Here is a 56,117-nt window from a genome sequence, read left to right as displayed (position 1 = left end):
ATCGCTGCTGTCGGCCGTCGTCGCCGACGGCATGGCCGGCACGCGGCACGACTCGAACGCCGAGCTGTTCGGCCAGGGCCTGGCCAACGTGCTCAGCCCGCTGTTCGGCGGCATCGCGGCCACGGGCGCCATCGCGCGCACGGCCACCAGCATCCGCAGCGGCGGCACCGCGCCGCTCGCCGGGGTGGTCCATGCCGTGGTGCTGGCCCTGGTGCTGCTGGCGTTCGCGCCGCTGGCGCGCAACATCCCCCTGGCCACCCTGGCCGCGATCCTGTTCGTCGTCGCCTGGAACATGAGCGAGGCGCATCGCGTGGTGCGCCTGGTCCGGCACGCGCCGCGCGCGGACGCCGTCATCCTGTGCCTGACCCTGCTGCTGACGGTCTTCGCCGACCTGGTCGTGGCGGTCAACATCGGCATCGTGCTGTCCGTGCTGCACTTCCTGCGCCGCATGGCCTCCAGCGTCGACGTGGCGCCCGTGACGCTCCCGGACGCGGTCTCCGCGCCGGCGGCCGGCCCGCGCGTGCGCGCCCTGCGGGTGCGGGGGCCGCTGTTCTTCGCGGCGGTGGAATCGCTGCGGGCGGCATTCCGGGGCGAGCATGCGGCCGTGCTGATCCTGTGCCTGGAACAGGCGCCGTTCGCGGACGCCACGGCGCTGCAGGCGCTGGACGACGAGATCGCGGCCGCGCACGGGCGCGGCGTGCGCGTGATCCTGTGCGGCGCCGACCCCCGCATCCGCGCCAAGCTGCACCGCATGGGCACCCTGTCCCGGCTGGGCGCGGGCGACTTCCAGCCGGACCTGGCCGCGGCGCTGTCTGCGGCGCAGGCCGGGACACCGGGCGGGGCGGAGGCTGCGGCGGAGAGCGCGCAGGACGGTGCGGGGCGCCGCGGGGCGGACGGTGCCGGCGCCCGCCTGAGGCGTCCGTTCGCCGGAGCGCGGCCCGGCGCGGGCCGGGAATGAGGCCGCTGCGGCCCTACGTCCGCGGACGCGGCGGCTTGCTGGGCGCCCAGTCCACCCCGTGCCGGGCCAGGTATTCGCGGATCAGCTGCCGCACCACCTGCGAGGGCGTCAGATCCTGGGCGGCGCAGAGCCGCTCGAAGGCCTGCTTCTTGTTCGGATCGACCAGCACCGTCAGGCGGGCGGTCTTGTGTTCCAGCGGGGTCGGGCTCATGGTTCGGGTCTGGGGCCTCTGTTCACACGCATCAGGGAGTCGGCATCGGGGGGCGGACCGGCGCGGCGGCCGGCAGCGGGGTTCCGTTTCGCAGGGTTTCCCGCAGGCGCGCTTCCAGGGCCTCCGGGAAGCCCGGCTGCGAGGCCGGCGGCAGCAGGCGGTCCAGCGTCTCGATCCGGTCGGCGTCGTAGCGGCGGGCCGAGCCGAGCGCGGCTTCCAGCGCGTTGGCGCGCGCCGTCAGTTCGGCGGGATCGCAGCGGACCAGGATCAGCGCGTGGACGAGTCCCACGTGGCGGTCGGGCGCGTGGCCCGGGACGCGCCGCCAGACCTGCGCGGTGCCGGCGATCTTGCGGACGGGGGCCGGCACGGCCAGATTGTACCTGCCATCGCAGAACGAGCCTTCGACCGCCTGCGCGCGGGCCTGGATGCCGAAGGCGGCGAGCGCCTCCGCGATCAGCGCGCACAGGTGGCGGTAGAGGGCTTCGGAATGATCGAGCGGCCGGCCGGAAAAGGCCTGCGCCAGGCTCAGGTTCAGGATGCCCGGCCCCTGGGGCACCACGCCGCCGCCCGACTGGCGCACGTGGACGGGGCAGCCGCGCGCGGCGAATTCGGCCTGGACCGCCGCGAATCCCGGCCGGGCCGCGTAGGTGCGCGGCACCACCAGCCCGGGCGCCGTCTGCCAGAGACAGGCGACCGGCTCGCGGGCGGCCGGGGCCAGCAGGATCTCGTCGGCCAGCGGGCCGGCCTCGGCGGGCGCGTCCAGCAGGCGGTAATGGACGGGGCGCGGGTCCGGCATGGCCCTAGGACAGCTGGGTCGCCGCGAAGGTGTCGTCGTCCATGAACAGGTAGCGGATCGCGTCGATCAGCCCCACCACGACGGCCAGGGGCAGGAAGATCCAGCAGAGGATCAGCAGGCCCAGGCCCCAGCCGATCTGGCCCAGGTAGAAGCGGTGCGCGCCCAGCCAGCCGAGGAAGACCGCCAGCACGATGGCGATCCGGCGCTGCCCGGCCGGGCGCCCCAGGGCCTCGCCGCGCGAGCGCAGCACCCACAGGCTGGCGGGGATGGTCAGGACGATGGCCAGCAGGACCCTGCCGGCGTGGCTGCGCAGGTAGTCCGCCGCGGCGAAGTACAGGTCGCCGAAATTGCGGATCAGCACGCCCGTCAGGGACGAGATCCAGTCGAAGACCTCGCGCAAGACGGTCTCTCCGAAGCTCAGGGCGAGCAGGATGACGAGGAAGATCGCCACGACCAGGATCAGTTTTTTCAGCATGGGTGTCCTGTGCTTGAGGAGGCCGCGGGCTGCGTGGCCGCCGGGCGCCCGGCGAGGCGGGCGCAAACCCCCATTCTATCCGGGATGGCCCGGATCGCGGGCGGCCCGGTCTTCGGCCGCGTCCGTGCGCGCGCCCTCAGCGCGCGCAGGCCTGGCGGATCGCGTGGTCCCACTCGGCCAGCCGCCCGGCCGCCTGGTCGCGCGGCATGGCCGGCTCGAAGCGCCGCTCGACGCGCCAGAGCGATTCCAGTTCCTGCAGGTCGGCATAGACGCCCGCCTGCAGGCCGGCCAGGAAGGCCGCCCCCTGCGCCGTGGTCTCCACCATGGTGGGGCGCAGCACGGGGATGCCCAGCAGGTCCGCCTGGAACTGCATCAGCAGGTCGTTGACGCAGGCGCCGCCGTCCACGCGCAGTTCGCGCAGCGGCGCCGCGCCGGCCGCCTGGGCGTCGCGCCCCATGGCCTGCAGCAGGGCGGCGCTCTGGTAGGCGATGCTCTCCAGGGCGGCCCGGGCGATGTGCGCCATGGTGGTGCCGCGCGTCAGGCCGGTGATGGTGCCGCGCGCGTCCGGATCCCACCAGGGCGCGCCCAGGCCGGTGAAGGCGGGCACGAACATCACCCCGCCCGAGTCCGGCACGCTGCGGGCCAGTTCTTCGATGTCGCTGCTGCGCACGAAGGCGCGCAGGCCGTCGCGCAGCCACTGGACCACGGCGCCGCCGACGAAGATGCTGCCTTCCAGGGCGTAGGCGGGCCGGGCGTCGGGCTGCGCCGCGCTGGTCGTCACCAGGCCATTGCCGGACACCTGGAAGCGCTCGCCCGTGTGCATCAGCATGAAGCAGCCCGTGCCGTAAGTGTTCTTGGCCATGCCGGGGCGGAAGCACGCCTGGCCGAACAGGGCGCTCTGCTGGTCGCCGGCCACGCCGCAGATCGGCACCGCGTGGCCCAGCAGCTGCGGATCGGTGGCGCCGTAGTCGGCCGATGAGGGCAGGATGCGCGGCATCATGCGCGCCGGCACGTCCAGCCGGTCCAGCAGGTCCGGGTCCCAGGCGTTGCGGTGCACGTCCATCAGCATGGTGCGCGCGGCGTTGCTGACGTCGGTCAGGTGATGCCGGCCGCCGGTCAACTGCCAGATCAGCCAGCTGTCCACGGTGCCGAACAGCAGCTCGCCCGCCTCGGCGCGGGCGCGCGCGCCGGGCACGTGGTCGAGGATCCATTTCAGCTTGGTGGCCGAGAAATAGGCGTCGATGCGCAGCCCGGTGCGGTTCAGGATCTCGGGCTCCAGGCCCTGCGCGCGCAGCTCGGCGCAGGTGGGCTCGGCGCGGCGGTCCTGCCAGACGATGGCCCGGTGGATCGGCTCTCCCGTGCGGCGGTCCCAGACCACGGTGGTCTCGCGCTGGTTGGTGATGCCGATGGCGCGGATGTCGCGCGCGGCGATGCCGGCGCGGTGGATGGCCTCGCCGATGGTGTCGCGCTGCGTCTGCCAGATCTCCAGCGGATCGTGCTCGACCCAGCCGGGCTGGGGATAGTGCTGGGTGAATTCCCGCTGCGCCAGGCCCACGATGCGGCCCTGGCGGTCGAAGACGATGCTGCGGGTGCTGGAAGTGCCCTGGTCCAGGGCGAGCAGATAGGTCATGGGGAGTCCTCAGGGGGCGATGACGCAGTCCACGCCGGCGGCCTTGAGCAGGCCGGGGAAGGGCTCCGGCGGGCGGGCGTTGGTGAACAGGCGGCCGATCTGGGACAGGTCTCCCAGCCGGACCATGGCCGGCCGGTGGAACTTGCTGGTGTCGGCGGCCATCCAGACCTCGCGGGCCGACTGCATGATGGCCTGGGACACCTTCACCTCGCGGAAATCGTAGTCGCGCAGCGTGCCGTCGGCCTCGATGCCGGAGATGCCCATCAGGGCGATGTCGGCGCGGAACTGGCGGATGAATTCCACCGTGGCCTCCCCCACGATGCCCAGGTCGCGGGAGCGCACGCTGCCGCCGGCCAGGATGACTTCGCAGCCGGGCTGCTGGCCCAGGGTGCAGGCCACGTTGACGTTGTTGGTGATGACGCGCAGCCCCGTGTGGCCGGACAGCGCGCGCGCGATCGCCTCCGTGGTGGTGCCGATGTTGATCAGCAGCGAACAGTCGTTGGGGATCTCGCGGGCGATGGCGCGGGCGATGCGCTCTTTTTCGGCGGCGTGCAGCTGGGCGCGCTGACGGTAGGCGATGTTCTCGATGGTCGAATTGGGCAGTCGCACTCCGCCGTGGAAGCGCACCAGCAGGTTGGCCTCGGCGAGGCGCTGGACGTCGCGGCGCACGGTCTGGACCGTGACGTCCAGGTCGCCGGCCAGGGTTTCCAGGCTGCAGGAGCCCGTGCCCTGCAGGCGGTTGAGCAGCTTGATCTGGCGCGGATTGGGATGCATGGGAATGGCCTTCGACACGACGGACACACTGTACAGCGAAAGAAAAGGAAAGAATCTTAGGGTTTATATGGACAGCAAAAAGAGTAAAAACGAACAATAATTCACAAAAAGGAACTTTCGGAGTAAGCGCTCATGCAACTCGAGCTGGTTCGCGTCGGCAAGAAGGTCGGTGCCGAAACCTGGCTGCATCCGCTGGATCTGGCGCCGCGGGAATCCGCCGTCACGGTCCTGCTGGGCGTGACCCGCGCCGGCAAGACCAGCCTGATGCGGCTGATGGCCGGGCTGGACGCGCCCACCACCGGCCGGGTCCTGGTCGACGGCGCGGACGTCACCGGGCTGCCGGTGCGCCGGCGCAACGTCGCCATGGTGTATCAGCAGTTCATCAATTACCCCTCCATGACGGTCGCCGCCAACATCGCCTCGCCCCTGCGGCTGCGCGGCGAGGCCGATTTCATGCCGCGGGTGCGCGAAATCGCGCGCGCCCTGCACATCGACGAATTCCTCGACCGCCTGCCCTCCGAGCTGTCCGGCGGCCAGCAGCAGCGCGTCGCCCTGGCGCGCGCCCTGGCCAAGGACGCGCCGCTGATGCTGCTGGACGAGCCGCTGGTCAATCTCGACTACAAGCTGCGCGAGGAACTGCGCGAAGAACTCGGCGCCCTGTTCGACCAGGGCCGCTCCACCGTCGTCTACGCCACGACCGAGCCCGGCGAGGCGCTGCTGCTCGGCGGCTACACGGCCGTGCTGGACCAGGGCGAGCTGCTGCAGTACGGCCCGACGCTGGACGTGTTCCGGCGGCCCGCGTCGATCCGGGTGGCGCGCGCCTTCAGCGATCCGCCCATGAATTTCCTGGCGGCCCGGGCCGACCGCGCGGCGGTCAGCCTGCGTGCGCTGGCCGGCGTGAGCCTGCCGGCGGGGCGGGACGTGCCCGAGGGCGACGTGACCGTCGGACTGCGGGCCGTCGATCTCTCGCTCGCCGATCAGGGCGGCGACTGCCGGATCCCGGGGCGGGTCCAGCTCGCCGAGATCTCCGGCTCCTCCACCTACGTCCACGCCGAAACGCCGGCTGGCAATCTGGTGGCCCAGATGCCGGGCGTCCGGCATCACGGCCTGGGCGATGCCGTCACCCTGCATTTCTCCAGCCGCCGGGCCTATGTGTTCGGTCCCGACGAAACCCTGCTGCGGGCGCCCCTGGCGCAGGAGGCCTGACATGGCGCGCATCGAACTCCAGCTGGCCCACAGCTACGCGCGCAGCGTGCGCTCCGACGCCGACTACGCGCTGCTGCCGTTGGACATCGTCTTCGAGGACGGCGGGGCCTACGCCCTGCTGGGGCCGTCGGGCTGCGGCAAGACCACCATGCTCAACATCATCTCGGGGCTGGTCACGCCTTCGCACGGCACCATCCGCTTCGACGGCGCGGACCGCACCCGCGCCACGCCCCAGGAGCGCAACATCGCCCAGGTGTTCCAGTTCCCTGTCATCTACGACACCATGACGGTGGGCGAGAACCTGGCGTTCCCGCTGCGCAACCGCAAGGTGCCGGAAGCCCGCATCCGCGAGCGCGTCGGGCGCATCGCGGAAATGCTCGACCTGTCCGCCCAGCTCGACCAGCGCGCGGCCAATCTGGCGGCCGACGCCAAGCAGAAGATCTCCCTGGGGCGCGGGCTGGTGCGCCCGGACGTCTCGGCGGTGCTGTTCGACGAGCCGCTGACGGTGATCGACCCCCACCTGAAATGGGAACTGCGCCGCAAGCTCAAGCAGATCCACCACGAACTGAAGCTGACCCTGATCTACGTCACCCACGACCAGGTCGAGGCCATGACCTTCGCCGACCAGGTCCTGGTGATGGCGCGCGGCCGGGTGGTCCAGCAGGGCACCCCGGAAGACCTGTTCGAGCGCCCGCGCCATACCTTCGTGGGACATTTCATCGGCTCGCCGGGCATGAACCTGCTGCCGGTCGAGGCGCGTGCCGACGGCGCGCTCTGGCTGGACGGCCAGTGCCTCGGGCGCCCGGACGCCCTGGCGCTGCCCGCCGGGCCGCTCACCCTGGGCATCCGCCCCGAATACCTGCGCCTGGCGCCCGCGGGCGGTCCCGACACCGTGCCGGCCACCGTGTCCCAGGTGCGCCACCTGGGCACCAGCCAGCTGCTCGGCGTCCGGATCGGCGGCCACGAGGCGAAGGCCCACCTGCCGGCCGAGGCCGCGCCGCCCGCCGAAGGCGCGCTGGTGCACCTGGCCCTGATCGGCCCGCATACCCGCTACTACCGCAACGAGGAGCTGATCGGATGAGCACCCCTGCGAAACCCGTCAACCAGAAAGCCTGGTGGCTGATCCTGCCGGTGATCCTGTGCGTGGCGTTCTCGGCCATCATCCCGCTGATGACCGTGGTCAACTATTCCGTCCAGGACATCATCTCGCCGGACAACGCCGTGTTCGTCGGCACCGAATGGTTCACCAGCATCATGCGCGACGAGGACCTGCACGCCGCGCTGTGGCGGCAGCTGCTGTTCTCCGGCGCGGTGCTGGCCATCGAGATCCCCCTCGGGGTGGCGCTGGCCCTGTCCATGCCGGCGCGCAGCTGGCGCGCCTCGGCCGTGCTGGTGATCGTCTCCCTGTCGCTGCTGATTCCCTGGAACGTCGTGGGCACGATCTGGCAGATCTTCGGCCGCACGGACATCGGCCTGTTCGGCTGGACGCTGGCCCGCCTGGGGCTGGACTACAGCTACGTCGGCAATCCCGTCCACGCCTGGCTCACCGTGCTGCTGATGGACGTCTGGCACTGGACGCCGCTGGTGGCGCTGCTCGCCTACGCCGGCCTGCAGTCCATCCCCGAGGCCTACTACCAGGCCGCCAGCATCGACGGCGCGAGCAAATGGGCCGTGTTCCGCTACATCCAGCTGCCCAAGATGCGCGGCGTGCTGATGATCGCCGTGCTGCTGCGCTTCATGGACAGCTTCATGATCTACACCGAGCCCTTCGTGCTGACCGGCGGCGGGCCGGGCAACTCCACCACCTTCCTCAGCCAGTACCTGACGCAGAAGGCCATCGGCCAGTTCGACATGGGGCCCGCGGCCGCCTTCTCGCTGATCTATTTCCTCATCATCCTGATGTTCTGCTTCGTCCTGTACAACTGGATGCTGCGCGTCGGCACCCGGGATTCGGAGGCCGCCCATGACTGACCGCTCGTTCCTGCCGCGCAAGCGCACCGTCTTCCTGATCCTGTACCTGCTGTTCGCCCTGGTCCCCATCTACTGGATGGTGGTCATGAGCTTCAAGACCAACCAGGGCATCCTGGCCGAGTTTTCGCTGTTTCCCCGCGAGTTCACGCTGGACAACTACCGGCTGATCCTGACCGATCCCTCCTGGTACATGGGCTACGTCAACAGCCTGATCTACGTCTGCATGAACATGGTCATGGCGATCGCCGTGGCCCTGCCGGCGGCCTACGCCTTCTCGCGCTATTCCTTCCTGGGCGACAAGCACGTGTTCTTCTGGCTGCTGACCAACCGCATGACGCCGCCGGCCGTGTTCCTGCTGCCGTTCTTCCAGCTCTACACCACCCTGGGCCTGATGGACACGCACTGGGCCGTGGCGCTGGCGCACCTGCTGTTCAACGTGCCGCTGGCCGTCTGGATCCTGGAAGGCTTCATGAGCGGCATCCCCCGCGAAATCGACGAGACCGCCTATATAGACGGCTACAGCTTTCCGCGCTTCTTCCTGACGATCTTCCTGCCGCTGATCAAGTCGGGGGTGGGGGTGGCGGCCTTCTTCTGCTTCATGTTCAGCTGGGTGGAGCTGCTGCTGGCGCGCACGCTCACCAGCGTCGACGCCAAGCCCATCGTGGCCATCATGACCCGCACGGTCTCGGCCTCGGGCATGGACTGGGCCACCCTCGCGGCGGCCGGCACGCTCACCATCGTGCCCGGCGCCATCGTCATCTGGTTCGTGCGCCACTACATCGCGAAGGGCTTCGCGATGGGCCGGGTCTAGCGCCCGTTCACGCTCAAGGAATACGCCATGTTCGACTGGATGGTCTGGACCACCCCCACCGCCGTGTTCTTCATCTGCATCGCGCTGATGCTGGCCGCCATGACGGTCTGGGAGATCCGCTCGCCCACGGTGCTGCGCAAGGGCTTCCTGCCGATGGCGACCACGCGCGGCGACCGCCTGTTCATCGGCCTGCTGGTGGCCGCCTACATCAACCTGGCCTTCCTCGGCCTGGGCGAGACCTTCATGGACTGGTTCGCCCTGGACGAGGAGCCCTCCGTCTGGATCAGCTTCGTCCTGTCCATGGGGGCGCTGGCGTTGATCATGAAAAAAGGATGATATTTCCAGCGCCAGCCTATTTCCCCGGGCGGCGCCGGCAGACAGGGCAGGGGAGCACACAGAGGAGAACATGATGAGATTCCGCCATACCGCCTTGGCGCTGGCCGTCGCTTGCGCCCTGGGAGGCCAGGCCGCCTGGGCCGGCCAGGCAGAGGCCCAGAAGTGGGTCGACAACGAATTCCAGCCGTCCACGCTGAGCAAGGACCAGCAGATGGCCGAAATGCAGTGGTTCATCGACGCCGCGGCCAAGCTCAAGGCCAAGGGCGTCAATGAAATCAACGTGGTGTCCGAGACCATCACCACCCACGAATACGAATCCAAGGTCCTCGCCAAGGCCTTCGAGGAAATCACCGGCATCAAGGTCCACCACGACCTGATCCAGGAAGGCGACGTGGTCGAGAAGCTGCAGACCTCCATGCTGTCGGGCAAGTCCATCTACGACGGGTGGATCTCCGATTCCGACCTGATCGGCATGCACTACCGCTACGGCGTGGTCCTGTCGCTCACCGACTACATGGAAGGCGCCGGCAAGGAATACACCAATCCGGGCCTGGACCTGAAGGACTTCATCGGCACCTCCTTCACCACCGCGCCGGACGGCAAGATGTACCAGCTGCCCGACCAGCAGTTCGCCAACCTGTACTGGTTCCGCTACGACCTGTTCAACCGTCCCGACCTGAAGGAAAAGTTCAAGGCCAAGTACGGCTACGAACTGGGCGTGCCGGTCACCTGGACCGCCTACGAGGACATCGCCAAGTTCTTCTCCGAGGACATCAAGACCCTGGACGGCAAGCCCATCTACGGCCACATGGACTACGGCAAGAAGGATCCGTCCCTGGGCTGGCGCTTCACCGACGCCTGGCTGTCGATGGCGGGCTCGGCCGACAAGGGCACCCCCAACGGCCTGCCGGTGGACGAATGGGGCATCCGCGTGGCCGACGACAAGTGCACGCCGGTGGGCGCCTCCGTGGCGCGCGGCGGGGCGACCAACTCGCCGGCCGCCGTCTACGCCCTGACCAAGTACATCGACTGGATGAAGCAGTACGCGCCCAAGGTGGCGCTGGGCATGACCTTCTCCGAAGCCGGCCCCGTGCCGGCCCAGGGCGAGATCGCCCAGCAGATCTTCTGGTACACCGCCTTCACGGCCGACATGACCAAGAAGGGCCTGCCGGTGGTCAACGAGGACGGCACGCCCAAGTGGCGCATGGCGCCGGCCCCGCACGGCCCCTACTGGAAGGACGGCATGCAGAACGGCTACCAGGACGTGGGCTCGTGGACCTTCTTCAAGGACCACGATCCGGACAAGGTCGCCGCCGCCTGGCTGTACGCCCAGTTCGTGACCGCCAAGACGACCTCGCTGAAGAAATCCATCGAGGGCCTGACCTTCATCCGCGACAGCGACATCCACAGCGACTACTTCACGCAGAACGCCAACAAGTACGGCGGCCTGATCGAGTTCTACCGCAGCCCGGCGCGCGTGGCCTGGACCCCGACCGGCACCAACGTGCCCGATTATCCGAAGCTGGCGCAACTGTGGTGGCGCAACGTGTCCCAGGCGATCGCCGGGGAAAAGACGCCGCAGCAGGCCATGGACAATCTGGCCAACGAGATGGACAAGGTCATGTCCCGCCTGGAACGCGCCGGCATGAAGCGCTGCGCGCCGAAGCTCAACGAAAAGAGCGATCCGGCCAAGTGGCTCAGCGACGAGCACGCCCCGTGGAAGAAGCTCGCCAACGAGAATCCGAAGCCGGAAACCGTGTCCTACGATTCGCTGCTGCAGGCCTGGAAGGAAGGCCGCGTCCGCTGAGGGGAGTGTGAAACGATGTTCCAGACTGCTGTCCTGCCGCCCGTCACGACGGATCGGGATCGATTGCTGCATGACCTCGAGGCGCTGTCCGAGGTCGATCTGATCGTCATCGGCGGGGGCGCCAGCGGCCTGGGCGTCGCCCTGGACGCCCGGCTGCGGGGCCTGTCGGTCCTGCTGCTGGAGTCCCACGATTTCGCCGGCGGCACCTCATCGCGCGCGACCAAGCTCGTGCACGGCGGGGTCCGCTATCTGGCCCAGGGCAACATCGGCCTGGTGCGCGAAGCCCTGCACGAACGCCGGGCGCTGCTGAACAACGCGCCGCACCTGGCCCAGCCCCTGGCCTTCGTCATGCCCGCCTACCGGCCCTGGGAAGTGCCGTTCTACGGCCTGGGCCTGAAGATCTACGATGCCCTGGCCGGCTCCGCCAGCCTGGGCCGCACCGAATGGCTGGGGCGCGCCGGCACGGCCGCCCGGCTGCCGGGCGTCAACGCGGCCGGCCTGTTCGGCGGCGTCCAGTACTGGGACGGCCAGTTCGACGACGCCCGGCTGGCCCTGGCGCTGGCCCGCACGGCCGCCGCCCAGGGCGCCCTGGTGCTGAATTACTGCCCCGTCGTCGACGTGCTGCACGAAAACGGCCGCGTCGGCGGCGTGCGCTGGCGCGATGCCCGGGATGCCGGCGGGCGCCGCGAGGGCACGGTCCGCGCCCGCTGCGTCATCAACGCCACCGGCGTCTGGGTGGACGAACTGCGCCGCCTGGACGATGCCGCCCGGGGGCAGGACACCGCCCCCATGGTGGCGCCCAGCCAGGGAGTGCACCTGGTAGTGGACCGGTCCTTCATGCCGGCCGACGAGGCCCTGCTGGTGCCGCGCACCCGCGACGGCCGGGTGCTGTTCGCCGTGCCCTGGCTGGGGCACCTGATCCTGGGAACCACCGATACGCCGCGCGACGCCGTCGCCCGCGAGCCGCGGGCGCTGCCCGAGGAAATCGCCTTCATCCTGAACGAATCCGCCCACGTGCTGGCGCGCGCGCCCCGGGCCGGGGATGTGCTCAGCGTCTGGGTCGGGCTGCGCCCCCTGGTGCGGCCGGCGCACGAGGATGAAGCTGGACATGGCGCAGTCCCTGCGGACTGCGCCATGCCTGACGAATCCGAGCCGCTTGCAAGCGGCAAGGTGCGGGGCGGCACCAAGACCATCAGTCGCGAGCACACCGTGCGCGTCAGCCCCTCCGGACTGGTGACCGTGACCGGCGGCAAGTGGACCACCTATCGTTCCATGGCCGAGGACGTCCTGCGCCATTGCCAGGGCGCGGGGCTGCTGCCGGCCCTGCCGCCCTGCCGCACGGCGCATTTCCCGCTGCTGGGCGCGCCGCCGCCCGGCGCGCCCGCCACGCGCCTGACGCACCCGCCGGGGCTGCACGCCTACGGCACCGAGGCCGCCGACGTGCAGGCGCTGCCGGGCGCGGGCAACGAGCTGGGCCTGGGCCTGACCGAGGCCATGGTGCGCCACGCCGCGCGCCGCGAATACGCCCGCACCGTCGAGGACGTGCTGGCCCGGCGCCACCGGATGCTGTTTCTGCATGCGGACCGGGCGATCCAGGTGGCGCCCGCCGTCGCCCGCATCCTGGCCGAGGAAATCGGCTCGGACGGCGATCTGGGCGCCTTCCTGGCCCTGGCCGAACAGTACCGCCACGTGCCGGCCTGAGCGCCGCCTTCCCCGGGGTGCCGCCCCACGGGCCGAAAGGCCCGCGGGGCGCGGCTTTGCGCGGGATTCCGCCGGCCCGTCCATGCGGATACAGGATGTTGCGTCTGTGCAACTTTCATTAGGGTAAGCCAGTGTTTCGTCATGGTTTTCCCTAGATTGCCTTACATATATAAACAAAAATTTCTTTTGTTAAAGGTTAAGTAGCGCCAAATTTGGGGACAGTTAAGGCTATACTCCTACCGTTCATGTCAAATGTGCATGGAAATGTATTTTTGATGTCTGGATTTAATTGTTGTGACGCGTCATTTGTGACAATTGATTCAGGTGCGGGCGGCGCCATCGGCCTGCCTGTGATGAAGCCGGCGCCCGCTTGCGGGCTCCGGTAATAGCCAAAAAGGGATCCCATGTCCACTTTCGATTCCACGCTGTTGAACGACGTCCGCGAAGTCAATCTGTCCTATCTGATGCTGGCCCAGCGGCTACTGCGTGAAAATCTGGCCGCCGGCATGTTCCGACTGGGCTTCGACGCCGACGTCGCGGAAATCATCCTCAATCTGTCGCCGGCCCAGATCGTCCGGCTGGCCAGTTCCAATTCCGTGCTGTGCGCCTTCCGCCTGAACGACGCCCAGCTGCTCAACTCCCTCACCCACGAAGTCCTGGGCGGGGTGCTGCAGCAGGCGCATTCCACCATCCTGATGGCGCGGCAGGAAACCGTGTCCGCCTAGGATCCGGTCAGCGTGTACGGGTCCTAGCATGTCCACCAGCAAGAGCGTTTCCCGAGAAGCCGACGACATCCTGCTCGCCACGGACATGATCCGTCTGGGCGCCCGCCTGCAGGTGCTGCAGGCCGAGACGTCCCTCAGCTACGACCGGCTGGCGCGCCTGTACCGCGAGGTCAAGGGCGCTTCGCCGCCCAAGGGCATGCTGCCGTTTTCGGTGGACTGGTTCATGACCTGGCTGCCGAACATCCATTCCAGCCTGTTCTACAACATCTACCGCTATATGGACACCTTCACCCCGGCGAAGAAATCGCAGGCGCTGGTGGAGGCCTACCGTCTTTATCTGGAGCAGTCCTCGGTGGGGCTGCAGCCCGGCGAGGACGCCGACGAGCCCGTCCTCAGCTTCACGCGCGCCTGGATGCTGGTGCGCTTCTTCGAAAGCGGACTGGTGCAGCTCTCCGGCTGCCAGCAATGCCAGGGCCTGTTCGTCGCCCACGCGCACGATCCCGAGTCAGGATTCGTCTGCGCCATCTGCAAGCCGCCGCCCCGGGCGGGCAAGACCCGCGCGCGCCGCCGGTCGACGGCGCGCATGCCAGCCTGATCCCGTGGCCCCGTCCCGCGGCCTGATTCGGGATTTGTGGACAAAAAGACCTGTTTAACCATGCTTTTGAATGCAGGAAAACAGGGGATGATGGCGGTATTCTGACTCTCGAGGCGCGTGCACGTGTTTATCATCCTGGGGTACCTGATCGTAGGGGTGGGGGTCTTCGCCAGTTTCATCGCCATGGGCGGCCACATGGGCGCCCTGTACCAGCCCTTCGAATTCACGCTCATCGGCGGTGCGGCGCTGGGCGCCTACATCGCCGCCAGCAACGGTGCCTCGGTCAAGCTGCTGATCGAAGCCATCCCCAAGGCCATCAAGCGCAACCCCTACGGCAAGCCGCTCTACATGGAGCTGCTGGCCCTGCTGTACACCCTGCTGAACAAGGCCCGGCGCGACGGGCTGATGTCCATCGAATCCGACATCGAGGATCCCAAGGCCAGCGCCATCTTCACCCAGTATCCCCAGGTCCAGAAGGACGCCAAGCTGATGGAGTTCCTGACCGACTACCTGCGCATCATGATCAGCGGCAACATGAATTCCTTCGAGATCGAAACGCTGATGGACCAGGAGATCGAGGCGCTGCACAACGAGCACCACACTCCCGTCAACGCCGTGCGCGCCGTGGCCGACGGGCTGCCCGCCTTCGGCATCGTGGCCGCCGTGCTGGGGGTGGTCAAGGCCCTGGCGGCGGTCGACCAGCCGCCGGCCGTCCTGGCCGACCTGATTTCCAAGGCCATGGTGGGCACCTTCCTGGGCATCCTGCTGTCCTATGGCTTCTGTGCGCCGTTCGCTTCGGCGGTCGAGCGCCAGTCGGTGGCTTCGATCAAGGTGCTCGAATGCATCAAGGTCACCCTGCTGGCCAGCATGAACGGCTATCCGCCGCCGCTGGCCGTCGAATTCGGCCGCAAGGTCCTGTTCTCCTCCGTCCGTCCCACGTTCTCCGAGCTCGAGGCTCACGTGCGGCAGACGAAGGGCCAGGCGGCGAGCCGCTGACGCGAGGGACGGGGGGCCATGGCCAAACACGACACCGGCCGCATCGTCGTTCGCCGCAAGCGGGCGTACGGCGAGTCCCATCACGGGGGCAGCTGGAAGATCGCCTACGCGGACTTCATGACCGCGATGATGGCGTTCTTCCTCGTGATGTGGCTGCTGCTGCTGGTGCCGAAAAAAGACCTCCAGTCCATCGCCGAGTACTTCCGCATGCCGCTGATGACGGCGATCACGGGCGGCGAGAAAATGGATTCCAGCAAATCCAAGATTCCCGGCGGCGATCCCAGCGTGATCCCCAACCAGCATCCCCTGCCTCCGGCCAGCAGCCTCCGGAACAGCGCCGAAGGCGATCTCGACCTGGACGAGGACCAGGCCGACCAGGAAAGCCTGGAAAACCTGAAGCAGAAGCTCGACAACCTGATCGAGCACAATCCCGTGCTGCGGCAGTTCCGGCCCCAGTTGCTGCTGGACATGACGCCCGACGGCCTGCGGATCCAGATCCTGGACCAGCAGAACCGGCCCATGTTCACCACCGGCAGCGCGGTGGTGCAGACCTACATGCGCGACATCCTGCGCGAGCTCGCCCCGCTGATCAGCGAACTGCCGAACTCGATCACGATCTCCGGCCACACCGACGCGCTGCGCTACGCCTCCGGCGACCGCAACTACAGCAACTGGGAACTGTCGGCCGACCGCGCCAACGCGGCGCGCCGCGAGCTGGTCGCGGGCGGCCTGGTCGAAAACAAGATCAAGCGCATCCTGGGGCTGGGCGACACCGTCGACCTGATCAAGGACGACCCCATGGCGGCGGTCAACCGCCGCATCAGCATCCTGGTGCTGAACCGCCGCGCGGAACGGCGCATCGACGAGCAGAACGCCATCGGCGAGGACGGCGCCAGGATCCGCGAACGGCTGGAAATGCTGCGGCATCCCGGCGCCGTTCCGGGCGCCGCCGGGGCGGGGAACGGCGCCGCGCCACCGGCGCCTCCCGCGCCGGCCGCCGCACCGGCGCCCGCAGTGACCGCACCGGCCGAGATTTCCGCGCCGGCGCCCGCCGTTTCCGCGCCGGCCGCGGGTGCCGCCCCGGGGCCGGGCGCCGCGACCGTATCCCCCCCAGCGGGGCAATCCACAGGTGCGCCGGCGGTTCCCCCGGCCGGCGCGTCCGGTAATCAAGGGTGAGGATGGATCATGAGTGCAGGCGTGGACCTGAGTGAGTTTTTCGACACGTTCTTCGACGAGGCCGACGAACTGCTGACCAATATGGAGCAGCAGCTGCTGAACCTCGACCTGGAGCAGCCGGACCCGGACGTGCTCAACGGCATCTTCCGGGCCGCGCATTCCATCAAGGGCGGGGCGGGCACCTTCGGTTGTTTCGAGGAGCTCGCCAAGACCACCCATTTGCTGGAAAACCTTCTCGACCTGATTCGCCATGGGGAAATGACCCTGCGTCAGGATATGATCGACCTCTTTCTGGAGACCAAGGACGTGTTGACCGACCAAGTCGCCGCCTACCGCGGCTCGGGGAAGCCCGATCAGCAAGTCTATGAGCGCATCTGCGCTCAACTGCGCCAACTCGCCCTGGAACAGCAGGAGCAGGGGCAGGGCGGGGCGCCCGCCGCGGCCCCTGCGGCTGCGGCTCCCGCGGCGCCCGCCGCTGCGGCGGCTCCCGCGGCCCCGGCCGCGCCGGCGCCCCAGGCCGCCGCGCCCGCACCCTCGGGCGATCTGCCGGTGCGCGTGCGGATCAGCCGCATCCAGGACAAGGACGTCGAGCCCCTGGTCAACGAGATGGCCCTCATGGGCCAGATCCTGCACCGCGAGCAGAGCGGCAGCGACCTGTCGCTGTGGCTGCAGACCAACACCCCGGCCGCCGACCTCGAAGCCGTCTGCTGCTTCATCGTGAACGCCGACCAGGTCTCCGTCGCGCGCGAGGCCGTGCCGGGCGCCGAGCCCGCCGCCGCTGCGCCGGCGCCCGCAGCACCGGCAGCCGCCCCCGCCGCACCCGCGCCAGCACCTGTCCCCGCCGCGGCTGCTCCCGCGCCGGCCGCAGCGCCCGCGGCGCAGCCCGCTCCCGCGCCGGCCGCGCCCGCCGCGGAGGCCACGGCGTCCGACGCAGCGGAATCGTCCGGATCGCGCGATGCCGCCGATTCCGGCAAGTCCGGCGCCAAGGCCGCCAAGCCCAAGGAAAGCGGCACCATCCGCGTGGGCGTGGAAAAGGTCGACCAGATCATCAACCTGGTGGGCGAGCTGGTCATCACCCAGGCCATGCTGCTGCAGACCTCCCAGACGCTGGACCCGGTGCTGCACGACCGCCTGCTCAACGGCATCGAGCAGCTGGAACGCAACGCGCGCGACCTCCAGGAGGCCGTGATGTCCATCCGCATGATGCCCATGGACTACGTCTTCAGCCGCTTCCCGCGCGTGGTGCGGGAAAACGCCACCAAGCTGGGCAAGCGCATCCGGCTGGTCACCAAGGGCCAGGCCACCGAGCTCGACAAGAGCCTGATCGAGCGCATCATCGATCCGCTCACCCACCTGGTGCGCAACAGCCTGGACCACGGCCTGGAAACGCCGGACGCCCGCATCGCGCAGGGCAAGGATCCGGAAGGCACGCTGATCCTGTCGGCCCAGCACAACGGCGGCCAGATCATCATCGACGTGATCGACGACGGCGCCGGCCTGAACCGCGAGCGGATCCTGAAAAAGGCGATCTCCTCCGGCTTCCCCGTGTCCGAGGCGACGCCCGACGACGAACTCTGGCAGCTGATCTTCGCGCCGGGCTTCTCCACGGCGGAAAAAGTCACGGACATTTCCGGCCGCGGGGTTGGCATGGATGTGGTGCGGCGCAATATCCAGAGCATGGGCGGCCACGTGCAGCTCGCCTCGCGCAAGGGCGAGGGCACCACCACCCGCATCGTCCTGCCGCTGACGCTGGCCATCCTGGACGGCATGTCGGTCAAGGTCGGCGAGGAAACCTTCATCCTTCCGCTGTCCCACGTCACCGAGTCCATGCAGGCCACGCAGGACCAGATCCACCGCATTTCCGAGACCGAGCAGGTCCTGCACGTGCGCGGCGAATACCTGCCCATCGTCGCGCTGCACGAAGTCTTCAACGTGGCGAATGCCGAAACCGACCTGACGCGGGCCATCGCCGTGATCCTGCAGGCCGAGGACCAGCGCTTCGCCCTGATGGTGGACCACCTGATCGGCCAGCATCAGGTCGTGGTCAAGAATCTGGAAACCAACTATCGCAAGGTGCCGGGCATCTCGGCCGCCACGATCCTGGGCGACGGCAGCGTGGCCCTGATCGTCGATGTGTTCGCCCTGCGACGCACCACCTCGTTGCGGGCCGGCGCGGCCGCCTGACCCCCACCCATTCGGAGCCATCATGAATCAAGCCACCCCCACCAAGCAGGCGCAGGGAGAAACCCAGGGCAAGGAATTCCTGATCTTCACCCTGGCCAACCAGGAATACGGGATCGACATCCTCAAGGTGCAGGAGATCCGCGGCTACGACAGCCAGACCGTCACGCGCATCGCCAACGTGCCGTCCTTCGTCAAGGGCGTCACCAACCTGCGCGGCGTGATCGTGCCCATCGTCGATCTGCGCCTGAAATTCAACATGGACAACGTGGAATACACCTCCCAGACCGTGGTGGTGATTCTCAACGTCCGGTCCCGCATCGTGGGCGTGGTGGTCGACGGCGTGTCCGACGTGCTGATCCTGCAGACTTCGCAGATCAGCGCGGCGCCGCAGTTCGGCTCCGCCTTTTCTACCGAGCACCTGACGGGCATCGGCACCGTGGGCGACCGCATGCTGATCCTGGTGGACATCGAAAAGCTCATGACCAGCGAGGAAATGGCGCTGGTCGAGGACGCGGTCGCCTGATCACCGGGCGGCTTTCCTTGTTTCGACCCCCGACGGGTTTCATTCATTGGGTTTGACCACATGCAATCAGGCGGAAGATCGCTCATCGGCGCGCTCAAAGTCCGCACCAGCCTCGTTCTGGTGCTCGTTTTTTTCTTCATCATGCTCATTTCGGGGGCGCTGCTGGGCGTGCTGTCCCTGAAGATGAACAATGACGCCCTGCGGGAAATCGCCGCCGACGACGAGGCCGTCCGCCTGCTGGACGAGTCCGTCGGCCGCTACCGCGAAGTGCAGGTGCTGATGGGGCGCACCCTGGGCAGCATCGTCGTCAACAGCGACCTGGCCAACAGCGCCATTCTTTCCGCCTGGGCCGGCGAGGGCCAGGCGGGCGGCTCCAGCGCGCTCAGCGATGGCTCGCGGGCCCTGATCGCCCTGGCCGAGACCCGCCTGGGGCAGGCGCGCGTGGCGTTCGACCGGTTCCGCAGCGCCGCCCAGGCGCAGATGACCGGCAGCGAGCAGGCGGGCCACGTCGAACGGATCAGCCAGACCTACGCCCACCTGCTCGACAAGGTGCTGCCGCCCGTGCTGGCGCAGCTCAAGGCCGGCCAGATCGAGGAATACGAGAACCTCCAGTCCAAGACCGTCGAGCCGGCCGAGCGCGACTTCGTGCAGGCCGCCCAGGCGCTCAAGGACCTGCAGCAGGAACTGACCGCGCAGGCGATCGGGGAAGAGGCCGCGCACCTGCGCCTGGTGGTCCTCATCGTGGGCGTTTCCATGCTCGTGGCGCTGCTGTTCGCCGTGGCCGCCTACCTGTTCCTGCAGCGCGTGGTGCTGCGGCCGCTGCGCGTGGCCGGCCAGCACTTCGACCGGATCGCCGCGGGCGACCTCACCGAGCCCATCCACGTGCCCTCGCGCAACGAGATCGGCGTGCTCTACCTGGCGATGCAGCGCATGCAGGAAAGCCTGGTGCGCATGGTGTCCTCGGTGCGCAGCGGCGTGGGCGAGATCCGCCTGGGCGCCCAGGAAATCTTCGCCGGCAATACCGACCTCAGCAGCCGCACCGAGCAGCAGGCGGCCTCGCTGCAGCAGACCGCCGCCAGCATGGAGCAGCTCGCCAGCACCGTGCGCCAGAATTCCGACAACGCCGCCCAGGCCGACCAGCTCGCCAAGACCGCGGCGGACGTGGCCCAGCGCGGCGGGGCCGCCGTCACCAGCGTGGCCGAGACCATGGCCGGCATCACCCAGAGCTCGGGCAAGATCGGCGAGATCGTCAGCGTGATCGACGGCATCGCCTTCCAGACCAACATCCTCGCCCTGAACGCGGCGGTCGAGGCCGCCCGCGCCGGCGAGCAGGGCAAGGGCTTCGCCGTGGTGGCCGGCGAGGTCCGCTCGCTCGCCCAGCGCAGCGCCCAGGCCGCCAAGGAAATCAAGGGCCTGATCGACGATTCCGTGGTGCGGGTGCGCGAAGGCTCGGAGCGCGTCCAGGACGCCGGCCGCATCATGAGCGAGATCGTCCGCTCGGTGCAGGGCGTCACGGCCATCATGAACGAGATCTCCTCGGCCTCGCGCGAGCAGGCCGACGGCATCAGCCAGATCAACGCGGCCGTCAACGACATGGACCATGTCGTGCAGCAGAACGCCGCCCTGGTCCAGGAGGCGGCCAGCGCCGCCGGCTCCCTGCAGGACCAGGCCGAGCAGCTCGGCATGGCCGTCGCCGCCTTCCGCCTCCAGGAAGGCGGGCAGGTGGTCGAGGTGCAGGGCGGGCAACTGGGCTATACTCCGCGCGCCGGACGCCCGGCCTTGGCGCTGGGACAGGCCTGATTCCGGATTTCCCGCCCCGACATCGACATGATCCACGACGCGCCTTCCGCTTCCTATTTTTCGCAGCCCGCCCTTCCCAGGGCCGACGGGGCGGACCTGGCGCGGGCGGTGCAGGTGCTGCACCGGCGGGCGGGGATCATCCTGGGCGACCACAAGAAGGACATGGCCGCCCGCACCCTGGGCCTGCGCGCCCACCACGCCGGCGCGGCCACGGTGCGCGGCTACCTGGACTTCCTGGAACAGAACCCGCAGGCCGACGAGTGGGACCGCTTCATCAGCGCCTTCACGATCAACCACACGGCCTTCTTCCGCGAGCAGCACCATTTCCGCATCCTGGCCGATTTCGTGCGCACCCGCCGCAAGCCGATTTCCGTCTGGTGCTGCGCCTCGTCCACCGGCGAGGAGCCCTACACCCTGGCGATGACGCTGCACGATGCCTGTGGCCAGTCGGAAGCCGGCCTGTCGGTGCTGGCGACGGACATCGACACCCAGGCCCTGGCCCAGGCGCGCAAGGGCGTCTATACCCTGGACCGCATCAAGCCGGTGCCGCAGGAATTCCTGCGGCGCTACTTCCTGCGCGGGGCGGGGCGCCAGGCGGGCATGGCCATGGTCAAGCCCGTGATCCGCAACATGGTCACCTTCGAGGAACTGAACCTGGTCGCGCCCAGCTGGCCGATCAACCAGAAGTTCGATGCGATCTTCTGCCGCAACACCATGATCTATTTCGACAAGCCGACCCAGACCCGGATTCTGGAGCGCTTCGTCCCCCTGCTCAAGCCGGGCGGCCTGATGTTCGCGGGCCACTCGGAAAACTTCACCTACCTGACCAAATCCCTGCGCCTTCAGGGGCAGACGGTCTACGCCGTCGCCTGATCCGGGGGAGTCCTGCTGAAAAATGGCCGTCAACAAGAAAATCCGCGTGCTGTGCGTCGACGATTCCGCCCTGGTGCGCAGTCTGATGACGGAAATCATCAATGCCCACCCCGACCTGGAGGTCGTCGCCACCGCGCCCGATCCCCTGATCGCGCGCGAGCTCATCAAGCAGCACAATCCCGACGTGCTGACCCTGGACGTCGAGATGCCGCGCATGGACGGCCTGGACTTCCTGGAGCGGCTCATGCGCCTGCGGCCCATGCCGGTGGTGATGGTGTCCTCGCTGACCGAGCGCAATTCCGAAGTCACCATCCGGGCGCTGGAGCTGGGCGCGGTCGATTTCGTCACCAAGCCCAAGCTCGGCCTGCGCGACGGCCTGCTGGACTACGGCGACATGATCGCCGACAAGATCCGCGCCGCCGCCCATGCCCGGCTGCGCCCGCGCACGGCCCAGCCGGGCGGCGAGGCGCCGCGGCAGCGCCTGTCGGGCAATTTCTCCACCACCGAAAAGCTCGTCATGATCGGTTCGTCCACGGGCGGCACCGAGGCCATCCGCCACGTGCTCGAACCCCTGCCGGCCAACAGCCCGGCGATCATGATCACGCAGCACATGCCGGCCGGCTTCACCAAGTCCTTCGTGCAGCGCCTGGACGGCCTATGCGCCGTGCAGGTCCACGAGGCCGAGGACGGCCAGCGCGTGCTGCCCGGCCACGTCTACCTCGCGCCGGGCGGCGTGGCCCACATGAAGCTCGCCCGCTCGGGGGCCAATTACGTGGTCAAGCTGGAATACAGCGAGCCCGTCAACCGCCATCGGCCGTCCGTGGACGTGCTGTTCCAGTCGGCCGCCCAGGTGGCCGGCAAGAACGCCATCGGCGTCATCCTGACCGGCATGGGCAAGGACGGCGCCCAGGGGCTGCTGGCGATGCGCCAGGCGGGCGCGCGCACCTTCGCCCAGGACGAGGCGAGCTGCGTCGTCTTCGGCATGCCGCGCGAGGCGCTGCTGATCGGCGCCGCCGAGGAGGCCGTCCCGCTGGACGAACTCAGCGAACGTATCCTGAAAAGCGCCGGCTCCTTCGGGCACCGCGTTTGACGGACTTGAACAGTGGCATCGGGTACCCGAATACCCTGCTTTTTTTATTGATTGGAGAGTGATCCGTGGTACAGAAAACGATGAAAATCCTGGTCGTCGACGACTTTCCCACCATGCGCCGGATCGTCAAGAACCTGCTCAAGGACCTGGGGTTCGAGAACGTCGACGAGGCCGAGGACGGCGCCCAGGCGCTGGAAAAATTGCGCAACGGCGGCTTCGAGTTCGTGGTGTCGGACTGGAACATGCCCAACATGGACGGTCTGACCATGCTGCAGAACATCCGCGCCGATCCCAATCTGGCCAGCCTGCCCGTGCTGATGGTCACGGCCGAGGCCAAGAAGGAAAACATCATCGCGGCGGCCCAGGCCGGTGCCAACGGCTACGTGGTCAAGCCCTTCACGGCTGCGACCCTGGAAGAAAAGCTGAACAAGATATTTGAAAAACTCTGATCGGAGGCGCATCATGACGACGGATCAATCTTCCGGTCAACGGGATTTCGCGGAACCTTCCATGGACCTGATCCAGCGCATCGCGCAGCTCACCCGCACGCTGCGCGTGAGCATGCGCGAGCTGGGCCTGGACCAGGCCATCAAGGACGCCGCCCACGCCATTCCCGACGCGCGCGACCGGCTGCACTACGTGGCCCAGATGACCGAGCAGGCCGCCAACCGGGTGCTCAACGCCGCCGAGCAGATCCAGCCCTGGCAGGAAGCGATGCAGCGCGACGCCAAGGCCCTGGACGCCCGCTGGCAGGACTGGTTCGACCACCCGGTCGAGCTGGACCAGGCGCGCTCGCTGGTGGACGACACCCGGGCCTTCCTGAAGGACGTCCCCGAGAAGACCCAGGCTTCGCAGAACAACGTGATGGAAATCATCATGGCCCAGGACTTCCAGGACCTGACCGGCCAGGTGATCATGAAGATGCTGGGCGTGATCGGCGCCATCGAGACCGAGCTGGTCCAGGTGCTGATCGACAACGTGCCCCAGGAAAAGCGCGAGGAGACCAAGACGCTGCTCAACGGCCCGGTGGTCAACGCCGCGGGCAAGAGCGACGTGGTCACCAACCAGGATCAGGTCGACGACCTCCTGGCCAGCCTTGGATTCTGAACACGCGGCGACGGTCCTCCGCGGACTGTCGCCCCCCGCCTGGGGTTTTCCCTGGACAATGTGACATCGGGGAGAAATGTAAGTCCCGTGTAAGGTCTGAAACTCAATATGAGCCGATCCGGAGGGAGCGGCGAGGCTCCGGGGTTCACGGCCGGCATCGGCCTTCTTCACACGGAGGCAACATGTCCACTGCACGCGGAAGATACCTGGGGCTGGGGCGCCTGATCCGGCAATTGCGCCACGGTCGGGCCACCCTGAACGACCGGGCCTGGACCCTCAGCCCCCTCGCCCTGCCGGTCGGGCGCTTCCTGGGGGCCCTGCGCGAGCGCTTCGTGGTCATGCGCCAGTCCAGCATCCGCATCGCCATCAACGCCGCCCGCCTGCAGGCGCACACCGAGGCCTGCGAGACCATGGCCGACGAACAGGCCCGCGAGGCCGAGAGCCTGTCGGCCCAGGGCACCCAGATCGCCAGCCTCTCGCAGCAGACCAACGACATCGTGGCGGGCGCCGCCGGCGTGTTCCGCCAGCAGCTCGGCGGCCTGCGCTCCACCCAGGAACAGCTGGCCGACCTGCACCGCCGGGTGGCCCGGGTCACGACCCAGATGCAGTCCTTCGCCGAGGTCATCGCCCAGCTCAGCCACCGGGCGCGCTCGGTCGAGGACACCAGCCGCCTGATCAAGGACATCGCCCTCCAGACCCACCTGCTGGCCCTGAACGCGGGGGTCGAGGCCGCCCGCGCCGGCGAGGCCGGCCGGGGCTTCGCCGTGGTCGCCAGCGAGGTCGGCAAGCTGGCCGAGCGCGTCAACGCGGCCACCGGCGACATCGTCCAGCACACCGGCGAAATCCTCGGCCTGGTGTCCGACACCGAACAGCAGAGCCAGTCCATCCATGCCGACATGCGCGCTTCCGACCGCCTGGTGGACGAGTTCGCCGGGCAGTTCGACGCCCTGGTGCGCGAACTGGGCGGCGTCGGCGCCCAGCTCGACGGCGTGGCCGACCACGTCGCCCAGGTCAACCAGACCAACCAGGACATGAGCCGCTCCATCGGCCGCATCGCCGACCACAGCGCCATCCTGCGCCAGCGCATGCAGTCCATGCGCGAGCAGGTGCATGGCGTGCGCACCCAGACCGAGAGCCTGCAGGAAATGCTGGCGGCCTGGCGCACCGGCGCCACCCCCTTCGACGACCTGGCGGCCCGCCTCGGCCAGCTGCGCGACCGCTGCGCCGCGCTGCTGCGCCAGGCCCGCGCCGACGGCCTGGACGTCTTCGACAAGGCCTACCGCCAGATCCCCGGCAGCCGGCCGCCGCGCTACCACGTGGCCTACGACCAGGCCATCGACCAGACCCTGCAGGGCATCCTGGACGGGGTGCTGGAGCAGGTGCCGCACGGCTACTACGCGATCCTGGTGGACATGAACGGCTATGCGCCCACGCACAACCGCCGCTATTCCCGCCCGCCCACCGGCGACGTCGCGCACGACACCCTGCACTCGCGCGACAAGCGCCTGTTCGACGACCAGATCAGCCGCGGCGCGATCGGCAACCGGGGCGGGGTGCTGTGCCAGACCTACATGCGCGACACCGGGGAAATCATCACCGACGTCTCCCTGCCCCTGGACCTGGACGGCGCGCGCTGGGGGGCCGTGCGCATCGGCCTGGATTACCTGCAGTTCGAGCAGGCCCTGTCCCCGGCGGCCGCCCCCGCCGCCGCCGCCCGGCTTGCAAGCCCTTGAATTGCCGCGCCTAATGCGCTTTTATCCGTGCTTCGCCCCGGCTGCCTGGACACTACAATCCAGGCTGTCCGTATTGTCGTCGGCTGAGCATGGCCCAGGATAGCGATCTCGAAAAAACAGAACCAGCGACTCCCCGGCGCCTCCAGAAGGCGCGCGAGGAAGGCCAGGTTGCGCGCTCGCGCGAGCTGGGCACCTTCCTGGCCCTGATCTGCGGCATCGGCGCCCTGTGGCTCGGCGGCGATGCGATCTTCCGCACGCTGCGCGGCATCCTGCTCAACGGCCTGTGGTTCGACACCCGGATCGCGCGCGATCCCCAGGTCATGCTCAACGTGGCCGGCGACTCCGCCTGGCACGGGCTGATGATCGTGCTGCCGTTCATGGCCCTGCTGCTGGTGGTCGGCATCTTTTCCTCGGTGGCGCTGGGCGGCTTCCTGCTGTCGGGCAAGGCCCTGGAGCCCAAATTCGAGCGGCTCAACCCGCTGGCGGGGATCAAGCGCCTGTTCGCCGCGCAGACCCTCATCGAGCTGGTCAAGACGCTGGCCAAGGCGGGGCTGGTCGGCTTCGTCGGCGTCAAGGTCATCTGGGCCTACCGCGACGACATGCTGGCCCTCTCGCGCATGGCGCCCACCGAGGCCCTGGCGCGCGGGCTGGACCTGACCGCCCTGTGCTGCCTGCTGATCGCCTCGTCGCTCATCATCATCGTCCTGATCGACGTGCCCTGGCAGATCTGGAACCATGCCAAGCAGCTGCGCATGTCCAAGGACGATGTCAAGCAGGAGCACAAGGACAGCGACGGCGATCCCCACGTGAAGGGCCGCATCCGCTCGCAGCAGCGCGCCATGGCGCGGCGGCGCATGATGAGCGCCGTGCCCGAGGCCGACGTGGTCGTCACCAACCCGACCCATTACGCCGTGGCCCTGCGCTACCGCGAAGGGCAGGGCGGGGCGCCCGTGGTCGTGGCCAAGGGCACCCGCCTGATCGCCGCGCAGATCCGCGAGATCGCCGACCGGCACGGCGTCGCCCTGCTGGAGGCCCCGCCGCTGGCGCGCGCCCTGTATCATCACGTCGAACTCGACCGGGAAATCCCCGTCGCCCTGTACGCCACTGTGGCCGAAGTGCTGGCCTGGGTCTATCAGGTGCGCAACTGGCAGCACGGCTCGGGTACACTGCCGCAGGCGCCGCGGGACCTGCGCGTGCCGCCCGAACTCGATCCGCAACACGGCCCTGAACCGGTGCCAGTCCCCGCCTCATGAACAGCTTCCTGGATTTTCTCAAGACCCAAGGCTCCGGGCATGCCCGCCTGTTGGCGGGGCCCGTGCTGATCCTCATGGTGCTCGCCATGATGATCCTGCCGCTGCCGCCCTTCATCCTGGACCTGCTGTTCACCTTCAACATTTCCCTCTCGGTGATGATCCTGCTGGTGGCCATGTTCACGCGCAAGCCGCTGGACTTCGCCGCCTTTCCCTCGGTGCTGCTGTTCGCCACGCTGCTGCGCCTGTCGCTGAACGTCGCCTCCACCCGGGTGGTGCTGCTCAACGGCCACAAGGGCCCGGATGCCGCCGGGCAGGTGATCGAGGCCTTCGGCCACTTCCTGGTGGGCGGCAACTTCGCCGTCGGCATCATCGTGTTCATCATCCTGGTGATCATCAATTTCACCGTCATCACCAAGGGCGCGGGCCGCATCGCCGAAGTCGGCGCGCGCTTCACCCTGGACGCCATGCCCGGCAAGCAGATGGCCATCGACGCCGACCTGAACGCCGGCCTGATCGGCGAGGACGAGGCCCGCAAGCGCCGCGCCGAGGTCTCCCAGGAGGCCGAGTTCTACGGCGCCATGGACGGCGCCAGCAAGTTCGTGCGCGGCGACGCCGTGGCCGGCCTGCTGATCATGGTGATCAACATCATCGGCGGCCTGATCGTCGGCATGGTCCAGCACGGCCTGTCGGCCTCCGACGCGGGCACCGTCTACACCCTGCTCACCATCGGCGACGGCCTGGTGGCGCAGATCCCGGCGCTGGTGATCTCCACCGCGGCCGGCGTGGTGGTCTCGCGCGTGGCCGACGACCGGGACGTGGGCCAGCAGATGATCGGCCAGCTGTTCTCCAATCCCAACGTGATGTTCATCACTTCCGGGATCCTGACGCTGATGGGCCTGATCCCCAACATGCCGCACGTCGCCTTCCTGCTGCTGGCGGCCATCATCGGCGGCAGCGGCTGGCTGCTGCTGCAGCGCCAGCAGCGCGACCTCCAGGCGGCCGCCGCCGATCCGGGCCACGAGCAGGCGGCCGCCGTGGCCGCCGCCGCCGAGGCGAGCTGGGACGACGTGGCCCCCGTCGATCCGCTCGGGCTGGAAGTCGGCTACCGCCTGATCTCGCTGGTGGACCACCAGCAGAACGGCGAGCTGCTGCACCGCATCCGCAGCCTGCGCAAGAAATTCGCCCAGGAAATGGGCTTCCTGCCGCCGGTCGTGCACATCCGCGACAACCTCGAAATCAAGCCCACGGACTACCGCATCCTGCTGTTCGGCGTGGAGATCGGCCGCGGCGTGGCCCAGACCGGGCAGTGGCTGGCCATCGACCCGGGCGGGGTGACGGGCCCGGTCCAGGGCACGCCCACCAAGGACCCGGCCTTCGGCCTGCCGGCGTTCTGGATCGACCCGGCCTTGCGCGAACAGGCGCAGATCGCGGGCTACACCGTGGTCGATACCGCCACGGTGGTCGCCACCCACCTGAACCACCTGATGCACCGCTACGGCTCGCGCCTGCTGGGCCGCCAGGAAACCCAGCAGCTGCTCGACCACGTCGCCCGCGACGTGCCCAAGCTGGTCGAGGACCTGGTGCCCAAGACCCTTTCCCTGCCGCAGCTGCAGAACCTGCTGCGCAGCCTGCTCGACGAGGACGTCCCCATCCGCGACATGCGCAGCATCCTCGAGACCATCACGGAATACGCCCCGCGCCTGGCCGCCCTCAATCCGGCCGGCACCGGGCCGAATCCCGACGAACTGCTGGCGCAGGTCCGGGTCGCCCTGGGCCGGGCCATCGTCCAGCACTGGTTCGCGAGCGAGACCGAACTGCGCGTCATCGGCCTGGACGCCCGCCTGGAGCGCGTGCTGACGCAGGCCCTGGGCAGCAGCGGCGCCCTGGAGCCCGGCCTGGCGGAAAACCTGCTGGGCGACGTCGAGCGCATCGTCCAGGGACAGGAGGACCGGGGCGACGCCCCCGTGCTGGTGGTGCCGCCGGTGCTGCGCGCTTCGCTGTCGCGCTTCCTGCGCCATCACCTGCCGCACATGGCGGTGCTCTCCAGCGCCGAGATCCCTGAAGAGCGTATCATTCGGGTCACTGCAGTCGTCGGCGGGAGTCCTGCGTGAACATCAGTCGTTTCTTCGGTGCCACCAACCGCGAGGTCCTGCGCCAGGTGCGCCTCGCGCTGGGGCCCGATGCCCTGATCATCTCCAACAAGCGGGTCAACGGCGGGGTGGAGATCCTCGCCACCGACCAGACGTCCCTGCCGGACGCCGGTCCGTCCGCCGCCCCCGCCCGCCCGGCGGCGCCCGCGGCGCCCCGGCCCGCCGCCGCGCCCCCGTCCCCGGCGCCGCATGCCGCCGCGGGGCCTGCGCCCGGCATGCCGGGCGCGGACCTGATGGGCGCCATCGGCGAGCTCAAGGGCTCCCTGGAAACCCGCATCGACGAACTGCTGTGGGGCAGCCAGCTGCGCCGCTCGCCGCAGGCGGTCACGCTGTTCCAGAACCTGCTGCGCTTCGGCTTCAGCACGGCCCTGCTGCGGGCCATGCTCAAGCACATGCCGGAACAGGCCGGCGCCCGGGCCGCCTTCCAGTGGGCGCGCAACGAACTGGTCCGCCATCTGCCGGTGCTGGAAGCCGAGGACGCCCTCTGGCAGCCCGGTCTGGCGCTGGCGCTGGTCGGCCCCACCGGGGTGGGCAAGACCACCACGGTGGCCAAACTCGCCGCCCGCTGCGTGCGCCGCAGCGGGCCCGGCAGCCTGGTGCTGCTGACGACCGACACCTACCGGATCGGCGCCCACGAGCAGCTGAAAATCTACGGCCAGATGCTGCGCGTGCCGGTGCACGTCGTGCAGGACATCCACGAAATGCGCCGCATCGTGCAGACGGTGCGCCCGGACCAGACCCTGCTGATCGACAATGTCGGCATCAGCCAGCGCGACCGCTACATCCACGAGCAGGCCGCCCTGCTGGCGGGCGCCGGCCGCAGGATCGAGCGCCTGCTGGTGCTCAACGCCGTCAGCCATGGCGACACCCTGGACGAGGTCGCCCGGTCCTATGCCGGCGACGGCGGCACGCCGCTGCGCGGCTGCATCGTCTCCAAGATCGACGAAGCCTCGCGCCTGGGCGCGGCGCTGGACACCGCGATCCGCTACAAGCTGCCGATCCATTACGTATCCAACGGCCAGAAGGTCCCGGAAAACCTGCTGTTCCTGCCGGCAGCCGAGCTGGTGGACCGGGCGCTCGCGCCGATCCAGGCCAACCGCGCCCTGTACGCGCCGTCCGAGGCCGACCTGGCGGCACTGCTGTCCATGACGCAGCCGGCCGACAGCCCCGATGCCGCCGCCGAACGCCGCCGCCAGCAGATCCTGCTGCCGCAGCTGCTGACCGGCTCGGCGAGCGGCGATGCGCTGGGCATGGACCAGCTGCGGGCCGCCGTGACCCTGCAGGACGAGGATCCGGTGCTGTCCGAAGCCTACGACCTGTGGCGCAGCCGGGCGGCGGGCGGCCTGCCGCCGGCCGCCGAGGCCATCGAGCATCTGCGCCGGGTCGCCCACGGCGGCCTGGACGAAACCCAGCCGGCCCTGGTCGTGCATGCGCGCCAGTCCCTGGACTGGCAGGGCCGGCGCGGCGCCTGGTCGGGGGCCGCCTGGTTCGACGGCCAGGGCCGGCCGCTGGCCGCGGCCACCCAGCAGATCGGCCTGGCGGACGGCTGGCATACGCCGCAGGGGGCCTGGTTCCTCCCGTCGGACCGTCTCCAGGCGAAAGGTGTCCTCCCGGGGGGCGGCAGGCCGGAAGCGCAGCGCGGCGGGCGGATTCCGGCGCCTTCGGCCGCCGATGCGCTGCTGGCGCAGATCGAAACCGAAACCGAGGATGCGCCCTCTGCGGTCCTGCACGTGTTCGACGGCGGCAGCCAGGCCCTGCTGCGCGCCTTGAGCGCCCGCGAGCGCCGCTGGCTGGCCGCCTGCAGCCCGCGCGCCCGGGTCTTCCTCGACGACGAGCCCGGTGTCCTGTCGGCCGCCGTCCAGTCCCTGATGTATCAGCCGCTGGATGCGCAGACGTTCTGGCCCCTGCTGTCGGCGGCGGGCCTGGAAGACGCCCGGCCGGCCTGGTGGGCCGCGCTGGGCGAGGCCGAACTGCGCGTCCGCGGCGAGCCCGCGCTGCCGGTGCGGGTCTTCAGCCTGCGGGCGGTGGATCCCCGGGATGGGCGCCTGCTGAAAGTCTGGCACGCCGTGGCCGGGATGGCGGTGGACCCCGATCCGGGCCGGATCGCCCGCGCCCTGATCCTGCGCCAGGAATGCCAGGCAGCCTGGCGGCAGGCCGCGCCGCTGCTGGCCGAAGCCGGCCGCGAACCGCTGGTGGACCGGGCCGTGTTCGTCGCCCAGATGGGGCTGGCGGCCTGGCGTCTGGCCCAGGATCCGGCCCTGGCGCCGGCGGCCCGGGTCGCCGCCCGCATGCTGGGCGCCGACCGGCTCGCGCCGCGCCATGCCCACGCCGGGCTGCTCAAGCTGTATGCGCTGAAAGAACTGCTGGCGGACTGAGGGCCCCCACGCTGCACAGCCTGCGGCTGCTTGCTGCCCCCCGAGGGGGCGCTTTTCGCCTTGGGGCGGCCCGACGGCGAAAAGAGGGCCCCCCACGCTGCGCAGCCTGCGGCTTCTTGCTGCTTCCCGATGGGGCGCTTTTCGCCTTGGGGCGGCCCGGCGGCGAAACTAACGGCGGGGCAGGCGCCCGCGGGCGTCGTACAGGTCCTGGTTGACCAGGGAATGCAGGGTGTCCAGCGCGCGCTGGTTGTGTTCCATGAAGGTGCGCAGGAGCTGGCCGTTGTCCTGGTTCAGGCGGCTGGCCCGGTCGGCGCGCTCGAACAGCGCGTCGAAGGCTGGGCGCAGTTCGGGGTGGACGGCGCAGACGGCGTCGATGCCGCCGGCGTCGTCCGCCTGGTCCAGTTCGCCCAGCAGCCGGGCGCGTTCCCCGTCCAGCCGGCCCAGGCGTTCGGCGTAGTCGTTCTTGCGCTGGGCCAGTTCGGCCAGGGCGAGGTTCGTGGGGGTGTCCAGCAAGGTGGCGGATTCTGCTTCCAGCGTCTGGATGAATTCGTCCAGCAGGCCCGACTGGGCCTGGACGCATTGCAGCAGGTCGTCCGCCAGGCTCATTTGAGGAGGTCGCGGACGCTGGCCAGCAGGCCGTCGGCGATCCGGCTGGGGTCGATCTTCAGTTCGCCGGAGGCCAGCGCGTCGCGGATCTGCTGGACGCGCTCGGCCTGGACGTCGGCGTCGCTGTCGTTCAGGGCGGCCAGATGGCGGGCGGCCGGACTGAGATCGACCGCCGTGCGGCTACCGGCAGCCGCGCTCGGCGCGGCAGGGGAGGCCGTGTCGTTGCGCGTTCCCCCGGCCACCCCGTTCAGCAGGGGGTTGGACGAAGTGGAATTGATTTTCAAGACTCGTCTCCGGGTTGGGTGGGAAGGATCATTGGTGCATCCCTCGTAACGGCGGGCCGGGCGGATTCTTTAGGGTTCCCCGTCGCTACATCATAACCTGGACCGTGTGGGCGTCGATCACCGTGCCGGTGATGATCTGTCCCCCCGGGGTGCGGACCTGGATCCGGGCGCCGGGGCCGCCCGATTCCAGCGCCTGGCCCTCGCCGGTGGCGACGAAGCCGACGCCGCGCGCGATGGTGCGGACTTGCTGGCCGCGTTCGATGGCGTTCGGGTCGCGCAGGGCGCCCGATTCGATCGGCCCGCCGGCCCGGATGCGGCGCGTGGCGATCCAGCCCACGATGTGGGCCGGATCGCCGATCAGCCGGCGGTTGCGCAGCAGGTCGCCTTCGCGAGTGTCCAGGTCGTCCAGGCTCAGGACCTCGTCGCGCCGGATCAGGCGGTTGGCGACGAAATAGGTGCCCAGGATCTGGACGCTGGCCTGCACGTAGATCGTCCAGGGCTGCGGTGCCAGGCAGCGCACCCCGACGGGCGTGCGCGGCTGCAGGCCCGAGCCGGACAGGAAGGCCTCCATCCGCTCGCAGGCCGGCTGGTTCACGATGCGGGGGGCGTCCACGTGGATGACGGCGCGGCCCGGCCAGTCCGCCGCCCGGTCCTGCAGCAGGGTCTCGACCTGGGCAACGACGGCCGCCGGGTCCTGCAGGGCGGGGCGGGCCGCCTGGGCGTGCGCCGGCCCCGGCAGCACGGCGGCCAGCAGCAGGGACGGCAGGAATCGGGATGCGCGCATCGCCCCATTGTAGTGTCTCGCCGGCGGGTTCGAACCCGCAGCGCCGGGCTTCGGGGGCCGCGGGCCGCCCGGGGCCGCCGTGCGCAGGCCGGTGTCCGGCCCGCATCGGACGAATAGGGCTTCAATCCCCGCCTTGTTTTGGCGTTTATCCCCCTGACGGGGACCGTACTATGATGGCGTGCGAGAAAACCGCGAATGGTCGGGGGATCATTTGGTGCACGGTGGCGGCGCACACTGCTCATCCGTTTCAGTGTAAAGCCATGATCGATCGAATCGGCAAGGACTTCGAGTTCTACCAGAAAGCCCTGGCCCTGCGTCAGCAACGCCAGGAAATCCTGGCGTCCAACATCGCCAACGCCGACACGCCCAACTACAAGGCGCGCGACGTCGATTTCAACGCCACCCTGCGCGACGCGATGGGCGAGGGAGGCCTGCCGCGCCTGCCGGACACGTCCCTGACGCTGACCTCGGCGCGCCACATCCCGGCCAGCGCCCACACCAGCGGCCCCGCCGAAGAACTCTACCGCGTGCCCACCCAGCCCAGCCTGGACGGCAACACGGTCGAGATGGACGTCGAGCGCGTGCAGTTCGCGGACAACACCCTGCGCTACCAGACCGACCTGCAGGTGCTGAACGGGCGCATCAAATCCCTGCTGGCCGCGATCCAGCAATAACCGGCCGCGCCACGGAAACCGCCATGTCCACCTTCAGCATCTTCCAGATCGCCGGTTCGGCGCTGTCGGCCCAATCCCAGCGCATGAACGTGTCGGCCAGCAACATCGCCAACGCCGACAGCGCCGCGGGCCCCGACGGCCAGCCCTACCGGGCCCGCCAGGTCGTGTTCCAGATGACGCCCTCGGCCCGCTCCGAGGCCGTCGGCGGCGTGCAGGTCGCCTCGGTCCTCGAAAGCAACGCGCCCCCGCGCATCCAGTACGATCCCGGCAACCCCCTGGCGGACGCCAAGGGCTACGTCACCCTGCCCAACGTCGATGTCGTCGCCGAGACCGTCAACATGATTTCCGCTTCGCGTTCCTACCAGGCCAACGTGGAAGTCATCAACACGGCCAAATCGCTGATGGCCAAGACCCTCACCCTGGGTCAATAAGGAGTCCCGCCATGACCACCGTCAACGATGTCTACGGCACGAGCACCGCTTCCACGCTGGCCAATGCGCAGTCCAGCAGCCTGCTGGGCGACACCCAGGACCGCTTCCTGACCCTGCTGGTCACGCAGCTGCAGAACCAGGACCCCCTGAATCCCATGGACAACGCCGAGGTCACCACGCAGATCGCGCAGCTGTCCATGGTCAACGGCATCCAGAGCCTGAACAACACCCTGCTGGCCCTCTCGGGCCAGATGGACATGTCGCAGTCGCTGCAGGCCGCCGGCCTGATCGGCAAGGACATCCTGTATCCGGGCGAGAAGATCTCCCTGGGCAGCGATCCGGACACGGGCGCCAAGATCGCCACGCCTTTCGGCATCGACCTGATGTCCGGCGCCGCCAAGACCACGGTCTCCATCCTGGACGCCACCGGCAAGGCCGTGCGCATCTACGAATTCGGTGCGCAGGACGCCGGCATCTATCCCCTGAGCTGGGACGGCCTGGACGCCGCGGGCGTCGCCGTGCCGGACGGCGCCTACACCGTCCAGGTGGCGGCGTCCGACGCCAACGGCCAGCCGGTCTCGGCCGAGGCGCTCACCTCCGGCCACATCGGCAGCGTCGCCTACACCGCCGAGGGCCTGCGGCTGAATCTGGCCCTGGGCGAAAAGATTTCCCTGCTGGACGTCCGGCAGGTCATGTAATCCGGACGGCGGCCGCACGGCGCCGCCGTTTCCACGAATCAACGCACTACGCACTGAAAGAGGTCAACCATGGGTTTCGGACAAGGTCTCAGCGGCTTGAACACCGCCTCGCAGGATCTGGACGTCATCGGCAACAACATCTCCAACGCCAAGACGGTCGGCTTCAAGGCAGCGTCCACCGCCTTCGCCGATATCTATGCCAGTTCGCGCGTCGGCCTGGGGGTCCAGATGGCCGGGGTCACGCAGCGCTTCACGACGGGGGTCCTGTCCGTTTCGGGCAACGAGCTCGACATCGCCATCGACGGCACCCGCGGGCTGTTCGTCATCACGTCCCCGACGGACGGCACCACGTTCTACACCCGCAACGGGCAGTTCACGCGCGACAAGGAAAACCGCATCGTCAATGCCCAGGGCAACCAGCTGATGGGGTTCAACGTCGACAACAGCGTGACGCCGCCGCGCCCGATCATGGGCGGCGGCCTGGTCGGCCTGACCGTGCCGGTGGGCAACATCGAGCCCAAGTTCACGGAAACCGTCAAGAACAAGCTCAACCTCGATGCGGATGCGGACATCCTCTCCCCGGTTCCCGCCCCCGACCTGACCGATCCCACCACCTTTTCCACCTCGACGCCGGTCACGGTGTACGACTCCCTGGGCAAGGCGCACCGGGTCGATCAGGTGTACCAGCGCACCGGGACGAATGCCTGGACCGTCACTTATCAATATACCGATCCGGCGACGGGCACGACCAGCAATGTCGGCTCGGCCAACCTGACTTTCGACACGGCGGGCCGGCTGGTGACGACGCCGGCGGCACCCACCGGGACGATCGCCTTGCCGGCGGCGGGCGGTGCCGCGGCGCTCAACGTCACCGTCAGCTACGACGATTCGACGCAATTCTCCGGCGGCTATACCACCAATTTCGTGCAGGACGGCTATGCCTCGGGCGAATTCGCCAGCCTGTCGATCGGGACCGACGGCGCCGTGGTGGCCAACTACACCAATGGCGCCAAGAAGACCACCGGCTTCGTGGCCATGGCGGACTTCAACAATCTGCAGGGGCTGCAGTCGGTGGGCGGCAACGCCTGGGTCGAGACCGCCTCCTCGGGGCAGGCCATCATGGGCACGCCGGGCAGCAACGGGCTGGCGAGCGTCAAGGGGCAGGCGGTCGAGGAATCCAACGTGGACATGAGCCAGGAACTGGTCAACCTGATCATCGCCCAGCGCACCTACCAGGCCAACGCCCAGACGATCAAGACGCAGGATCAGGTGCTCCAGACCCTGATGGCCATGCGCTGACCGCGGTAGCCCGGCATGGATCGCATCCTCTACACCGCCTCCAACGGCGCGGCCCGCATCCTGGAGCAGCAGTCGGTCATCGCCAACAACATGGCCAACGTGGCCACGGCCGGCTTCCGCGAGCAGATGGCGATCTACCGCTCCGTGCCGGTGGTGCCCCAGGCGGGCGAGCTGCCCACCCGGGTCAGTACCGTGGCGTCCACCCCGGGCAGCCATTTCCGCCAGGGCACCATGGCCGAGACCGGCCATGCCCTGGACGCGGCCATCGCCGGCGACGGCTGGTTCGCCGTGCAGACCCCGCAGGGCGAGGCCTATACCCGCGCGGGCGAGTTCGCCGTCAATGACCGGAACCAGCTGGTCACGCACACCGGCCTGCCGGTGCTGTCCAACGACGGCGGCCCCATCGAGATCCCCGAGCGCGGCAGCGTGACCTTCGCCACGGACGGCCAGATCAGCGCCCTGGGCGCCGGCGACAATCCGCGCGACATCCAGCTGCTGGCGCAGCTGAAACTGGTCAATCCGCCCCAGGACCAGCTGGTGCGCGGCGACGACGGCCTGTTCCGCCTGGCGGGGGGCCAGCCCGCCCAGGCCGCCCCGGAAGTCAAGATCGCGCCGGGCTTCGTCGAGAAAAGCAACGTCAATCCGGCCGCCATGATGGTGGCCATGATTTCCAACGCCCGCCAGTTCGAGCAGCAGATGCAGGTGATCAAGAACGCCAGCACCAACGCGGAACGCGGCAATTCGATTCTTTCGGCGGCGGGCTGAGCCCGGCGCCCCCGAAACAGGACCCAGAGACATGATACGTTCCCTGTGGATCGCCAAGACCGGTCTGGAAACCCAGCAGACCAGCATGGACGTGATTTCCAACAACCTGGCCAACGTCAACACCACGGGCTTCAAGCGCAGCCGCGCCGTGTTCGAGGACCTGATGTACCAGACGATCCGCCAGCCCGGCGCCAGCGTCGGCGCGGCCAACCAGCTGCCCTCCGGCCTGCAGCTGGGCACCGGCGCGCGCACCGTGGCCACCGAGCGCATCCACACCCAGGGCAACCTGAAGGAAACCGGCAATGCGCTGGACGTGGCCGTCCAGGGCAACGGCTTCCTGCAGGTGGAACTGCCCGACGGCACCTTCGCCTACACGCGCGACGGCAGCATCCAGCGCGACCAGAACGGCATGCTGGTGACGGCAGGCGGCTATCCCATCCAGCCGGGCATCAACATCCCCGACAACGCGCTCACCATCACGATCGCGCGCGACGGCACGGTGTCCGTGACCCAGCCGGGCGCGACCGGCACCAACGTCGAGGTCGGCCAGCTGCAGCTGTCCACGTTCATCAATCCGACCGGCCTGCAGAGCCTGGGCGAGAACCTGTACGCCGAGACGGATGCCTCGGGGCCGGCCAACGTGCTGCAGCCCGGCCTGGACGGCGCGGGCGTGCTGCTGCAGAACTACGTCGAAACGTCCAACGTCAACGTGGCCGAGGAACTGGTGAACATGATCACCACCCAGCGTGCCTTCGAGATGAACAGCAAGGCAGTGCAGACGTCCGACCAGATGCTCGCCCGCCTGACCCAGATGTAACCAGGATGTCCATGAAGGGATTGCGGGGTGCGGCGGGCGCGTGTGCGGCAGTGCTGGCGCTGGTCTTGTCCGGGTGCGCGCTGGTGCCGCCCGAGCCGATCGTCACGGGGCCGCTGACCGCGCCGCCCCCGCCGCCGGCGGCGCCCGCGGCGGAAGCCAACGGCTCCATCTACCAGCCCACCGCCTACGGCAACTATCCCCTGTTCGAGGACCGCCGGCCGCGCAACGTGGGCGACATCGTCACGATCGTGATCCAGGAAAAGACCAATGCCGCCAAGACGGTCGGCACGTCCACCGACCGCAGCGGCAGTTCCAGCATGACCATCGGCCTGGCGCCGGCGATCCTGCCCACCGACCTGGGGGCCAAGCAGAACTTCGAAACCGACAGCGGCAACAAGTCCGAGGGCAAGGGGTCCAGCAGCGCCACCAATCTGTTCACGGGCACGCTCACCACCACGGTCATCGGGGTGCTGCCCAACGGCAATCTGCAGATCGCCGGGGAAAAGCAGATCGCCATCAACCGGGGCAGCGAATACGTGCGCTTCTCGGGCGTGGTGGACCCCCGCTCGATCACCGGCAGCGGCACGGTGGCCTCGACCCAGGTGGCCGACGCCCGCATCGAATACCGCAGCAAGGGCGTGATGGACGAAGTCCAGACCATGGGCTGGCTGCAGCGCTTCTTCCTCAACATCGCTCCGTTCTGACGTCATGGCCGCATCGCTGATTCCGCTTTCCTTCCTTTCGCGCCGCCTGGCCGCCGGCGCCCTGGCCCTGTGCCTGGGGGCGCTGGCGCTCCCGGGCGCCGTGCAGGCCGCCGAGCGCATCAAGGATCTGGCGTCGTTCACCGGAGTGCGCGAAAACCAGCTGATCGGCTACGGCCTGGTGGTCGGCCTGGACGGCAGCGGCGACCAGGTGCGCCAGACGCCCTTCACCCAGCAGAGCCTGACCAACATGCTGTCCCAGCTGGGCGTGACCGTGCCCCAGGGCACCAACATGCAGGTGAAGAACGTCGCCGCAGTCATGGTGACCGCGCGCCTGCCCGCCTTCGCCCAGCCGGGCCAGAGCCTGGACGTGGTGGTGTCGTCCATGGGCAACGCCAAGAGCCTGCGCGGCGGCACGCTGCTGATGACGCCGCTCAAGGGCGCCAACGGCCAGGTCTACGCCCTGGCCCAGGGCAATCTGCTGGTCGGCGGTGCCGGCGCGTCCCAGGGCGGCGCCAGCGTGCAGGTCAATCAATTGAACGGCGGCACCATCCCGGACGGCGCCATCGTCGAGCGCGGCGTGCCCACGACCTACGCCCAGAACGGCATGGTGCGCCTGGAGCTGAACAGCAGCGATTTCGGCATCGCCCAGAACGTCGTGGCGGCGCTCAACCGCAAGTTCGGCGCGCAGACGGCGACCGCCCTGAACGGCCGCACCATCGAACTGCGCGCGCCCGCCGATCCCAAGGCCCAGCTCGCCTTCCTGTCCCAGGTGGAAAACCTCCAGGTCGGCCTGCCGCCCGCCCGCGCCCGGGTGGTCGTCAACGCCCGCACCGGCTCGGTGGTGATGAACCGCACCGTCACCATCGACGAGGCCGCCATCGCCTACGGCAACCTGTCGGTCACCATCAGCCCGCAGCAGCAGGTCAGCCAGCCGACCACGCCCTTCGGCGGCGGCGAGACCGTGGTGACGCAGAACACCCAGATCGAAATGCGCAGCGAGGGCGGCGCCATCCAGCGCGTCACCACCAGCGCCAACCTGGCCGACGTGGTGCGGGCGCTCAACGCCCTGGGCGCCACGCCGCAGGACCTGCTGTCCATCCTGCAGAACCTGAAGAGCGCCGGCGCCCTGCGCGCCGACCTGGAAGTGATCTGAGGCCGGCCATGGGATTCGTTTCGCACATGCCGCTGCCCGGTTCCGACGCCACGCCGTCGGCGCTGGACTTCAGCGGCCTGAATGCCCTGAAGCAGAGCGTGCGGGCCGGGGGGGATGCCGCGCAGGACCCGCAGCGCGAGGTCGCGCGCCAGTTCGAGGCGATCTTCATCCAGATGATGCTCAAGCAGGCGCGCCAGCAGTCGGCGCAGATGCCGTCCCTGTTCGACTCCGAGGCGACGCGCATGGCCCAGAGCCTGGGCGACGAGCAGGCCGCGCTGGCCATGGCCGACCCCGGCCTGGGCCTGGCCGACGCGCTGATGGCGCAGATGCGGGGCGGGGTGCTGAAGTCGTCGGCCGGTGCCTCGGGCGATCCGCCCGAGGCGGCCCGCTCGCGCCTGCCGGGCCTGCAGTCGCGCATCGGCGAGGGCCGGCGCGAGATGGCCGATTCCATCGAAGGCCTGATCGACCGCCTGGCGCGGCGCGGCGCGGGCGACCGGATCGGCGGCGCCATTCAGGGCGCGCCGGAACACATCCGCGCCTTCGTGGACCGCATGGCCGGCGCCGCGGAACTGGCGTCCCGGCGCAGCGGCGTGCCGGCCAGGCTGATCCTCAGCCAGGCGGCGCTGGAATCGGGCTGGGGCGAGCGCGAGATCCTGCGCCCCGACGGCCGCAGCAGCCACAACCTGTTCGGCATCAAGGCCGGCGGCGGCTGGCGCGGCGAAGTGGTCCACGTGACGACCACCGAATATGACGAGGACGGCGTGGCGCGCCGCCTGTCGCAGCCTTTCCGGGCCTACGGCTCCTATGCCGAGTCCTTCCAGGACTATGCCGAACTGATCGGCGGCAGCGAGCGCTACGGCAAGGTCGCCACCGCCCCTTCCGCGGAGGCCGCCGCCCGGCGCATCCAGGAAGCCGGCTACGCCACCGACCCGGGCTATGCCGACAAGCTGATTTCCATCATGGGGTATTTCAACGCCCGCTGAGGGCGCGGCCCCCGCGCGCCGGACCTAAGCGCGCCGGACCTAAATTTCCGTGCGCGCCTGCCGTTATCATCAGGGAAGAATTCCGGTGCACGCCCCTCCGGCGCGCACCGCAACCGATAGGATTGCAGCATATGAATCTGGAGAATCTCGGCAAGGCGGGCCTCCTGGTCGCGCAAAACCGTCTGCAGACGGCCGGGCACAACATCAACAACGCCGCGACCGCCGGCTACAGCCGCCAGACCGTCCTGTCGGAGACGGCGGGCGCCATGTCGACTTCCGCCGGCTGGATCGGCCGGGGCGTGCAGGCCGTCAGCGTGCAGCGTTCCTACGACAATTTCCTGCAGAACCAGCTCGCCACTTCGCTGATGCGCGGCGCCGCCCTCAAGGCCTATGGCGACCAGATCAGCCAGATCAACAATCTGGTGGCCGACCGCACGGTGGGCATTTCCCCGGCCATCCAGAAATTCTTCGACAGCCTGGACGCGGTGGCCTCGGCTCCCGCCGACGTGGCCGCCCGCCAGGAGCTCATCGGCCAGGCCAACAGCCTGGCGGCCCAGCTGCGGGATGCCAATGCCTTCATCGACAATCAGCGGATCAACGTCAATACCCAGATCGACACCACCGTCAGCCAGATCAACAGCTACCTGGACCGCATCCAGGACCTGAACCGCCAGATCACCACGGCCAAGGCCACCAATCCGAGCCAGCCGCCCAACGACCTGCTCGATCAACGCGACCAGCTCGTGTCCGAACTGGGCCAGCTCATCGACATCAAGACCTACGTGCAGGAAGACCGGGTCAACATCACCGTCGGCAATGGCCAGACGGTGCTGGGGGGGGATTCCGTCTTCCATCTCGAAACGCATCCTTCCAAGGCCGACCCGTCGCGCACCGCCGTCAGCTTCACCGTCCCGGGCCCGGGCGGCACGACCATCCCCGTCGAGATGAGCGATACGCTGATCACCGGCGGCAAGCTGGGCGGCCTGCTGACCTTCCGTACCGACGTCCTCGACTCGACCCAGAACGACCTGGGGCGCATCGCCCTGGGGATCTCGGTCGCCATCAACGAGCAGCATGCCCAGGGCTACGACCTGTCCGGCACCCTGGGCGGCGATTTCTTCACCGTGGGCACGCCCAAGGTCATCGGCAACGAGAACAACAGCGCGGCGGCGGGCACGCCGGCCGCCACCTACGTGCCCGGGGATCTGTCCAAGATCACCAACCAGGACTACCGGATCCAGTTCGACGGCACGAACTACACGATCACGCGGGTGCCCGAAGGCACGGCCGTGACGCCCACGGCGGCGGGCACGACCCTGAGCTTCGACGGCCTGGAAATCGACACGGCGGGCATGACCCCGGCGGCGGGTGACAGCTGGCTGATCCAGCCCACGCGCAACGCGGCGGCCGCCATGACGGTGGCGATCACCGATCCCGACAAGGTCGCCGCGGCCGGGGAGGCTTCCCCGGGCGTGGGCGCCGGCACCGCCAACGGCGACAACGCCCTCGAACTGGCCGCCCTGCGTTCCAAGAAAGTCCTGGCCAATGGCTCCATGGGCCTGAACGAAGGCTATTCCAAACTGGTCAACAACGTGGCGGTCAAGACGCAGGCCAATACCACGGCCCAGAAAGCCCAGGAATCCTTGATCTCCCAGAATTTTTCGGCGCAGCAGGCCGTGTCCGGCGTCAATCTGGACGAAGAATACATCAATCTGCAGCAGTTCCAGGAACAGTACCGCGCCGCCGCACGCCTGATCGACACGGCCTCGACCCTGTTCGACACCCTGCTCGCCCTGCGCAGCTAAGCCGCGCCCGTTTCAGGAATCCATCATGCGCATCAGTTCCAGCCTCGTTTTCCAGACCGGCCTGAAGACCATCAACACCCAGCAGGCCGACCTGCTGCACCTCTACCAGCAGATCGGCACGGGCCAGAAGATGGTCTCCCCGGCCGACGATCCCCTGGGCGCCTCGCAGGCGATCAATATTTCCCAGTCCCAGGCCCAGAACGCGCGCTACGCCGACAACCGCGCGGTCGCTAGCCAGGGCCTGGGCGCGGAGGAAGACGCGCTCAATTCGCTGACGCTGCTGCTGCAGGACGTGCGCACCCGGCTGGTCGAGGCCTCGAACGGCACGCTGTCGGACTCCGACCGCGCGACCCTGTCCAATGTGCTGAAGAATGCGCGCGATTCCTTGATGGGCATCGCCAATACCACGGACGGCAGCGGCCAATATCTGTTTTCCGGTTCCAGGGGTGACACGCCCGCCTACGACGCCAGCGGGAACTACAGCGGCGATACGCTGCAGCGCCTGATCCAGGCCGACCAGACGCGCCGGATCGCCGGCGGCGACGTGGGTTCGGACGTCTTCCAGCGTGCCCAGCCGGGCACGCGCGCCTATGCGTCCTACGCGGATGCGGGCAACACCGGCACGGCCGTGCTGGGGCAGCCGGCGGTGACGGACAACACGCAGGGCAACGCCTCGGCGAATTACAGCTTCAGCGTCAACTTCACCAGCCCGACGACCTATGAGGTCGTCGTGACCGACGTGACGGGCGCGACCACGCCGGTATCTCCTCTGAACTTCACTCTCGCATCCGGGGCCACCACGCTCGACCTGGGCTACGGCACCACCGTGCAGATCTCCGGCTCGCCGGCCGCGGGCGACCAGTTCGACGTCAAGCCGCTGCAGCACGAGGACGTCAATCTGTTCAAGTCCTTCGATGACGCGATCGCCGCCCTGAACACGCCTTCCTCGGGCGACGGCCAGGCCACGGCGGCGCTGCGCAACGTGCTGAACACCACCATGCAGCGGGTCGCCACCAGCTACGACAACGTGCTGACGGTGCGCGCTTCCGTGGGCGCGCGCATGAACGAACTGACCGCCCTGGACAGCAGCGGTTCCCAGCGCAACCTGGGCTATGCCCGGGCGCTGTCCAACATCGAGGACCTGGACTATTATGAGGCCTCCACGCAGCTCAGCCTGCGCAAGATGGCACTGGAAGGCGCGGGCCTCGCGTTCCAGACCATCCAGGGCCTGAGCCTGTTCAACCGCAATCAGTGATCCGGCCGCGGGCATCGCGGCAGGTGGCAATTTCCGGGATGGCCTTGGCTGTCCCGGTCTGTTTCCGCCCCTGGACCAGTGGCGGAGCAATACCGACGAATGGGGCCTACAAGGCCCTATTTTCTTTGGAAGCATCCCGGCGCCGACATGGCATGCTGGGAACCTGATAGAGGTAGAGGAGACATGAGAAAAATCACCCTGACTTTGTCCCTGCGCGCCCGGCTGACGCTGGTCGTGGCGCTGCTGTCCCTGCTGACGTTCGCGGCGGTGGGCAGCGCCTGGTTCGTCCAGCGGGAAAGCCAGCGCACGGTGGGCCAGTTGTCGGCCATCGGGGTCCAGGCGAATTCCGACGTCAAGAACGCCTACATCTACGCCCAGCAGGCGGCCACCCAGGTCGACGGCGCGCTGGGCATCACCAACGAAAAGCAGCGCCTCTGGGAACTGGGCCAGGCCGACCAGCTGCTGAAGCGCTCGCGCGACGGCATGGCGTCCCTGCAGGCCTCGGGCGCCCTGGCGGGCTCCGATGGGGAGAACCTGCTGCACATGCTGGACGCGTCCTTCAAGGACTACTGGGCCCAGGTCGAGCAGCTGCGCGACTTCGCGGCCAAGCAGGACGCCAAGGGCTTCGAGGCCCTGAAGCGCGGCCGCCTGCGCGGCGCGGCGCGCGGCATGGATCGCGTGTTCGGCCAGTTCGACAAATTCATCCAGGACCGCAGCTCGGCCTCGCGCGCCGAACTGGCGCAGCTGTTCCATTGGGCCAATACCGGCCTGCTGGCGCTGCTGGTGGTGGCCGTGGTGCTGGCCCTGCTCGCCTACCGGACCCTGATCCGCACGGTGCTGCGGCCGCTGCAGGCCGTGGGCCGCCATCTGCAGCGCATCGCCGGCGGCGACCTGCGCGTGGCCATCGTGCCGCGCTCCAGCGACGAGATCGGCGCCCTGCTGCGCGACCTGAAGACGATGCGCGACAGCCTGGAGGCCATGATCTCCGGCGTGCGGGGCCGGATGGGGCAGATGGCCGACGGCGCCCAGCGCATCGCGGCGGGCAACCTGGACCTGAGCAGCCGCACGGACGAGCAGGCGGCGGCCCTGCAGCAGACGGCGGCCAGCATGGAGCAGCTGGCCAGCACGGTCAAGCAGAACGCCGACAACGCCCAGCAGGCCAACCAGCTGGCGCATACCGCCTCCCAGGTGGCCTCGCGCGGCGGCGAGGTGGTGGGCGAGGTCGTCGCCACCATGGAAGGCATTTCGGGCAGCTCGCAGAAGATCGCCGACATCGTGGGGGTGATCGACAGCATCGCCTTCCAGACCAACATCCTGGCGCTGAACGCCGCGGTCGAGGCCGCGCGCGCCGGCGAGCAGGGCCGCGGCTTCGCCGTGGTGGCCGGGGAAGTGCGCGCGCTGGCCCAGCGTTCGGCGGCCGCCGCCAAGGAAATCAAGGGGCTGATCGAGGATTCCGTCAGCCGCGTCGGCGCCGGTTCGGCGCAGGTCCAGCGGGCCGGCGCGACCATGCGGGAAATCGTCGAGGCGGTCACCCGCGTGTCGGACATCATGAGCGAGATCACCGCCGCCACCATCGAGCAGTCCTCGGGCATCGACCAGATCAATCTGGCGGTCGCGCAGATGGATTCCGTGACCCAGCAGAACGCCCTGCTGGTGCAGCAGGCGGCGGAATCGGCCGGATCGCTGGAATCCCTGGCCGCCGAAGTCAACCAGGCGCTGGCGGTGTTCCAGGTGGGCGACGCCGCCGCCGACGATCACGGGATGCCGCCGTCCGCCGCCGCGCCGATCGCCGCCGTGCCGCCCGCCGCCGCACTGCCGGCCGAATCGGCCGCCGGGCACGAACCGGCCCCGGCCCCGGCCTCCGCCCGGCGCGAGCGGCCGGCCCCCGCCGCCGCGCCGCGGCTGCCGGCCGCACGCAAGTCCGCACCCGCCCGCCAGCCGGCGCGCGAGGAAGAATGGGAGGAATTCTGAGCATGGGATCTTTTTTCGCGCGCCGCGCGCCCGGGCGGGTTTCGGGCGGGGCCAGCGCGGCCGGGCGGCTGCGCCGGGCCGCGCTGGCGGTCTCGGTCGCGCTGCTGTCGGCATGCGCATCCACGGACGTCCTGAATACGTCGGGGCTGGACCGCATCGTGGAGGGCCGCACCACGATGGAGCAGGCTTCCGACTCCCTCGGCGCGCGGCCGGTGGACGTCTGGCGGCAGGGCGACACCACGCTGGCCCGCTGGGCTTTCAAGGGCTCCCTCGCCACCGATGCCGTCTACATCCGCCAGGAGGCCTGGCTGCGCTTCGGCCCGGACGGCACGTTCCAGCGCATGGAAAACGCCATCAACCTGCCCCTGAACCGGCGCCCCAGGACGGCGGCGCAGGCCGACCAGGAGGCGCGGGCCGAACGCCAGCAGGCCGGACGCGAGCAGGCCGCGCGCCCGGCGGCGGCCGCTCCGCTGCCCGTCCAGGCCGCCACGGCGCCGGCGGGAGAGACCGCGGGCGCCGCGGCGGTGCCGCTCGCCGTGCCGGCCGCCGACGCCATCCAGCCCGCGTCCCTGACCATTCCGCCGCCCGCCGCGCCGGCGGCCCGGACCTCCGGCAAATCGGCCAGGGCCCGCGCCGGCCAGGCGGGCGCGCCCAAGGCGGGCGGCGCCAATCCGCTGCTGCCGGCCGGCACCCGGGTCATCCCCGGCGTCACCTATCCGGTGCGCAAGGATCGCTGACGCGATTACATGCCGGCCAGGCTGCGCGCGATGCGCGCCATGGCCTGGTAGCCGCCCTCGAACAGGCTGGCCAGGAAATCGCCGCTCTGGGGCACCACGATGGCCAGCGTGATCAGGCCCGTGGTGAGCGAGATCGGAAAGCCGATGGCGAACACCGAGAGCTGCTGCGCCGTGCGGTTCAGGATCCCCATGGCCAGGTTGATCGTCAGCAGCACGATCACCAGCGGCAGCGCCAGCAGGGTGCCCGAGACCCAGAGCTGGGCGCTCCAGTCCAGCAGCGCGCCCCAGCCGTCGGTCATCAGCGGCGCGCCCACGGGCAGCAGGTCGAAGGTGCGCACCAGGCCGTCGAGCATCAGCAGGTGGCCGTTGACCGCCAGGAACACCAGCATCGCCACGACGTTCATCAGCCGCGACAGCACCGCCGTGTTGGCGCCGGTGGCCGGGTCGAAGAACGAGGCGAAGGCCAGGCCCATCTTCAGGCCGACGAATTCCCCCGCCATCATGACGGCGGTGAAGACCAGCCGCATGCTCAGGCCCAGCGCCATGCCGATCAGCACCTGCTGGGCGGCGATCAGCAGGCCGCTCCAGGAGGCCGGCGCGATCTGCGGCATCGGGCCGGCCAGGGGCGCGGCGATCAGGGTGAGGGCGATGGACAGGCCGATCTTCACCCGCATGGGGATGGACGATTCCCCCAGCACGGGCGCCAGCGCCACCAGCCCCGCGATGCGGAACAGCGGCCACAGCAGGCCGTTGATCCAGTCGTAGAGCTGGCCGATCTGGAAGGAAATCATGGCCCTGTGGGAACGGGCCCTAGGCGGCCAGGCCCGGGATGGAGTCGAGCAGGGTGCGGATGTAGTCCACCATGGTGCCGATCAGCCAGGGCCCGAGCAGCACCAGGGTGGCGCCCACGGCCAGCACCTTGGGAATGAACGACAGCGTCATTTCATTGATCTGCGTGGCCGCCTGAAAGATGCTGATGATCAGGCCCACGGCCAGGGTGATCAGCAGCAGCGGCCCCGCCATGATCAGGGCCACCCGCAGCGCCTGGTAGGTCATGGACATGACGGTTTCGGGAGTCATGCCGGGCCTCCTATTGGTAGAAGCTGCGGGCCAGCGAGCCCAGCAGCAGGTGCCAGCCGTCGGCCAGCACGAACAGCATCAGCTTGAAGGGCAGCGAGATCGTCACCGGCGGCACCATCATCATCCCCAGCGCCATCAGCAGGCTGGCGACCACCAGGTCGATGATGAGGAAGGGGATGAAGATCGTGAAGCCGATCTGGAAGGCCGTCTTGAGCTCGCTGGTCACGAAGGCGGGCACCAGCACGCGCAGGGGGACGGCATTCTGGTCTTCCAGCGGGCCGACGCCGGCCATCTCGGCGAACATCGCCAGGTCCGCTTCGCGGGTCTGGCGCAGCATGAAGGTCTTGAGCGGCTGGCTGCCCCGGCCGAGCGCCTGCTCGAAGGTGATCTCGTCGCGCGCCAGCGGCTGGTAGGCCTGGGCGTAGATCTGGTCGAAGACGGGCGACATCGTGAAGAAGGTCAGGAACAGCGCCAGGCCCACCAGGACCGCGTTGGGCGGCGAGACCCCCGTGCCCAGGGCGTTGCGCAGCAGGCCCAGCACGATGATGATGCGGGTGAAGCCCGTCATCATCAGCAGCGCCGCCGGCAGGAACGACAGCATGGTCAGCATGACCAGCGTCTGCACGCTCAGCGACCAGGTTTCCGCGCCGTTGGGGCCGGGCGTGGCGGTCAGGGCGGGCAGGGTGGCCTGCGCCAGGGCGCCGGCGGGCCAGGACAGGATCAGCGCCAGGCCGGCCAGCAGCCAGGGCGCCGGTCGCGCGGCGTGCGGGGCGGGGCGGCGCATCAGGAGCCCGACAGGGTCTTGCCGAGCGTGTCGGCGAAGTCCCCGGACGCGGCGTCCCCCGCCCGGGAGGCGTCCGGCAGGGTATGCAGCAGGGTGATCTGCTGGGCGGTCACGCCCAGCACCAGGCGGGCGTCCTCGACCTGGACCAGGGCGACCGAACTGCGCGCCCCCAGGCTGAGCGTGCCGAGCACGCGCAGGCGCGCCGTCTGTGCGCGGCCCGGCAGCCAGCCGCCGCGGCGGGCCACCCAGGCGAGCATCAGCAGCAGGCCCAGGATGAACAGCAGGGCGAGGACGACGCGCAGGATCTGGTCCTGGTCCATGGCGGATCAGCGGCGGTTGTTCAGCCGCGCGATACGGTCCGAGGGCGTGATGATGTCGGTGACGCGGATGCCGTATTTCTCGTCCACGACCACGACCTCGCCCTGGGCGATCAGGTAGCCGTTGACGTAGATGTCCATGGGCTCGCCGGCCAGGCCGTCGAGTTCCACCACCGAGCCCTGGCCCAGTTGCAGGATGTTCTTGATCGTCAGGCGCGTGCGGCCCAGTTCCACCGACAGCTGGACCGGGATGTCCATGATCATGTCGATGTCGCTGTCGCCCTCGGCGGCCTGGCTGGACAGCGGCTGGAACACCTGGGCGGCGGCGGACTGGGCCGGCGCCTGCGTCGCGGCGGTCTGTTCGGCCAGGGCGGCGGCCCAGTCGTCTTCCGCGCCCAGGCCGCTGGCCTGGGTGGGCTGGTCGTGCGCGGACTGCTGCTCGGCCATGGCGGCGGCCCAGTCGTCTTCCACGGAGCCACCGGAGGCCTGGCCCGTCAGGTTCGGGTCCTGGGTGTCGTCGTCTTTGATGTCGCTCATTTTTTCGTGCGGGCTAGCAGTTTGTCGGAGTCGTCGGGCGAGGCGAGCACCTTGTGCACGCGCAGGGCGTAGCGGCCGTTGAAGGTCCCGTAGCCGCATTCCAGCACCGGCACGCCGCCCACCCGGGCCGTGACGGAGGGCCGGATGTCCACCGGCAGCACGTCGCCCACGGCCAGGTGCAGCAGCTCGGCGATGGAGGTGTCGATCCGGGCGAATTCCACCGACAGCTCGACCTCGGCGCTGCGCACCTCGCGCGAGAGCTGCTGGGTCCAGCGCTGGTCGATCGCGTCGGCGGCGTTCTGCTGCAGCGGGCGCGACAGCAGGTCGCGGATCGGCTCGAGCATGGAATAGGGCAGGCAGATGTTGAGCTTGCCGCCGGAGGCGCCGAGTTCGATGTTGAACGAGGCCACCACCACGATGTCGTTGCCCGTGCTGATGCTGGCGAACTTGGTGTGCATTTCCGAGCGGATGTATTCCAGCTCCAGCGGGTAGACGGATTCCCAGGACTCGCGGTAGCAGTCCAGCGTCAGGCCCATCAGCCGGCGGATGATGCGCTGCTCGGTGTTGGTGAAGTCGCGCCCTTCGATGCGGGTGTTGTAGCGCCCGTGGCCGCCGAACAGGCTGTCGATGACGAGGAAGACCAGGTTCGGGTCGTAGGTGAACAGGCCCGTGCCGCGCAGCGGCTTCATGGCCACCATGTTCAGGTTGCTGGGCACGGGCAGGTTGCGCTCGAAATCCGAGTATTTCTGGATCTTGATCGCGTTGACGGTGATGTCGGCGTTGCGCCGCATGAAGCCGAAGAACATCGAACGCAGGCGGCGGGCGAAGCGCTCGTTGATCAGCTCCAGGGTCTGCATCCGGTGCCGCACGACGCGGTCCGGCGAGCCCAGGTCGTAGGGGCGGACCCCGTCCTGGGACTCGGCCGCGGCCTGCTGGCCCGAGGACTCCTCGCCGGTGACGCCTGCGAGCAGGGCATCGACTTCGTCCTGGGAGAGCATGCTCTGGTAGACCATTACTGCACCACGAAGGCTGTGAAGAGGACGTCGGCGATCTGCGGACTGGGCAGCTGCGCCGCGAACGGATGGGTCAGCGCGGCCTTGAGGGCGTCGACCAGCGCCTGGCGGCCTTCCGGCTTCTGGATGAGGGGCAGCTGCTGCGCCGAGAGCACCTTGAGGATGCGGTCGCGGACTTCGGGCATGTAGTCCGTGATCTGCTTGCGCGAGGCTTCGTCGCCCAGGCGCAGGGTGATCGCGGTGTAGAGGATGCGGTTGCGGGTTTCGCCGTACAGCGTGACCGTGAAGGGATCGAGTTCTGCGAAGATCGGTGCCGGGACCACCACGGGCGCCGCCGGAGCCGGCTGCTCGGTCGCCGAGGCGGCCGCCGGCACGCTGGGTGTGCCGTCTCTACTCGTGAACCACATCGTTGCGCCGACCGAGGCGCCGATGACGATGATGAGCAGGAGGATGAATTTGAGTAGCCTGAGCATGGTTCCGGGTTAATGCGTCACGATGACGGAAGGGCAAAATGAAGCATTGTAATGCGGGTCCTGCCCGGGGGAGCGAAAGAGTTCACGCAAAGGTATCCACCAGCGCATCCGGACGGGCGGCGGACCGGGGGGCCGACGCTGCGGCCGGCAGGGAGGCCGTTTCGGCGCTCTGGCCGTCCAGGCTGAAGACGGCCGTGCCGTTGCGGGCCGAAGGCGCCTGGCCCTGGCCTTGGGCCTGCTGGCCGGGCTGCTGGTCGCCGACGTCGGCCTGGCCCAGCGACAGGCCGGCCTGGGCCAGCTGCTGCTCCAGGTGGGGGAGCGCATTTTCCAGGGCCTGGCGCACGTTGGCGTGCGGCGAGACGAAGGACGCCTGGGCGATGGATTCGCCCACGTGCAGAGTGATGTGGATCGGCCCGAGTTCCGGTGGATTGACGTGCATCTGCACGGTGTGGCCCGCGCCGGTGAGGTTCTGGGCCAGCTGCAGGACCTGCCGGCTGAAATCCTGCGGCCATTGCGGGCTGGACAGCGGGGTGGACACGGCGACGGGCGCCGCGGCCGGGTTCGCCGCCGGCGCCGCGGCGGGCAGCAGGGCGGCGCTGGTGGGCGCGGCGGCCGAGGCCAGGGCGGCGGCGTTCGGCGCGGCGGCCTGGGACGTGTCCGGGCCGGCGTCGGGCCGGACGGAGACGGAGGATTCCACAACCCGGGTTCCGGCAGCCTGCGCCGCGAGCGCCTGGCCCGCGGACTGGGGCTGGTGCGCGGATTGCGCGTGGGCCTGGGTCTGGGCCTGGGCCTGGGCCGCAGCGGCGGTACGGGCGCGGCCGGGCCCCTGGGCCGCCGGCGCCGCCGTATCCGCCTGCAGGGGCGTCCGGCTGGCGGCGGCCGCGGCATGGGAGACCGCGGTGTCGGTGCGCGCAGCCTGGTTGCGGCCGTCCGTGCCGGCTTCGGCCGGATGCGCGGCCGAAGCCGTGCGCGCGTCCGGATCCGGAGCGAGGACGCGCACGTCGCTGCGGGCGTCGCCGTGTGCGGCGAGGGGCGCCGCCGTCCGGCCCGCGGCGGCGTCGGCCGGCAGGCGGGCCGCGCGCGGGCTGGCGGCGGCATCCGGCCGGTCCGTCTGGAGCGGGCGGTTTTCGGCGGCGGCCTGCGTCATCAGGGGCAGGGCGGCGCTGTCCAGGATCAGCGACAGGGTCTCGTCCGGGCCGAGGGGTTCGCGCCGCTCGGCGGCGTCCGCGTCGGCCCGGCCGCGGGCGCCATTGACCCGGCCGCCTGCGCCGTCGGTCCGGCCATCGGCCTTGTCGGGCCGGCGGGATTCCGTCGCGCGGCCGGCGGCGCCGTCCCGTTGCTGCGACAGCACGTTCGAGAAGGCCGGGGCGTCCGTTGGGGCGGCGGCGTCCGCTCCGCGCGCGGCGGCGTCTGCGGGCGCCGGGCTGGAGCTGGTGACAGGGAGGACGGGCATGTTCATGGCGTGTGCGGATTCAATGCGGCTGTCGGGTGCGCCGGTACAGGCCGGCCGAGATCTCGTCGCTGGCGCGCTGTTCGCGGCGCTGCTCGCGATACTGCCACTGACGGACCTGGCGCGCCTTGAGGGTTTCGTAGGAGTTCAGGCGGCGCTTTTCGTCGTGCCACTGCTTGCGTCCGGCCTCGATGCGCACGTCGATCTGGGCGATGATCGTATTTTGCTGGGAAATGGCCTCGTCCAATGTGGCAATAAACTGCCTAAAGTTGTGGTAATTCGAGGCCGATACGCCCTGCTCGGTGGTGTTCTGCAGGCGCCGCGTGTAGTCGGCGCGGTAGTCGTCCAGGGTGTTCAGCTGGCCCTGCGCCTCGCGGCGCCGGGCGCTGAGTTCGGACAGGGCGCGTCCGGCCTCGTCGAGCTTTTCCTGGGCCAGGTCGATCAGCACGTCCAGCGGTGTTTCAGGACTCATGGGCTTTCTCCCAGCACGCCGGCCAGCGCGGCCACCGCGGTGGGATAGTCCACCCGCACGTCGATGCCCTGCTGCAGGTAGCCTTCGAGCCAGGGGTGGCGCTCGATGGCTTGGTCGATTTCGGGGTCGTTTCCCGCAGTATAGGCGCCGACGGCGATCAGGTCGCGGTTGCGCTGGTACCGGGACATCATGCGCTTGAACCGGTGCACGTGGCGGAACTGGCTGTCGGGCACGATGGCGGACATGACCCGCGAGATCGAGGCCTCGATGTCGATGGCCGGGTAGTGGCCGGATTCGGCCAGGCTGCGCGACAGCACGATGTGGCCGTCCAGGATGGCGCGCGCCGAGTCGGCGATCGGGTCCTGCTGGTCGTCGCCTTCGGTCAGCACGGTGTAGAAGGCGGTGATGGAACCGGCCGGCCGCTCGCCCTGGGGCGCGCCGTTGCCCGCGCGCTCCACGAGGGTCGGCAGCTTGGCGAACACGGACGGGGGGTAGCCCTTGGTGGCGGGCGGCTCGCCGATGGCCAGGGCGATCTCGCGCTGGGCCATGGCGTAGCGCGTGAGCGAATCCATGATGAGCAGCACGTGCTTGCCCTGGTCGCGGAAGAATTCCGCCAGCCGGGTGGCGTAGACCGCGCCCTGCAGGCGCAGCAGGGGCGAGACGTCGGCCGGGGCGGCCACCACCACGGAGCGGGCCAGGCCGTCGGCCCCCAGGTTCAGCTCGATGAATTCCTTGACTTCGCGGCCGCGTTCGCCGATCAGCCCGACCACGATCACGTCGGCCTGGGTGTAGCGGGCCATCATGCCCAGCAGCACGCTCTTGCCCACGCCGGAGCCGGCGAACAGGCCCATGCGCTGGCCCCGGCCGACGGTCAGCAGGCCGTTGATGGCGCGCACCCCCACGTCCAGCACGGTGTCCACGGGCGCGCGGGTGAGGGGGTTGATCTGCAGGGCCGTCAGCGGCGCCATCTCCAGGTCCGCGGGCAGGGGCTTGCCGTCCAGCGGCCGGCCGGCGCCGTCCAGCACGCGCCCCAGCAGGGCGTTGCCGACCGGCAGGTGGCGCACCTGGTCGGTGACGATGGCGGCGGCTTCGGCCCCGGCCTGGTCGGCGGGGTCTTCAGGCAGCGGGACCGGGTCCAGCCACAGGGTTTCGGCGGGCACGATGCGGGCGCCCGGGGGCAGGCCGGTGATGTCGCTCTGCGGCATCAGGTAGAGGGTGTCGGCGTGGAAGCCCACGACCTCGGCGTCGGCCCAGCGGTCCTGGTCGGGCGAGATCTGGACCTTGCAGGCGGCGCCGACCGGCAGCTGCAGGCCGGTGGCCTCGAGCACCAGGCCGGTGGCGCGGGTCACGCGCCCCTGCCGGCTGGTCGGCTGGCGCGCCGAGACCCGCTGCTCGCAGGCGGCCAGCTGCGCCCGCCAGCGCGCGCCGGGAGAGTGCGCCGCGGACCCGTCCGGCGTCATGGCGGCCCGTCCGGCTGGCCCAGCGCGGCGATGATGCGCTGCCAGCGGGTTTCCAGCGTGGCGTCCACGGACCCCAGGGCGGTTTCCGCGACGCAGCCGCCGCGCGTGATGCTTTCGTCGGCGCTCAGGCGGTAGCGGGCGGGGTCGGGCGTCTGCTGCAGGAAGGCGTGCACCAGTTCGAGGTCGTCGGGATGCAGGCGCAGCCGCAGCGTGGCGCTTTGCTCGGGGCGGGCCTGCATGACCTCGCGCACCAGGTCCAGGATGTGGTTGGGATAGTCGCGGATATGGGTGCGCAGCACCTGCTCGGCGATGCGCACGGCCAGCTGGATGACGGACTGGCCGACTTCCTGCTCGATGTGCCAGAGCGCGCCGGCGCAGGCCCCGGCCAGGCCGTCCAGCCGGGCGGCCTGCTCGCGGGCCAGGGCGGCGCCTTCTTCCAGCCCCTGGGCGCGGCCCTGGGCGTGGCCTTCGGCCAGGCCCCGTTCCAGCCCCTGGGCATGGCCTTCGGCCAGCCCTTGTTCCAGGCCCAGGGCGTAGCCTTCGCGGCGGCCCTGCTCGAAGCCCTCGGCGCGGCCCTGGGCCAGGCCTTCCGCGCGCGCCTCGGCGAGCGCCTGGGTGCGGCGCCGCTGGAGCTCGGCCTGCTGGCGCGGGTCGCGGTCGCTCGCACGGCGCCCGATGGGCTGCTTGAGCGCGTCCAGGGATTCCATTTCCCAGCGCTGCCAGCGGGCCCGCGTCGCCAGGTCGATGACCGGCCGGGGTTTGTCAGACATACTCGTCGTTGCCCATCGACAGGTTGATCTGGCCGGCGTCGGCGAGCTTGCGCGCCACCATCAGGATCGCCTTCTGCTCGGTTTCGACGCGCGACATGCGCACCGGACCCTGGGCGTCCAGGTCGTCGCGCAGGATCTCGGCCGCGCGGTTGGACATGTTCTTGAAGAACTTGGCGCAGAGTTCCTCGCTGGCGCCCTTCAGGGCGATGGTCAGCGAGGCGGTGTCGATTTCCTTCAGGATGAGCTGGATGGCGGCGTCCTCGACGTCGACCAGGTTGTCGAACACGAACATCTCGTCGATGATGCGCTGCGCCAGGTCGGCGTCGATCTCGCGCAGGCTGCTGACCACGGCTTCTTCTTCGGCCGTGTTCATGAAGTTCAGGATTTCGGCGGCGGTGCGCACCCCGCCCATCTTCGAGCGCTTGGCGCCCTGGCCGGACAGGACCTCGTTGAGCACCTCGGTCAGTTCGTGCAGCGCGGACGGCTGCACCCCGCCGAAGGTGGCGATGCGCATCATCACGTCGTTGCGCACGCGCTCGTTGAGCAGCGCCAGGATGGCCGAGGCGCGATCGCGTTCCAGGTGGACCAGGATGGTGGCGATGATCTGCGGGTGCTCGTCGGCGATCAGTTCGGCGACGTTGGCCGGCTCCAGCCAGTTCAGCGCGTCGATGCCCGAGCCCGTGCCTTCGCCGGCCTCCAGGATGTCCTCGATCAGGCCGGCGGCGCGGTCGGTGCCCAGCGCCTTGGTCAGGACGGAGCGGATGTAGTCGTCCGAGCCCAGGGTCACGGCCATGAACTGGTCGGCCTCGCGGCGGAAGTCCTCCAGGACCTGGTCGACGTCGGCCCGCGTGACCTGCTTGAGGTTGGCCATGGCCGAGCCGATCTGCTGCACCTCGCGCGAGGACAGGTACTTGAAGACTTCGGCGGCCGCGTCCTCGCCGAGGGACATCATCAGGATGGCGCAGCGGGTCAGGTCAGTGTCAGGATTTGGCATTCTTGGGGTCCATCCATGAACGCAGCACCATGGCGACGGCACGCGGATCGCGTTCGGCCAGCTGGCGGGCGGTGTCCAGGTTTTCCTCGTAGCGGTTCATTTCCGAGGCGCGCAGTTCGTCCTGGCGGCGCTGTTCGCGCAGGGTTTCCAGGTGGGCCTCGTTCTTGACGCGCTCGACCTGGGCGTTGGCGAAGCCCTGGACGATGGGCCGCACGATCGAGCGCCAGAGGAAGAACAGGACGGCCAGGACCAGGAGCACCTTCAGGATTTGCAGGGCGAGGCCGCGGTATTCCGGGTTCTCCCAGGGCTTGAATTGGGGTTCGGTGTTGGTGAAGGCGCTGTTGACCACGCTGAGGGTGTCGCCGCGGTCGGCCGAATAGCCCATGGCCTGCTTGACCAGCGCGTTGATGTCGTCCATTTCGGACGATTCCAGCGGGGCCGGTTCGCCGTTCTTGTTGCGGTAGTTGACCACCACGGCCACGGACAGGCGCTGCAGCGTGCCCAGCTCGTGCTTGACGTGGCTGATGGTGCGGTCGACCTCGTAG

General features: G+C 69.2%; 57 protein-coding genes (2 of these 57 cut by a window edge). 36 read left to right on the top strand and 21 right to left on the bottom strand.

Annotated features, from left to right (window positions below; translation table 11 throughout):
* A protein-coding gene (locus tag HNR28_RS02280; RefSeq protein WP_151024442.1) for a SulP family inorganic anion transporter crosses the window boundary here: on the top strand, positions 1-958 show its 3' portion. It extends 812 nt beyond the left edge of the window; 958 of the gene's 1,770 nt are visible here — the last part of the coding sequence; its start codon lies beyond the left edge, outside the window; the stop codon is at positions 956-958.
* A 13-nt stretch (positions 959-971) separates the two neighbouring features.
* Here HNR28_RS02280 and HNR28_RS02275 read toward each other — a convergent pair whose 3' ends face one another.
* The 5 genes from HNR28_RS02275 to HNR28_RS02255 form a co-directional block, all read right to left on the bottom strand.
* The gene (locus tag HNR28_RS02275; RefSeq protein ID WP_043686996.1) at positions 972-1,154 is read right to left on the bottom strand and encodes a ribbon-helix-helix protein, CopG family; all 183 of its coding nucleotides are present in this window, start codon (positions 1,152-1,154) and stop codon (positions 972-974) included.
* 46 nt (positions 1,155-1,200) lie between these two features.
* Positions 1,201-1,965, bottom strand: a complete 765-nt coding sequence (locus HNR28_RS02270) for a lipoate--protein ligase family protein (RefSeq protein WP_151024441.1) — start codon at positions 1,963-1,965, stop codon at positions 1,201-1,203.
* 4 nt (positions 1,966-1,969) lie between these two features.
* Positions 1,970-2,440, bottom strand: a complete 471-nt coding sequence (locus tag HNR28_RS02265; RefSeq protein ID WP_043683219.1) for a TM2 domain-containing protein — start codon at positions 2,438-2,440, stop codon at positions 1,970-1,972.
* Between the two features lie 136 nt (positions 2,441-2,576).
* The gene (gene glpK, locus HNR28_RS02260; RefSeq protein WP_043683217.1) at positions 2,577-4,070 is read right to left on the bottom strand and encodes a glycerol kinase GlpK; all 1,494 of its coding nucleotides are present in this window, start codon (positions 4,068-4,070) and stop codon (positions 2,577-2,579) included.
* A gap of 9 nt (positions 4,071-4,079) precedes the next feature.
* Entirely contained in the window at positions 4,080-4,844 is a 765-nt protein-coding gene (locus HNR28_RS02255; protein ID WP_043683215.1) for a DeoR/GlpR family DNA-binding transcription regulator, read from the bottom strand.
* A 132-nt stretch (positions 4,845-4,976) separates the two neighbouring features.
* On the opposite strand from HNR28_RS02255, the gene HNR28_RS02250 reads away from it, so the two are divergent.
* The 22 genes from HNR28_RS02250 (at position 4,977) to flhF (ending at position 31,256) form a co-directional block, all read left to right on the top strand.
* Complete coding sequence (locus HNR28_RS02250) at positions 4,977-6,050, top strand: ABC transporter ATP-binding protein (RefSeq protein WP_043683213.1); 1,074 nt, start codon at positions 4,977-4,979, stop codon at positions 6,048-6,050.
* A gap of 1 nt (position 6,051) precedes the next feature.
* The gene (locus HNR28_RS02245) at positions 6,052-7,131 is read left to right on the top strand and encodes an ABC transporter ATP-binding protein (RefSeq protein ID WP_043683210.1); all 1,080 of its coding nucleotides are present in this window, start codon (positions 6,052-6,054) and stop codon (positions 7,129-7,131) included.
* Positions 7,128-8,021, top strand: a complete 894-nt coding sequence (locus tag HNR28_RS02240) for a carbohydrate ABC transporter permease (protein ID WP_043683207.1) — start codon at positions 7,128-7,130, stop codon at positions 8,019-8,021. The genes HNR28_RS02245 and HNR28_RS02240 overlap by 4 nt, the downstream gene beginning before the upstream one ends.
* Entirely contained in the window at positions 8,014-8,832 is an 819-nt protein-coding gene (locus HNR28_RS02235; RefSeq protein WP_043683205.1) for a carbohydrate ABC transporter permease, read from the top strand. The genes HNR28_RS02240 and HNR28_RS02235 overlap by 8 nt, the downstream gene beginning before the upstream one ends.
* 27 nt (positions 8,833-8,859) lie before the next feature.
* Entirely contained in the window at positions 8,860-9,168 is a 309-nt protein-coding gene (locus tag HNR28_RS02230) for a DUF2160 domain-containing protein (protein WP_043683202.1), read from the top strand.
* Between the two features lie 73 nt (positions 9,169-9,241).
* Positions 9,242-10,975 (top strand): ABC transporter substrate-binding protein, encoded by a 1,734-nt coding sequence (locus HNR28_RS02225; RefSeq protein WP_043683200.1) that lies wholly within the window; start codon positions 9,242-9,244, stop codon positions 10,973-10,975.
* A gap of 15 nt (positions 10,976-10,990) precedes the next feature.
* Positions 10,991-12,676: a glycerol-3-phosphate dehydrogenase/oxidase gene (locus tag HNR28_RS02220; protein ID WP_043683197.1), complete on the top strand. Its 1,686-nt coding sequence runs from the start codon at positions 10,991-10,993 to the stop codon at positions 12,674-12,676.
* Between the two features lie 404 nt (positions 12,677-13,080).
* Positions 13,081-13,401, top strand: a complete 321-nt coding sequence (gene flhD, locus HNR28_RS02215; RefSeq protein ID WP_043683194.1) for a flagellar transcriptional regulator FlhD — start codon at positions 13,081-13,083, stop codon at positions 13,399-13,401.
* A 28-nt stretch (positions 13,402-13,429) separates the two neighbouring features.
* Positions 13,430-13,996, top strand: coding sequence for a flagellar transcriptional regulator FlhC (gene flhC / locus HNR28_RS02210; protein ID WP_043683192.1), 567 nt, complete (start codon positions 13,430-13,432; stop codon positions 13,994-13,996).
* 123 nt (positions 13,997-14,119) lie between these two features.
* A complete protein-coding gene (gene motA, locus HNR28_RS02205) occupies positions 14,120-14,992 on the top strand; it encodes a flagellar motor stator protein MotA (RefSeq protein ID WP_043686993.1) in 873 nt (290 codons plus the stop codon).
* Positions 14,993-15,010: 18 nt separating this feature from the next.
* A complete protein-coding gene (gene motB / locus HNR28_RS02200) occupies positions 15,011-16,168 on the top strand; it encodes a flagellar motor protein MotB (RefSeq protein ID WP_084330655.1) in 1,158 nt (385 codons plus the stop codon).
* Positions 16,169-16,177: 9 nt separating this feature from the next.
* Positions 16,178-18,352, top strand: a complete 2,175-nt coding sequence (gene cheA, locus HNR28_RS02195; protein ID WP_043683190.1) for a chemotaxis protein CheA — start codon at positions 16,178-16,180, stop codon at positions 18,350-18,352.
* A 22-nt stretch (positions 18,353-18,374) separates the two neighbouring features.
* Entirely contained in the window at positions 18,375-18,875 is a 501-nt protein-coding gene (locus HNR28_RS02190) for a chemotaxis protein CheW (RefSeq protein WP_043683188.1), read from the top strand.
* A gap of 60 nt (positions 18,876-18,935) precedes the next feature.
* Entirely contained in the window at positions 18,936-20,675 is a 1,740-nt protein-coding gene (locus HNR28_RS18650) for a methyl-accepting chemotaxis protein (RefSeq protein ID WP_043683185.1), read from the top strand.
* A 27-nt stretch (positions 20,676-20,702) separates the two neighbouring features.
* Complete coding sequence (locus tag HNR28_RS02180) at positions 20,703-21,548, top strand: CheR family methyltransferase (RefSeq protein WP_043683182.1); 846 nt, start codon at positions 20,703-20,705, stop codon at positions 21,546-21,548.
* A gap of 22 nt (positions 21,549-21,570) precedes the next feature.
* Positions 21,571-22,638, top strand: coding sequence for a protein-glutamate methylesterase/protein-glutamine glutaminase (locus tag HNR28_RS02175; RefSeq protein ID WP_043683180.1), 1,068 nt, complete (start codon positions 21,571-21,573; stop codon positions 22,636-22,638).
* Positions 22,639-22,703: 65 nt separating this feature from the next.
* Entirely contained in the window at positions 22,704-23,087 is a 384-nt protein-coding gene (gene cheY, locus HNR28_RS02170) for a chemotaxis response regulator CheY (RefSeq protein ID WP_043683179.1), read from the top strand.
* Between the two features lie 13 nt (positions 23,088-23,100).
* On the top strand, positions 23,101-23,745 hold the full coding sequence (cheZ, locus tag HNR28_RS02165) for a protein phosphatase CheZ (protein WP_043683177.1): 645 nt from the start codon (positions 23,101-23,103) through the stop codon (positions 23,743-23,745).
* Positions 23,746-23,927: 182 nt separating this feature from the next.
* Positions 23,928-25,478 (top strand): methyl-accepting chemotaxis protein, encoded by a 1,551-nt coding sequence (locus HNR28_RS02160; protein ID WP_052355814.1) that lies wholly within the window; start codon positions 23,928-23,930, stop codon positions 25,476-25,478.
* A gap of 89 nt (positions 25,479-25,567) precedes the next feature.
* Positions 25,568-26,731 (top strand): flagellar biosynthesis protein FlhB, encoded by a 1,164-nt coding sequence (flhB, locus tag HNR28_RS02155; protein WP_043683175.1) that lies wholly within the window; start codon positions 25,568-25,570, stop codon positions 26,729-26,731.
* Entirely contained in the window at positions 26,728-28,842 is a 2,115-nt protein-coding gene (flhA, locus tag HNR28_RS02150; protein WP_043683172.1) for a flagellar biosynthesis protein FlhA, read from the top strand. The genes flhB and flhA overlap by 4 nt, the downstream gene beginning before the upstream one ends.
* Positions 28,839-31,256 carry a flagellar biosynthesis protein FlhF gene (gene flhF / locus HNR28_RS02145; protein WP_184142482.1) on the top strand — a complete coding sequence of 806 codons (2,418 nt, stop codon included), beginning with the start codon at positions 28,839-28,841 and terminating at the stop codon, positions 31,254-31,256. Before flhA ends, flhF begins: the two co-directional genes overlap by 4 nt.
* A gap of 168 nt (positions 31,257-31,424) precedes the next feature.
* On the opposite strand, the gene HNR28_RS02140 is transcribed toward flhF, so the two are convergent.
* The 3 genes from HNR28_RS02140 to flgA form a co-directional block, all read right to left on the bottom strand.
* Complete coding sequence (locus HNR28_RS02140) at positions 31,425-31,862, bottom strand: flagella synthesis protein FlgN (protein ID WP_043683166.1); 438 nt, start codon at positions 31,860-31,862, stop codon at positions 31,425-31,427.
* A complete protein-coding gene (gene flgM / locus HNR28_RS02135) occupies positions 31,859-32,146 on the bottom strand; it encodes a flagellar biosynthesis anti-sigma factor FlgM (RefSeq protein ID WP_043683163.1) in 288 nt (95 codons plus the stop codon). Before flgM ends, HNR28_RS02140 begins: the two co-directional genes overlap by 4 nt.
* Positions 32,147-32,231: 85 nt before the next feature.
* Positions 32,232-32,930 carry a flagellar basal body P-ring formation chaperone FlgA gene (gene flgA / locus HNR28_RS02130; protein WP_043683160.1) on the bottom strand — a complete coding sequence of 233 codons (699 nt, stop codon included), beginning with the start codon at positions 32,928-32,930 and terminating at the stop codon, positions 32,232-32,234.
* A gap of 260 nt (positions 32,931-33,190) precedes the next feature.
* On the opposite strand from flgA, the gene flgB reads away from it, so the two are divergent.
* The 13 genes from flgB to HNR28_RS02065 all read left to right on the top strand — a co-directional run bounded on the left by flgB (position 33,191) and on the right by HNR28_RS02065 (position 46,222).
* On the top strand, positions 33,191-33,604 hold the full coding sequence (flgB, locus tag HNR28_RS02125) for a flagellar basal body rod protein FlgB (protein ID WP_043683156.1): 414 nt from the start codon (positions 33,191-33,193) through the stop codon (positions 33,602-33,604).
* A 23-nt stretch (positions 33,605-33,627) separates the two neighbouring features.
* A complete protein-coding gene (flgC, locus tag HNR28_RS02120; protein WP_043683153.1) occupies positions 33,628-34,035 on the top strand; it encodes a flagellar basal body rod protein FlgC in 408 nt (135 codons plus the stop codon).
* Positions 34,036-34,046: 11 nt separating this feature from the next.
* Positions 34,047-34,733 (top strand): flagellar hook capping FlgD N-terminal domain-containing protein, encoded by a 687-nt coding sequence (locus HNR28_RS02115; RefSeq protein ID WP_043683152.1) that lies wholly within the window; start codon positions 34,047-34,049, stop codon positions 34,731-34,733.
* Between the two features lie 69 nt (positions 34,734-34,802).
* A complete protein-coding gene (gene flgE / locus HNR28_RS02110) occupies positions 34,803-36,032 on the top strand; it encodes a flagellar hook protein FlgE (RefSeq protein WP_043683150.1) in 1,230 nt (409 codons plus the stop codon).
* Positions 36,033-36,047: 15 nt separating this feature from the next.
* Positions 36,048-36,797: a flagellar basal-body rod protein FlgF gene (gene flgF, locus HNR28_RS02105; protein ID WP_043683148.1), complete on the top strand. Its 750-nt coding sequence runs from the start codon at positions 36,048-36,050 to the stop codon at positions 36,795-36,797.
* 31 nt (positions 36,798-36,828) lie between these two features.
* On the top strand, positions 36,829-37,614 hold the full coding sequence (gene flgG / locus HNR28_RS02100) for a flagellar basal-body rod protein FlgG (RefSeq protein WP_043683145.1): 786 nt from the start codon (positions 36,829-36,831) through the stop codon (positions 37,612-37,614).
* Positions 37,615-37,625: 11 nt separating this feature from the next.
* The gene (locus tag HNR28_RS02095) at positions 37,626-38,318 is read left to right on the top strand and encodes a flagellar basal body L-ring protein FlgH (protein ID WP_148304952.1); all 693 of its coding nucleotides are present in this window, start codon (positions 37,626-37,628) and stop codon (positions 38,316-38,318) included.
* 4 nt (positions 38,319-38,322) lie between these two features.
* Positions 38,323-39,471 carry a flagellar basal body P-ring protein FlgI gene (locus HNR28_RS02090; protein ID WP_043683139.1) on the top strand — a complete coding sequence of 383 codons (1,149 nt, stop codon included), beginning with the start codon at positions 38,323-38,325 and terminating at the stop codon, positions 39,469-39,471.
* Between the two features lie 8 nt (positions 39,472-39,479).
* Positions 39,480-40,454: a flagellar assembly peptidoglycan hydrolase FlgJ gene (gene flgJ, locus HNR28_RS02085; RefSeq protein WP_151024982.1), complete on the top strand. Its 975-nt coding sequence runs from the start codon at positions 39,480-39,482 to the stop codon at positions 40,452-40,454.
* 131 nt (positions 40,455-40,585) lie between these two features.
* Complete coding sequence (gene flgK, locus HNR28_RS02080) at positions 40,586-42,259, top strand: flagellar hook-associated protein FlgK (RefSeq protein WP_043683133.1); 1,674 nt, start codon at positions 40,586-40,588, stop codon at positions 42,257-42,259.
* A gap of 25 nt (positions 42,260-42,284) precedes the next feature.
* Positions 42,285-43,514 carry a flagellar hook-associated protein FlgL gene (flgL, locus tag HNR28_RS02075; RefSeq protein WP_151024983.1) on the top strand — a complete coding sequence of 410 codons (1,230 nt, stop codon included), beginning with the start codon at positions 42,285-42,287 and terminating at the stop codon, positions 43,512-43,514.
* Positions 43,515-43,697: 183 nt separating this feature from the next.
* Positions 43,698-45,485, top strand: coding sequence for a methyl-accepting chemotaxis protein (locus HNR28_RS18645; RefSeq protein ID WP_184142480.1), 1,788 nt, complete (start codon positions 43,698-43,700; stop codon positions 45,483-45,485).
* Between the two features lie 2 nt (positions 45,486-45,487).
* Entirely contained in the window at positions 45,488-46,222 is a 735-nt protein-coding gene (locus tag HNR28_RS02065) for a hypothetical protein (protein WP_184142478.1), read from the top strand.
* Between the two features lie 5 nt (positions 46,223-46,227).
* Here the strand turns inward: HNR28_RS02065 and fliR are convergent, their stop codons facing one another.
* The 13 genes from fliR to fliF form a co-directional block, all read right to left on the bottom strand.
* The gene (gene fliR, locus HNR28_RS02060) at positions 46,228-47,013 is read right to left on the bottom strand and encodes a flagellar biosynthetic protein FliR (RefSeq protein WP_043683125.1); all 786 of its coding nucleotides are present in this window, start codon (positions 47,011-47,013) and stop codon (positions 46,228-46,230) included.
* Between the two features lie 19 nt (positions 47,014-47,032).
* Positions 47,033-47,302 (bottom strand): flagellar biosynthesis protein FliQ, encoded by a 270-nt coding sequence (gene fliQ, locus HNR28_RS02055; protein ID WP_043683122.1) that lies wholly within the window; start codon positions 47,300-47,302, stop codon positions 47,033-47,035.
* A 10-nt stretch (positions 47,303-47,312) separates the two neighbouring features.
* A complete protein-coding gene (fliP, locus tag HNR28_RS02050) occupies positions 47,313-48,086 on the bottom strand; it encodes a flagellar type III secretion system pore protein FliP (RefSeq protein ID WP_043683119.1) in 774 nt (257 codons plus the stop codon).
* Positions 48,086-48,406, bottom strand: a complete 321-nt coding sequence (gene fliO, locus HNR28_RS02045) for a flagellar biosynthetic protein FliO (protein ID WP_043683117.1) — start codon at positions 48,404-48,406, stop codon at positions 48,086-48,088. The genes fliP and fliO overlap by 1 nt, the downstream gene beginning before the upstream one ends.
* A gap of 6 nt (positions 48,407-48,412) precedes the next feature.
* Positions 48,413-48,940 (bottom strand): flagellar motor switch protein FliN, encoded by a 528-nt coding sequence (gene fliN, locus HNR28_RS02040; RefSeq protein WP_043683115.1) that lies wholly within the window; start codon positions 48,938-48,940, stop codon positions 48,413-48,415.
* Positions 48,937-49,953, bottom strand: coding sequence for a flagellar motor switch protein FliM (fliM, locus tag HNR28_RS02035; protein WP_043683111.1), 1,017 nt, complete (start codon positions 49,951-49,953; stop codon positions 48,937-48,939). The genes fliN and fliM overlap by 4 nt, the downstream gene beginning before the upstream one ends.
* The gene (locus tag HNR28_RS02030) at positions 49,953-50,426 is read right to left on the bottom strand and encodes a flagellar basal body-associated FliL family protein (RefSeq protein WP_043683109.1); all 474 of its coding nucleotides are present in this window, start codon (positions 50,424-50,426) and stop codon (positions 49,953-49,955) included. Before HNR28_RS02030 ends, fliM begins: the two co-directional genes overlap by 1 nt.
* An 82-nt stretch (positions 50,427-50,508) precedes the next feature.
* The gene (locus HNR28_RS02025) at positions 50,509-51,885 is read right to left on the bottom strand and encodes a flagellar hook-length control protein FliK (RefSeq protein WP_052355810.1); all 1,377 of its coding nucleotides are present in this window, start codon (positions 51,883-51,885) and stop codon (positions 50,509-50,511) included.
* 13 nt (positions 51,886-51,898) lie between these two features.
* Positions 51,899-52,348, bottom strand: a complete 450-nt coding sequence (gene fliJ / locus HNR28_RS02020) for a flagellar export protein FliJ (RefSeq protein WP_043683106.1) — start codon at positions 52,346-52,348, stop codon at positions 51,899-51,901.
* Positions 52,345-53,808, bottom strand: a complete 1,464-nt coding sequence (gene fliI, locus HNR28_RS02015) for a flagellar protein export ATPase FliI (RefSeq protein ID WP_052355809.1) — start codon at positions 53,806-53,808, stop codon at positions 52,345-52,347. The genes fliJ and fliI overlap by 4 nt, the downstream gene beginning before the upstream one ends.
* Positions 53,805-54,578 (bottom strand): flagellar assembly protein FliH, encoded by a 774-nt coding sequence (gene fliH, locus HNR28_RS02010; RefSeq protein ID WP_043683103.1) that lies wholly within the window; start codon positions 54,576-54,578, stop codon positions 53,805-53,807. The genes fliI and fliH overlap by 4 nt, the downstream gene beginning before the upstream one ends.
* Positions 54,571-55,572 (bottom strand): flagellar motor switch protein FliG, encoded by a 1,002-nt coding sequence (fliG, locus tag HNR28_RS02005; RefSeq protein WP_043683101.1) that lies wholly within the window; start codon positions 55,570-55,572, stop codon positions 54,571-54,573. The genes fliH and fliG overlap by 8 nt, the downstream gene beginning before the upstream one ends.
* Positions 55,559-56,117: the final stretch of a flagellar basal-body MS-ring/collar protein FliF gene (gene fliF, locus HNR28_RS02000; RefSeq protein WP_184142476.1), read on the bottom strand. 1,148 nt of this gene lie beyond the right edge of the window; only the last 559 of its 1,707 coding nucleotides appear in the window; its start codon lies off the right edge, out of view; its stop codon occupies positions 55,559-55,561. Before fliF ends, fliG begins: the two co-directional genes overlap by 14 nt.

This window comes from Castellaniella defragrans (assembly GCF_014203015.1).
Lineage (GTDB): Bacteria > Pseudomonadota > Gammaproteobacteria > Burkholderiales > Burkholderiaceae_B > Castellaniella > Castellaniella defragrans.
This window is presented reverse-complemented; position numbering and strand designations above follow the sequence as displayed.

Bases quoted from the DNA above. Each gene is read 5' to 3' on its own strand.
- HNR28_RS02270 (WP_151024441.1), bottom strand. From the start codon at position 1,965: ATGCCGGACCCGCGCCCCGTCCATTACCGCCTGCTGGACGCGCCCGCC.
- HNR28_RS02265 (WP_043683219.1), bottom strand. From the start codon at position 2,440: ATGCTGAAAAAACTGATCCTGGTCGTGGCGATCTTCCTCGTCATCCTG.
- glpK (WP_043683217.1), bottom strand. From the start codon at position 4,070: ATGACCTATCTGCTCGCCCTGGACCAGGGCACTTCCAGCACCCGCAGC.
- HNR28_RS02255 (WP_043683215.1), bottom strand. From the start codon at position 4,844: ATGCATCCCAATCCGCGCCAGATCAAGCTGCTCAACCGCCTGCAGGGC.
- HNR28_RS02250 (WP_043683213.1), top strand. From the start codon at position 4,977: ATGCAACTCGAGCTGGTTCGCGTCGGCAAGAAGGTCGGTGCCGAAACC.
- HNR28_RS02245 (WP_043683210.1), top strand. From the start codon at position 6,052: ATGGCGCGCATCGAACTCCAGCTGGCCCACAGCTACGCGCGCAGCGTG.
- HNR28_RS02240 (WP_043683207.1), top strand. From the start codon at position 7,128: ATGAGCACCCCTGCGAAACCCGTCAACCAGAAAGCCTGGTGGCTGATC.
- HNR28_RS02235 (WP_043683205.1), top strand. From the start codon at position 8,014: ATGACTGACCGCTCGTTCCTGCCGCGCAAGCGCACCGTCTTCCTGATC.
- HNR28_RS02230 (WP_043683202.1), top strand. From the start codon at position 8,860: ATGTTCGACTGGATGGTCTGGACCACCCCCACCGCCGTGTTCTTCATC.
- HNR28_RS02225 (WP_043683200.1), top strand. From the start codon at position 9,242: ATGAGATTCCGCCATACCGCCTTGGCGCTGGCCGTCGCTTGCGCCCTG.
- HNR28_RS02220 (WP_043683197.1), top strand. From the start codon at position 10,991: ATGTTCCAGACTGCTGTCCTGCCGCCCGTCACGACGGATCGGGATCGA.
- flhD (WP_043683194.1), top strand. From the start codon at position 13,081: ATGTCCACTTTCGATTCCACGCTGTTGAACGACGTCCGCGAAGTCAAT.
- flhC (WP_043683192.1), top strand. From the start codon at position 13,430: ATGTCCACCAGCAAGAGCGTTTCCCGAGAAGCCGACGACATCCTGCTC.
- motB (WP_084330655.1), top strand. From the start codon at position 15,011: ATGGCCAAACACGACACCGGCCGCATCGTCGTTCGCCGCAAGCGGGCG.
- cheA (WP_043683190.1), top strand. From the start codon at position 16,178: ATGAGTGCAGGCGTGGACCTGAGTGAGTTTTTCGACACGTTCTTCGAC.
- HNR28_RS02190 (WP_043683188.1), top strand. From the start codon at position 18,375: ATGAATCAAGCCACCCCCACCAAGCAGGCGCAGGGAGAAACCCAGGGC.
- HNR28_RS18650 (WP_043683185.1), top strand. From the start codon at position 18,936: ATGCAATCAGGCGGAAGATCGCTCATCGGCGCGCTCAAAGTCCGCACC.
- HNR28_RS02180 (WP_043683182.1), top strand. From the start codon at position 20,703: ATGATCCACGACGCGCCTTCCGCTTCCTATTTTTCGCAGCCCGCCCTT.
- HNR28_RS02175 (WP_043683180.1), top strand. From the start codon at position 21,571: ATGGCCGTCAACAAGAAAATCCGCGTGCTGTGCGTCGACGATTCCGCC.
- cheZ (WP_043683177.1), top strand. From the start codon at position 23,101: ATGACGACGGATCAATCTTCCGGTCAACGGGATTTCGCGGAACCTTCC.
- HNR28_RS02160 (WP_052355814.1), top strand. From the start codon at position 23,928: ATGTCCACTGCACGCGGAAGATACCTGGGGCTGGGGCGCCTGATCCGG.
- flhB (WP_043683175.1), top strand. From the start codon at position 25,568: ATGGCCCAGGATAGCGATCTCGAAAAAACAGAACCAGCGACTCCCCGG.
- flhA (WP_043683172.1), top strand. From the start codon at position 26,728: ATGAACAGCTTCCTGGATTTTCTCAAGACCCAAGGCTCCGGGCATGCC.
- HNR28_RS02140 (WP_043683166.1), bottom strand. From the start codon at position 31,862: ATGAGCCTGGCGGACGACCTGCTGCAATGCGTCCAGGCCCAGTCGGGC.
- flgA (WP_043683160.1), bottom strand. From the start codon at position 32,930: ATGCGCGCATCCCGATTCCTGCCGTCCCTGCTGCTGGCCGCCGTGCTG.
- flgB (WP_043683156.1), top strand. From the start codon at position 33,191: ATGATCGATCGAATCGGCAAGGACTTCGAGTTCTACCAGAAAGCCCTG.
- flgC (WP_043683153.1), top strand. From the start codon at position 33,628: ATGTCCACCTTCAGCATCTTCCAGATCGCCGGTTCGGCGCTGTCGGCC.
- HNR28_RS02115 (WP_043683152.1), top strand. From the start codon at position 34,047: ATGACCACCGTCAACGATGTCTACGGCACGAGCACCGCTTCCACGCTG.
- flgE (WP_043683150.1), top strand. From the start codon at position 34,803: ATGGGTTTCGGACAAGGTCTCAGCGGCTTGAACACCGCCTCGCAGGAT.
- flgF (WP_043683148.1), top strand. From the start codon at position 36,048: ATGGATCGCATCCTCTACACCGCCTCCAACGGCGCGGCCCGCATCCTG.
- flgG (WP_043683145.1), top strand. From the start codon at position 36,829: ATGATACGTTCCCTGTGGATCGCCAAGACCGGTCTGGAAACCCAGCAG.
- HNR28_RS02095 (WP_148304952.1), top strand. From the start codon at position 37,626: ATGAAGGGATTGCGGGGTGCGGCGGGCGCGTGTGCGGCAGTGCTGGCG.
- HNR28_RS02090 (WP_043683139.1), top strand. From the start codon at position 38,323: ATGGCCGCATCGCTGATTCCGCTTTCCTTCCTTTCGCGCCGCCTGGCC.
- flgJ (WP_151024982.1), top strand. From the start codon at position 39,480: ATGGGATTCGTTTCGCACATGCCGCTGCCCGGTTCCGACGCCACGCCG.
- flgK (WP_043683133.1), top strand. From the start codon at position 40,586: ATGAATCTGGAGAATCTCGGCAAGGCGGGCCTCCTGGTCGCGCAAAAC.
- flgL (WP_151024983.1), top strand. From the start codon at position 42,285: ATGCGCATCAGTTCCAGCCTCGTTTTCCAGACCGGCCTGAAGACCATC.
- HNR28_RS18645 (WP_184142480.1), top strand. From the start codon at position 43,698: ATGAGAAAAATCACCCTGACTTTGTCCCTGCGCGCCCGGCTGACGCTG.
- HNR28_RS02065 (WP_184142478.1), top strand. From the start codon at position 45,488: ATGGGATCTTTTTTCGCGCGCCGCGCGCCCGGGCGGGTTTCGGGCGGG.
- fliR (WP_043683125.1), bottom strand. From the start codon at position 47,013: ATGATTTCCTTCCAGATCGGCCAGCTCTACGACTGGATCAACGGCCTG.
- fliQ (WP_043683122.1), bottom strand. From the start codon at position 47,302: ATGACTCCCGAAACCGTCATGTCCATGACCTACCAGGCGCTGCGGGTG.
- fliP (WP_043683119.1), bottom strand. From the start codon at position 48,086: ATGCGCCGCCCCGCCCCGCACGCCGCGCGACCGGCGCCCTGGCTGCTG.
- fliO (WP_043683117.1), bottom strand. From the start codon at position 48,406: ATGGACCAGGACCAGATCCTGCGCGTCGTCCTCGCCCTGCTGTTCATC.
- fliN (WP_043683115.1), bottom strand. From the start codon at position 48,940: ATGAGCGACATCAAAGACGACGACACCCAGGACCCGAACCTGACGGGC.
- fliM (WP_043683111.1), bottom strand. From the start codon at position 49,953: ATGGTCTACCAGAGCATGCTCTCCCAGGACGAAGTCGATGCCCTGCTC.
- HNR28_RS02030 (WP_043683109.1), bottom strand. From the start codon at position 50,426: ATGCTCAGGCTACTCAAATTCATCCTCCTGCTCATCATCGTCATCGGC.
- HNR28_RS02025 (WP_052355810.1), bottom strand. From the start codon at position 51,885: ATGAACATGCCCGTCCTCCCTGTCACCAGCTCCAGCCCGGCGCCCGCA.
- fliJ (WP_043683106.1), bottom strand. From the start codon at position 52,348: ATGAGTCCTGAAACACCGCTGGACGTGCTGATCGACCTGGCCCAGGAA.
- fliI (WP_052355809.1), bottom strand. From the start codon at position 53,808: ATGACGCCGGACGGGTCCGCGGCGCACTCTCCCGGCGCGCGCTGGCGG.
- fliH (WP_043683103.1), bottom strand. From the start codon at position 54,578: ATGTCTGACAAACCCCGGCCGGTCATCGACCTGGCGACGCGGGCCCGC.
- fliG (WP_043683101.1), bottom strand. From the start codon at position 55,572: ATGCCAAATCCTGACACTGACCTGACCCGCTGCGCCATCCTGATGATG.